Raw genomic sequence first — 48850 nt, 5'->3', positions numbered from 1 at the left:
CGACCACCACGAAGGAGGAGATCAACTCGCGTCATGACACACCCATCCACAACTCTTGACAATTGCTCCTAAGGGCGCGGAAAGCCTCCTGGGGCGCTGGGCTAGCTACGCCGCTGGCGGCGACGGCGGGGACGTAGCGTTGCGAGCTGCGGCCAGACAGGGCTTGCGCCACTACCAGGTGTCGGTCCTCGAAGTCGTCGACACCAACACTCCCGATGAAACGATCGAGCAGATCGAGTCCTATTGGAAGAAAAAGCTCCTGACCCGAAAGTTTGGCCTGAACCGCAACTAGGGCTGACTGACCCCACACCTGCCACACTCGCCAGGTGTCGCAAGGATTGGTTCTCTCTGTTCTTCAGCGGGTCGTCGGCTCCAACCTGGTCGGGCTCTATCTGTTCGGCTCCGCTGTGGATGGCGGGCTGCGGCCAGCAAGCGATCTTGACTTCCTCGCCGTGGTGGATCGATCGCTGGACGACGGCGAGCGCTTGGACCTTGCCCGAGCGCTCAGCGCGATCTCGGGGCGACGGGCCGGGGGCCGATCGTTGGAGGTCGTGGTGGTCGTGGCCGATCGGCTCCGACCCTGGACCTATCCGCCAATGCCTGACTTCCTGTATGGCGACTGGTTGCGGGATCAGCTCGTCGCCAAGCCGGGTCCCCCCGTGGCCAACGCGACTCTCGCCATTGATCTGCACCAGGCGCTCTCGACCGGGATGGTTCTCCTCGGAGAGCCGCTCAGCGCTCACCTCGACCCAGTGCCGGCGGACGATCTGGTCCGCGCAAGCATGGACGGCGTTGACTCCCTCCTCGACAATCTGCCGGACGACACGCGCAACGTCTTGCTGACTCTCGCCCGCGCCTGGCACACCTGCGTCACGGGGCAGCTGGCGCCCAAGGACGTGGCGGCGGACTGGGCGCTCCCCCGGCTCCCCATACAGTTGCGCGCTCCGCTGGCTCATGCCCGCCACCTCTACCTCACCTGCACCTACGCCGACGAGACCTGGCCGAAAGACGTCCGCGATCTCGCGGCGCCGCTGGCCGCCTACGCCGCCCGGGCGATTCGCGCAGAGGCTGGGCAGCCTCCGGGACGTGATGGCTGGTGTTTTCCGGTCCCCTTGGGCCGGGCGGACACCGTGGTCTTCGAGATCACGGCCGACGATCCGCCGGAGATCGTGCCGATGGTTAATGGCTGTTCGCTTATCGACCTCGTGGCCGACTTCGAGACGTCGCGAGGCTGGGAGCTGGCGGGCGACTACTCCGGCCTCGTTCCTGCATCCTTCCGCTTCGGCGACCTCACGCGGTACTACCTGGGGCGCGCCGCGAGGCAATGGCCGGAGCCGGGCCGCGCCTGGCTCCTCGGCTGCGACTGCGGCGAAGTCGGGTGCTGGCCCTTGGACGCGCGCATCGAGGTGACCGACGATCTGGTCATGTGGCAGGACTTCCAACAGCCACACCGACCGGAGCGCGATTACCGCTCGTTCGGACCCTTCGTGTTCGGCAGGAAGGAGTATGACCGTGCGGTTGCGGATGCCGTGGCCGCGCTCGGCGCGGACCGCCGCTGAGCCGGCCACCAACAGCCAGTCCCGACCGACTACAGGTATGCCGCCCGCCAAGGGTGCGTTGAGCCTGCAGCGAGCGCCGCGCACGGCATACCTGTAGCCCGCCGGCCCGACGCGAGTAGAATCCTCCAGAGAGTAGGATTTGGCCATGTCATCGCAACCCGTCGAGAAGCACTCGATCACCATGCCTGCCGAGACATCGCAAGGCGTCAGGTCTCGCGTCGGCGCACGGGGCTTCTCCGGCTATGTCGCGACGGCTGTCGCCCGGCAATTGGAACGCGACGCACTCGACGAACTCATCGCACAGATGGAGGCAGAGCATGGCCCCGTCGATGAAGACCAGGTTGCCGGGATCATGCAGCGGCTGATGGCGTGATCGCCAAGCCGCATAGCCTTCTGCTCGACTCCGACGCCCTTTCCGCGCTCGCGGCGGGCGGGCAGCGTATGCAGGCATGGGCCACCGTTGCACGGCGCACTGATTCGGTGTTCTATGCATCGACGCTCACCCTCGCCGAAGTCACCGACGGCTCCCCACGAGACGCGAATGTGCGTCGCGTCGTCAAAGCGATCCGCATCGCCGAGGTCACGCAGGACGTGGGCTACCTCGCGGGCAGCCTCCGAGCACACGCGGGCGCCGCGCGACGGAAGGTTCGCGATCTCACGGTCGATGCGGTGGTGGCCGCGACGGCACTCACGCTCCCCGGACCAACCGTCGTGATCACCTCAGATCCGAGCGATCTCCGGCTCCTCCTCGACGGGACGGCGATTGGCATAGAGGCGATCTGACCCGCACACAACACGCGATGTGGCTGGGTCGATGAGGTGAAGCTCTTGCTGACGTCCGGTGGCGTGACCAACGCCAGCATCCACGATGCGCTCGTCGACCTCCTGGGCAAGCCCACCTCCGAGGCCACCGCCCTCTGCATCCCGACGGCGCAGTGGGGACACCCGCACTGCGGGCCGGTGTCCGCGCGGGGCTTTGTCGCCGGTATGCCGCCCTGGGGCGGGCTGACCTCGCTGCCCTGCGCCTCGCTCGGAGTCCTCGAACTCACCGCCCCGCCCTCCATTCCGCGCGAGCGTTGGCTGACCTGGGTCAATGCGGCGGACGTCCTCCTCGTGGACGGCGGCGGCGCGGCATACGTCCTGGACGACCAGTCGGCGATCCGAGTGGTGGATGGCGTCCCCGAGGTCATCTCCGAAGGTCGTTGGCGACGGCTTTGAACCCCACTACGTGTCCTCTGGCTGCCAGACCCCACACGATGCCAAAGGCCGCCGTCCCGGCTAACGCGGTGGTTGCGTCCCGCCCAGGCCGGCGGCCATTGGCATAGCTGGGGTCCCGCCGCGACGGGATCCGGAGTCAGGCGCGGATGCTGCGGCGCCCGGTGGCGAGGCCGACGAGGAAGAGGAGCACGACGGCGCCGAAGGTGGCGGTGACGAGGCTGATCAGCCAGCCGTCGCCCATCGGGTTGCCGCCGAACAGGCCGAGGATCCACCCGCCGAGCAAGCCGCCGCCGATGCCGACGAGGATGTTGAGGAGCAGGCCCTGCTGCGCGTCGGTGCCCATGAGCTTGGAGGCAATCCAGCCGGCAAGGCCGCCATGATGATCCAGGCGATGAGGGTCATGGTCTTTCTCAGTTCTGATAAGGGTGCCGATCAGGAAACTGATCGATCACAGCGAGCCATACAATGGACAAAGATTAGACACCGTGGCGAATCAGCGCTCGGGGGATTTCGAGCCTTGCGGTCATGATTCGGCACCATGATGGTGGCGTGGGTATGGAGCAGCGGGCCGCCGCGTTCTGGGAGCGGCACGCCTCGGGCTATGACGAGGCGTCAGCTTTCGTTGAACGTCGCTGGATGTCGCGCGCGCGGGCCTGGGTGGTCGAACGGGCCGTCGGCGAGACCTTGGAGGTCTGCATCGGGACCGGAGCCAACCTGCCGCTCTATCCCAATAGCGTTCGGCTCACCGGGCTCGACTGGAGTCCAGGGATGCTGGCGGAGGCACGCGCCAAGGCCGCAGAACTCGGTCGACGGGCAGACTTTCGGCAAGGCGATGCCGCCGAATTGCCATTCCCCGACAACACTTTTGATTCCGTCGTGTGCACCTTCGGCCTATGCTGCGTGCCCCGCTACGAACGGGCGATCGCCGAAATGGCCCGAGTCCTCCAACCGGACGGCCGGCTCCTGCTCGCGGACCACGTCCCCTCCACGCGTATGCCGATCCGCCTCGCCCAGCGCGTGATCGAGTCCGTCAGTGGCCGGCTCGTCGGCGAGCACTTCACTCGCCGACCGGCCGCGCTGCTGCCGGCATACGGCCTGAGCATCGTCGACAGCCGTCGCGAAAGCGCCGGCATCTTTGAGGTCGTGCACGCGACCCACTGAGCGTTGCGAGAATGGTCGCGTGGGAGAGCGACCGGACGTGCCCGACTGGATGCTCGACACCCTTCGCGCCGCCACCGCCGTATTGCCGGAGTGCCGCGAAGAACGGGCCTGGGTGGGGACGCGCTGGCGGGTCGGGCAGGCAACCATCGCGCACCTCTTCGGCGGCGAGGACGGCCTGTTCCGGATCACATTGCGCGGTGACCCGGACGACGTCGCCGCGTTCAGCCACCTCGGACCGCCCTACTTCAAAAGTGACTGGGGCAGCAATGTCATCGGCATGATGCTCGACGAGGCCACCGACTGGGGCGAGGTCGCGGAGATGGTGACAATCTCCTACTGCATCCAAGCGCCGCGTCATCTCGCCGACCGCGTCGACCTCCCGACGATCTGAGCACTCACGCGTACTGCCGGGCGATGGCCGCCGCATGATCGACATAGCCACCGCCGAAAAGCACGGCATGCAACATCACCGGGTGGAGTTGGTGCAGCGCCACCCGCTCCCGCCAGCCGTCGGCGAGCGGCGAGGCCTCCGCATATGCCGCGATGATGCGCTCGAGGTGTGGCGCGCCGAACAGCGCCAACATCGCGAGGTCGGTCTCCCGGTGCCCACCATGGGCCGCCGGGTCGATGAGCACCGCGCCGGCTTGGGTCCACAAGACATTCCCAGACCACAGGTCGCCGTGCAGGCGCGCCGGCGGCTGGTTGTCGTCGAACTCCCCGTCGCCGAGCCGATCCGCCACCGCCTCGAAGACCCCACCAGCGGACCCATCCCACAGTCCCCGCGTCCGTCCCAGCCGCACGGTATGCCGAATCCGATGCTCCCCGAAGAAGATTCCCCACGATGGCGTCGGGTCGAGCGGCAGGGGCAAGGGATCGTCAGCCGGCCCCAGGAAGCCGGGCCCGGTCCACCCCTGCGGTGACATTCCGTATGCCCCGGCCCCCGCCCCGTGCGTCGCGGCGAGGGCGCGCCCGAAGTCTTCCGCTTGTGCGGGTGTCGGTTGACAGGGCGCAAACCTCTCCAGGTTGAGGTGACGCTCACCGACCTCCAGGACCTCGACCACCCGGACACCCCCTGCCGGTGTGGCCTGCGCGAGCCAGCGCAGGCCGGCGGCCTCCCAGGCGGCATAATCACGCGGCGCCGATGAGGGAATTGTCTTGCGGTAGAACGCCACGTCGCTCCTACGGAGAGTCCGGACGGACAAGCGGCGGATTCAGGACAGCGAGCGATCCGCGGCGGTAGAGCTGCGCCGGCCGCCCGCCGTCGACATTGGTGCTGTGGCCGGTCGGCACGATAAAGCCGGGGGCCCCGGTGACCTTGCGGTGGAAATTGCGCGCGTCGAGCGCCTGACCCCAGACAGCCTCGTAGACCGCCCGCAGCTGCCCGACGGTGAACTCGGGCGCGCAGAAGGCGGTGGCGAGCGGGGTGTATTCCAACTTCGCCCGGGCCCGCTCGATGCCGTCGGCGAGGATGTTCGCGTGGTCGAAGGCGAGGTTGCGGCCGAGCGCCTCCGTCGCCTCAACCCACACGGCATGAGCGGCATCGCCACCGGCAACCGGCTCCGGCAGGTCGGGCGCGAGGGCGAGCCACGCGACCGAAACCGTGCGCATCCGCGGATCCCGCTGCGGCGCACCATAACTCGCCAGCTGCTCGAGGTGGACCCCAGCGGTCACGCCCGTCTCCTCCCCCAATTCTCGGTATGCCGCGCTCTCCAGATCCTCGGTCGGACGCACGAAGCCACCGGGCAGCGCGAGCCGCCCGGCATACGGCTGCTCGCCCCGCTCGACCAACAAGACGAGAAGGCGCCCAGCGCGCACCGTCAGGATCACGAGATCGACGGTGACGGCAAAGGGCGGATGACTCGGCATACGCCGACCCTAACGCACTAGCCGTCAACTTGACGATAAGGGCGAAGGCGTTTTATCGTCACACTGACGATAAAATCCAGAGGAGGACGTCATGGCAACCATCAGCACCCTTCCCTTCGTCCGGCACCTGCGGGCGGGCGAGGCCAGTCACATCCGGCATCTCGTCGGTGGCACGCCGAAACACTCCGGCGCCGGCGCCGCGTTTTGGTTCCGACCGATGACCGCCGTCATCAGCCAGATCCCGGTCGATGACCGCGAACGGCCGATCCTTATCCAGGTCCGCACGACCGACCTGCAGCAGGTCGCGGTGCCTGGAGTCGTCACCTACCGCGTCGTCGACCCGGACCTCGCCGCCACCCGCGTCGACTTCTCGATCGACCTCGGCACCGGCGGCTGGACCCAGACCCCGCTGGAGACCATGGGCGCCGTCGTCCACGGCGCCGCCGCCGAAGCGGTCACCACAGCACTCGCCGGCCTCGACCTTCGCGCGGCCCTGACCGCGGACCTCGGGGCGCTGGGCAACCAGGTCACCACTCAGTTGGCCAGTGACCCGCGCCTGACCAGCCTCGGCATCGCCATCATCGGCATCCGGTTCGCGCTGCTGCGGCCAGAGCCCGACGTCGAGCGCGCTCTGCAAACCCCAGCTCGCGAAGCGATCCAGCAGGATGCGGACCGCGCGACCTTCGAGCGGCGGGCGCTCGCGGTCGAGAAGGAGGCGGCCATCGGGGAGAACGAGCTCGCCAACCAGGTCGAACTGGCCCGGCGCCGCGAACAACTCATCGCCCAAGAGGGCGCCAACGACCGCCGGCGCGCGGAGGAGGCCGCCCTCGCCGCAGCCCTCGCGACGCAGTCCGAGGCCGACCGCACCCGGGCTCTCGCGGACGCCCAGGCCGACAGCGAGCGCGCCGTCGGGCAGGCTGCGGCCGAGGTCGAGCGGGCTCGCGTCGAGGCGTATGCCGAGGTCCCCCGCGACCTGTTGCTCGCCCTCGCCGTCCGCCAGGCCGCCGAGAACCTGCCCGCGATCGACCACCTGGTCATCACGCCGGATCTGCTGCAGGGCCTGCTCGCTCAGCTGACGGGCCCGCGAGCCGAGGTCCGGTGACCAGCATGGCGACACCTCGGGTCGTGCTGGTCACCCGGCGCACGGAGTATGACGAGCTGATCGCTCGCCACGGAACGCGCGGCCAGGCGGACTTCTTCCTCCGCAGCCGCGGCCAATCCCTAGACGTCCTACTCGCCCGCCATCACGCCCTGGATGCGGCGCGGCACGCTGTGCTCGCCGCGATCCCGGTGCAGTGGCGGCGCGGGCAGGCCGAGCGGGACGAACTCGCGCGATTCGTCTTCGGGCCCGACGACATCGTCGTCGCCATCGGCCAGGACGGCCTGGTGGCCAATGTCGCGAAATACCTTGACGGACAGCCGGTTATCGGCGTCAATCCGATGGGTGGCGGCGGCGCCCTCGTTCCGCACCCGTGCGCGGCCGTCGCCGACCTGCTCGCCGACATCGCCGGCGGGCGGGCGGCATACCTCGACAGGGCAATGGTGGAGGCGCGCACGGACGACGGACAGCAACTGCGGGCGCTCAACGAGATCTTCGTGGGCCATGCGAGCCACCAATCGGCACGCTATGACCTGAGCGTCGGGGCAACGCAGGAGAGTCAGTCGTCGTCGGGCGTCATCGCGGGCACCGGCACCGGCGCGAGCGGCTGGTGCGCCTCCATCCAGCGCGCCGTCGCGCCGGACCTCCCCCTGCCCGCTCCCGCTGACCGGTCGCTGGCGTGGTTCGTCCGCGAGGCCTGGCCCTCCGCCAGCACGGGGACGGCGCTGGCATACGGCATCTTGGGCCGGTCTGAGGCGCTCTGCGCGACGGCCCGGTCCGAGGAACTCGTCATCTTTGGCGACGGTATCGAGAGTGACCGGCTCCTGCTCTCGTGGGGTCAGGGCGTGCGAATCAGCCTGTCCGAGAGCGTTCTTCGCACCGTGACGTGATCCGGCCGGGCAGCTATTCGGAGCCCCAGACGCCGCCTTCCGCGTCGCGTTTGCGCAGCAGCGCCTCGGCATGTCGCCGGTGGAGGTGCTCCCGGACTTCACCGGGGGTGTACGTGCGCCGCCGACGCTCGCGCCGGGCCACAACAACACCGGTCGCCGCGACGCCGAGCACCGCGGAGACCCCGAGCAGCTTGCGGAGCCGGTTGTTCTGCAGCGGGCCGCGCGTCATAGCCAGCACCCTAGGCCACGGCCAGGCGGCAGACTGGGGCCGTGATGAGCACGCCACTGCCCCTCCAGGAGGCACTTGATCTGGCCCGGACTGGCGATCTGTGGATCTTTCGCGGCACAAGTGCGGTGGATCGAGTCATGCACGCGGCCACCAACAGTCCCGTGAATCATGTCGGCATGGCACTCGTCCTCGACGATCTCCCACCCCTGATCTGGCACGCGGAGCTCGCGCGCTCGCTCGTCGATCACTGGTCGGGTGATCACCATCGGGGGGCCCAATTGCACGACCTGGGTGCTGCGGTCCGGCAGTGGCAGGTGAAGTACGGACAGCGGGCTTATCTGCGTCAACTCTCACCGGCCGCCGGGACCCCGGAAGAAGACGCCGCACTGCTCACGATCGCCCGACTCAATGGAGTCTCCTTCCCCTCCACGGCACGCCTCGCGGGCCGCTGGTTGACCGGCCGAGATGGCTACCTGTCGCAGCGCCGAGCCCGGCGCGAGCGGGTGCGTCCGGAGACGGCATACTGCGCCGAAGTCGTCGCAAAATGCCTGGTGGACATGGGCATTCTGCTTCCCGAGGCGCCCGCGAACTGGTATGACCCCGGCCGCTTCTGGAGCGGAGACCACCTCCCGATGGCACCGGGCTGGTCGTATGCGGGTGAGGTCGCGATCTCCCCAGATCCGGTCGCGAGCCGTACGCCCTGACTCGGCGAGGTCCGGATGGATGTCACGACGTCACCCACAGCCCTGGACCCCCTCAAGTCAACTCATCACCAGTACCACGTGGAGGGTGCGCGGGCCGTGGACGCCTTCGACGCGCTCCAGCTCGATATCGCTCGTCGCGGAGGGCCCGCTGATCCACGTCATCGGGCGAGTCGGGTCGAGGCGGCTCAGCGCGTCCTGAACGTCCGGGACCACTTGGTCCTCGGTCACGATGCAGACGTGCAGATCCGGAACGAGCGACAGTGCCCGCCGTCCTTGGTCCGGTCCATGGTCGAGAACGATGGTCCCCGTCTCGGCGATCCGACGGCCGCGCGGGTGACGACCGCGTCGATCTCATCGAGATCGGTCGCGGTGAGAGCGTGGTCGGGGACGACTCGCTCCCCGAGGTCGAGCCCGAGTTCGTCGGGGACGACGACCCGCCCGGCGTGACCCAGCGCTTCCCGGACATATGCCGCGAGGTCGCCGGAGCGGCATACGTCCACCGTCGCGCAGTAGTCCCGCACGCGGTCGACAAAGCGTTGCAGGAGCGCGTCGCCCGAGAGGGGCGGTGGCGCGGCGTGCGTCTGCTCTTGTGGTGAGTGCGGTTGCGGCGCAATCCCTTCCGGACCTGAATCACCCGCCGCGCCCGCCCGCGCCCACCATTGACGGAAGGATGCCACAATCGCGTGCTGGTGCCGCACACACCCGGCGCAGGACCCGCTGGGGGTGACGATCGCGTCATACCCCTCGAAGGCCCCCGCGAACGCCCGCACGGCCGAGATCGCCTGTCTCGGGGAACATCGCATCGTTGACGCAGGTCACCATCAGAGCAACGCGCACGCTCCCCATACTGCCGCCAATCACGCAGTGCACGGGGACGTGACTGTCACCGGCATCCCACCGCCCACACGATCAACACTGCACATCCGCCGACCCGGTCCCGTCCGTCACACCCCCCCCGAGGACAATGGCAGGGATGGGGACTCGTCGGATGGGACACCAATGAAGTCACGAGAAGCCGCCGACCTCGGCCGGTTCGCCGGCACCGAGTTGCGCCACGCGACCACGCTCGTGCACGGCGTGCATTCTGGGATCAGCGACACGATTCACCGCGCTGTTCAAGCCGCCGTTGGACCGGCTGCCCTTCCGGTCCAGATCATCGCCGATGCGGTGACCTCGACCGCGTACACGGCCACTGGGTTCGGCCTCGACGCCGGGTCGCGGGTCGCGGGATGGATTGCTGGACAACGACTTCGGAGCCGAGGTGACGAAGCGCCAAGCATCCACGACGCCCCGCGAGGACACCAGGCGCTTGCCTTCGGACTGGGGATCCGCGGGGACGCGATCCACGCCCATACGCCGAGCATCAGCCCAGCCATGCAGGTGCGTTCCGGCGGTCGCCGCGTGGACCTGACCCCGGAGGGGGTCGGCGCGGCATACGGCCAAATTGGTGACCAGATCGCCGTCTTCCTGCACGGGCTGTGCGGGACCGAAGCCGCCTGGCAGTGGCGGGGCAACCCCCAGACGCCCTATGCCGCGCGGCTCGCCACCGATCTCGGCCTCACTCCGGTGACGGTGCGCTACAACACCGGCTTGCGGATCTCCGAGAACGGCCAGGCGCTCGTGGCCCTCCTCGACAGCCTGCACTCGGCGTGGCCGGTGCCGCTCACGAAAATCGTCCTCATCGGCCATTCGATGGGCGGTCTCGTCGTGCACAGCGCCCTGGCTCAAGCCCCGGACGACGCGGCGTGGCTGCCGCTCGTGACCGACTCGGTGTCGCTTGGCGCGCCCCATCACGGGTCGCCGGTCGCCCGCGGCGTGCGCCACGCCGCCGACACCTTGACCGAAACCACGCGTGGACGTCGGATCGGCGCCTACCTCGCCCAACGGAGCCTGGGCGTGCGTGACCTGGAGTACGGCAATGTCGTCCCGGCCGATTGGCAGGACGCTGGCTCGACGGACACGAGCGACCGGCGGACCCATCCGCCGGATCGAACCGGCATCCGCCACCACGCCATCGTCGCGGTGCTTGGCCGGCGCCCTGCACAGCTGGGTGCGGGCGTGGGCGACCTGCTCGTCCCGCTCGACTCCGCGCGCCACCTCGCCACGGCCACGCACCCGAGTCGGTTCGCCGACGAGGACGTCACGGTCGTGACCGGCCTGGATCACCTGGGCCTGCTCAACAACGACCGGGTGTATACCGCACTCCACGCCGCCTTGTCTGCTCCGGAGCTCTCGGTCCGCCCATAGGCTGGCGTCATGACCAAGTTGCGGTGGGGCATTGCGGGTCCGGGCAAGATGGCGGCCGTCATGGCGAGGGCCTTCCCGGACGTGACCAATGGCGAACTTGTCGCCGTCGGCTCGCGCTCGCTCGACCGGGCTCGAGCCTTCGCCGACGAGCACGGCATCGCCACCGCGCACGGGTCATATGACGCCCTGGTCACCGACCCGGATATCGACGCGATCTATATCGCCACTCCGCACCCGCAGCACACCGACATCGCCCTGGCCGCGATCGCCGCGGGCAAGCCGATCCTTGTCGAGAAGTCCTTCACCGCAACCGTCGAGGACACCACCCGGATCATCGAATCCGCTCGGACAGCAGGTGTTTTCGCGATGGAGGCGATGTGGACCCGCTTCAATCCGGCGATCGCCCACGCCCGGAAACTGATCGCCGATGGCGTCATCGGCGACCTGCGCGGGGTGCAAGGTGACCTGACCGCCTTCCGCCCGTTCGACGCCGCAGACCGGCTCTTCGACCCAGCCCTCGGCGGCGGCGCCGTCCTCGACCTCGGCGTCTATGTCCTGTCCTTCGCCCAGCACTTCCTCGGCACGCCCGATGTCGTCCATGCCGTCGGCGGCACCTTCCCCACGGGCGTCGAGGGCGAATTCGGCGTCCTCCTCGGCTACCGCGACGGCCGGTCCGCGACTCTCTCCGGGGCGTTCACGGCCTACGGACCGGGTCGGATGATGCTCATCGGCAGCGAGGGCTGGATCGATGTCCACCCGCGCTTCCACCGCTCCCCGTCGCTGACCGTATGGCGCGGCAAGACTCCCGAGCAGCTGACCTTCCCCGGCGGCTATCAGTTCGAGGTCATCCACGCGGGCGAGTGCCTCGCGGCCGGGCTCACCGAGAGCCCGATCATGCCGCTCGACGACACCCTCGCCGTGCAACGCCTGATGGCCGAGGTGCTCCAGCAAGTCCGCGCCTTCGCCGCCTCATGACCAATGACCCCGTAATCGCGTGGCTGCTCGCCACCGATCCCGCGATCGCCTGGCAGGTCCAGCGCGACCTCCTCGATGCACCCGAGGACGTATGGCGACCGCTCCGGTCCCGTGTCGAGCACGAGGGCTGGGGTGCTCGCCTTCTCGCACACCAGGATTCGGACGGCCAGTGGGCGGGCGGCGCGTTCTTCCCGCATGACTTCAGCCGGGAACTGTGGGAGGCGGAGGGCCAGCCGTGGACCGCGACGACCTACGCCCTCACCGACCTGCGGGAGTGGGGACGTGACCCGACCTCCGAGACAGCCCGCCGCACAGCCGACCTCGTCGGGCGCAACTCGCGATGGGATCACGACGGTCAGTCCTATTGGGCTGGCGAGGTCGAGGAATGCATCAACGGCCGCACCCTCGCCGATGGCGCCTACTTCGGGGCGGACGTGACCGGGATCGCCGATCGCCTCCTCACCGAGCAGCAGCCGGATGGCGGCTGGAACTGCGAGCGCGCGGAGGGATCGACCCGTGGTTCTTTCCACTCGACCATCAATGTGCTCGAAGGATTGCTGGAGTTCGAGAAGGCGACCCAACGCGCGGATGTGGCGAGCGCGCGGCATACGGGGGAAGAATTTCTGTTGTCCCGCAGCCTGTTCCGTCGGTTGACCGATGGGGAGATAGCCGACCAGGACTTCCTCAAGCTCACCCACCCGAACCGCTGGCACTATGACGTGCTCCGCGGCCTGGATTACCTGCGCGCCGCCGGATTCCACGACGCCACCGGCCCGGACCCGCGACTCGGCGAGGCGCTGGACTGGCTCCGCGGCAAGGCCGACGACGACGGCCGGTGGCCGCTGGAATCCCGCCCCGGCGGCCGGGTTTGGTTCGATGTCGACGACGGCATCGGTATGCCGTCCGCCTGGCTCACCCTCCGCGCCCGACGCGTGCTGCGGTGGGCTGACGACACTGGAGGAGTTGGCGCATGACGGACACCAGTTGGGAGACGCACCCGGTCACGCCGGATCGCTTCGAGGACTTCGCGGATGTGATCAATCCGAACCGGCGCGCGTCGCATTGCTGGTGCCTGTCCCATCGGCTGCGCGCCCAAGACATTGCGGCGCTCGGCGGCACGGACGAGGACGCCCGCGAACGCGCGGCTCGCGCCATGTGCGCGGAGAAACTCCCCCCGGGCGTTGTGACCTATCGCGATGGCACGCCGGTGGGCTGGTGCAATATCGGCCCACGCCAAGACATTCCGCGCCTCGCGGCCTCCAAGCTGATCCGGCCAGTCGACGACGTGCCGGTATGGAGCATCATCTGCGTCGTCGTGCGGGGCGGGCATCGCAAGCAGGGGGTTGTCGGTCACCTCATCCAGGGCGCGGTGGAGTGGGCACGCGCCAATGGCGCGCCGGCCGTCGAGGCCTATCCGGTCGATCCGCCGGGACGCATGGACCTGACGATGGCCTTCGTCGGGACCAAGGCGATGTTCGACGCGGCGGACTTCCAGGTCATCGGCACCACCGATGCGGTCGCCTCGAAGATGCCACGGCTGATCATGCGGCGTGACCTCAGGCCGTGACGGACGGGCCGAAGCGCAGCGCCGTCAACGCACCACCAACGACGACACCAGTGTGCAAACATCGACGGGCACGCCACCCAGTCTGACGGGAAATCGCCCGTCGCGAAACGGATTTCAGTCGCCGTCGTGCCCGTCACGAGCTTCGTCATCGTCAAACCAGTTCAGCGGCGACAGACGCGCCAACTCGTCGCAGACGAGGTCGCGGGTTTTCAGGATCTGACGTGCGTAGGCCGCAAGCAGCGGGTGCAGTCGCTCCCCGTCGGCGGGTGGCTCGAGACGCAACGTCTCCCCGCCCAGGGCCACCTCAACATCCAGCACGCCATAGCCGGCCCGGTGCACCTGCATCTCCCCGAGCTTGCCCAGGATCTTCAGCGGAGCCGGGTTATCCGCCGCTACCTCCGTCAGCAGGTGCGTGATGCCCTCTGGGGCCTGCTCGCACAACACCCGGGCAAGCAACGAGGCGATGCCGCGCCCCTGCCACGCGTCCTGGACCGTAAAGGCGATATCCGCGGTGTCGGGCCGCTCGGCATACCGCACCATGCGCCCGATCCCGACCGGGTGCATCCGACGGCCCTGCTCCACGAAAACGACGAGGGCTACGTGATCGATTCCGTCCACTTGGTCGACCAAGTGATCCAGCATGTCGTCGGTCAGGGCCGGGACGGCAGCCAGAAATCGGCTGCGTTTCGAGCTCGGCGAAAGCTTGAGGTACTCCTCGGCCAAGGCCGCGCGGTCCGACGGCAGGAGCGGTCCGACCCACACCAGTGTCCCGTCCGGGAGCGCTTCGCGCTCACACAACACGGTGATCCGCTCGTGATGGCGTGGCAGGCTCCGCGAAGGCATGGTCAAGCTCCAAGTCGTGTGGCTCGTACCAGGCTAAGCGGCCGGGCCGGATGCTCGGTGCCGCTATGCGGCATACCGTGAGATCCACCACGCATTGCCATCGATCCCGCGCCACTGGAGGACTTCGTGTCCGCTTCGTCCTTCGACATCACTGGCGCACGGGCACTAGTGACCGGCAGCAGCCAGGGCATCGGCAAGGCGCTCGCGCGGGCCCTCGTCGAGGCGGGGGCGGAGGTTGTCCTCAACGCCCGGCGCCCGGCGCCTTTGGTGGCGCTATAGGGCGCGATCGCCGGGGTCAGGTGGCGGATCTGACGGGCACGCTGCTCTGGCTGGCCAGCCCCGCATCGGATTTCGTGAATGGCCAGACGATCTTCGTCGACGGGGGCATGACCGCCGTCCTGTGAACGACGCGCAGGCATCGGCAATACTCGCGTCATGGACTTCAGCGACCGGGCAGCGACCTGGGATGACGACCCCGAGAAGCTGCGCAATGCGGCGCAGGTGGCCGAAGCGGTTCGACGCAATCTCGGCCTGACGGGCACGGAGGACGTGCTCGAGTTCGGTGGCGGCACCGGGCTGCTCAGTCGCGCCCTCGCCGATGACGTCGGCACGGTCGTGATCACCGACGCGGCTCCGGGCATGGTGGCGGTCGCCCAGCAACGGATCGACGATCTCGGCCGGGGTGACCGGATGCGGGCCGCACTTTTCGACCCGACGAGCGACGATACGGACCCGGGTCAGTTCGACGTCATTTGGAGCATGCTGGCCCTGCACCACGTGCCCGATATTGACGTCGCCCTGGCCCGACTGCGCGGGCTACTCAAGCCCGGCGGCCGGCTTGCGCTCGCCGACCTGGACGAAGACGCCGGCGGGTCGTTCCACCAAGCGCACGGAGACTTCCACGGGCACGACGGTTTCGATCGGCATACGCTCGGGCACGCCTTGCAGCGAATCGGCTTCCAGGACATCGCTTTCGACACGGCCACGACGGTCGACAAGGAGGTCGACGGGGCGCGCCGCAGCTACCCCGTCTTTCTCGTCACCGCCCGCGTCCCCCGCTGACCGGCGTCCGGGTGGTCGGGTGAGGATTGCCCCGTGAACGATGTGACGACCCCTCCGCGACCGTGGGTGTTGCACGTCGACATGGACCAATTCATCGCCGCGGTCGAGGTGCTGCGCCGGCCAGAACTCGCCGGGCGGCCCGTCATCGTCGGCGGGCGCGGAGACCCGACCGAGCGCGCCGTCGTGTCGACGGCTTCCTACGAGGCGCGAGCCTTCGGTGTCGGCTCCGGTATGCCGCTCCGCCTGGCCGCGCGCAAGGCGCCCGACGCGATCATCCTGCCCGTCGATGGGCCGGCCTATACGGCGGCCTCCGAGCAGGTCATGAACGTCCTGCGCTCGACGGGCGCCGTGGTCGAGGTGCTGGGCTGGGACGAAGCCTTCCTCGGGATCAGCACCGATGACCCCGAGCGCTGGGCACGCGAAACCCAGGCGGCGGTGCTGGCGGCGACCCACCTGCACTGCTCGATCGGCATCGGCGACAACAAGATCCGCGCCAAGCTCGCCACCGGGTTCGGCAAGCCGCGAGGTATCTTCCGGCTGACGGCGGACAACTGGTCCGAGGTCATGGGCGAGCGACCCACCATCGAGTTGTGGGGCGTCGGGTCGAAAGTGTCGAAGCGGCTCAGCGGCCTGGGCATCCACACGGTCCACGAGTTGGCTGCGGCCGACCCGGCCGTGCTCGTCGGCGAGTTCGGGCCGCGCATGGGCCAGTGGTATGCCGATCTCGGGCACGGCCGCGGCTCGAGCGTCGTCGACGACACCCCGTGGGTGGCGCGCGGGCACTCGCGCGAGACGACCTACCAACGCAACCTGGTGACGCGCGCCGAGGTCGAGGACGCCGTGCGTGTCCTCGTCGGCCAGGTGCTTGAGGACGTCCTCGCCGAGGGACGCCCGGTCATGCGGCTCACCCTGAAGGTCCGCTATGCGCCCTTCTTCACCAAGACCTTCAGTCGCAAACTACCGGCGGTGACCACGGATCGAGCCGCCCTCGAGGAGGCTGCCCTGTCCCTGGTCGACAAGATGGAGACCGGACGCGAGATCCGCCTGCTCGGGCTGCGGGCCGAGATGATCATGCCCGCGGACCCCGCCGAAGCCGGGCCGGTCAAGACCACCCCGATCCGCGGCGCCTTCTGACGGGTGCCGCCAATTGGCTCCTGCGTTCAGAGCATCTCCAGAGAGCTACGCCGCTCGGTGAGGTGGGCGCGCTCGGCCGGGTTGGTGGCGAGGTCCAGGGCCCGTTCGTATGCCGCCCGCGCACCGTCCGCGTCCCCGTTCCGTCGCAGCAACTCGGCCCGGGTGGCGTGCAGTGGGTGGTAGCCGTCCAGTGACCCAATGCCAGGGACCGCATCGATGGCTGCCAATCCCACCTCTGGCCCAGCCAATTCCGCCTGTGCCACAGCGCGATTGAGGCCGACGACGGGGGTCGGCGATACGGCATACAGCTGGCCATAGAGGACGACAATCTGCGCCCAGTCGGTGTCCTCCGAGCGTGGCGCGTCGGTGTGGACGGCGTTGATGGCTGCCTGGAGTTGAAAGGGGCCGGGAGCATTGCGGCGCAAGCACCTTCGCACGAGGTCGTGCCCCTCGGCGATCAGGTCGCGGTCCCACAGCGATCGGTCCTGGTCGGCCAAGGTGACGAGCCGACCGTCGACGACCCGCGCCGCGCGGCGTGCCTCGGTCAGCAGCAGCAGGGCGAGCAGCCCAGCCACCTCGGGTTCGTCCGGCATGAGTTCGACGACGAGGCGGGCCAGCCGGATCGCCTCGCCGGTGAGGTCCGGCCGCATCGCGTCGCCGGTCTCTTGGGTCGAGCCGCCCGGCAGGTAGCCCTCGTTGAAGATGAGATAGATCGTCGTGAGCACCGCCGTGAGTCGTGCGGGCAGGGCAGCATCCCCCGGCACCTCATAGGGGATGCGGGCCGCCGCGATCTTGCCCTTGGTGCGGGTCAGTCGCTTGGCCATCGTGGCCTCCTCGACGAGGAAGGCCGCGGCCACCTCGGCCGTCGAGAGACCGCCGAGCACCTTGAGGGTCAGCGCGACCTGCGCTGCGGGCGCCAACGCTGGGTGGCAGCAGGTGAAGACCATCCGCAGCCGGTCATCCTCGATGGAGGACTCGTCGGGCGTGGGGCCATCGGTGCCGTGGAGTTCGAGCAGCATGTGAGCCTCGCCCTCCTTGCTGGTGCGGGTCGATTCGCGGCGAAGGCGATCGATCGCGCGGCGTCGGGCGGTGGTCGTGAGCCAACCGCCGGGATTGGGAGGTATGCCGTCGCGCGGCCAGGTCTCCAGGGCCACGACATACGCCTCGGAGGCGGCGTCCTCGGCGTGGTCGATGCTGCCGAGATAACGGGTCAGGGCCGCCACGACCCGACCGTGCTCCTCGCGGAAAATGCGATCGAGCCGGTCGAGGTCGTGGCGCTCCCCGTTGAACATGCGGCGCGGTTCACTCGCCCTGGAAGGGACGCACCTCGACCGGGCCCTCGCAGGCGGCCGAGCCCTTGCGGGCCCATTCGAGCGCCTCGTCGAGGTCCTCGGACTCGATGACCCAGAAGCCGCCCATCTGCTCCTTGGACTCGGCATACGGGCCGTCGGTGATGACCGGGTCGCCCTTGCTCGCGTCGACGACGGTGGCCGTGGTGATCGGGTGGAGGCCGCCGGCGAAGACCCACTTGCCGGCCGCCTGCACCTCCTCGTTGAAGGCGCCGACCTGGGCGAACATCCGCTCCATATCCTCGGGCGTGGTCTGGGGAAAGTTCTGGTCGTCGTGCCAGACGGACAATAGGTACTGAGCCATGGGTTCTACTCCTTGGTTGGGGTGCTTACGACATCTCCACGAACGGCACCCCGGCAAAAGGACACCTGCCCGTGAAAAATTTCAGCACCGGGTCAAGCGTGCGGTGCTGTCACTTCTTGACGTAGTCGGCCAGATGCTTGCCGGTGAGGGTCTTCTTGCCCTTCACCAGGTCTGCCGGCGTGCCCTCAAAGACCACCTGACCGCCATCGTGCCCGGCCCCCGGGCCGAGGTCGATGATCCAGTCAGCGTGCGCCATCACCGCCTGGTGGTGCTCGATGACGATGACCGACTTCCCGGAATCCACGAGCCGATCGAGCATCCCGAGCAGGTTCTGGACATCGGCCAGGTGCAGACCGGTCGTCGGCTCGTCGAGGACGTAAATATCGCCCTTGTCCGCCATTTGCGTCGCCAACTTCAACCGCTGGCGCTCGCCACCGGACAGCGTGGTCAGCGGCTGGCCGAGCCGGACATAGCCCAGGCCCACATCCTTCATACGCTCCAGAATCTTTTGCGCCGCAGGCGTTTTCGCCTCACCGGCACCGAAGAAGTCAACCGCCTCGGCCACCGGCAGGTCCAGCACCTCGGCGATGTTCTTGCCGCCGAAGGTGTAGTCCAAGACGAAGGGCGCGAAGCGCTTGCCCTCGCACTCCTCGCATGGCGTCGAGACGCCGGCCATCATCGCGAGGTCGGTATAGATCACGCCCGCGCCATTGCACGTCGGGCAAGCGCCCTCGGAATTGGCGCTGAAGAGCGCGGGCTTGACGTCATTGGCCTTGGCGAAAGCCTTCCGAATCGGTTCCAGCACACCGGTATAGGTCGCCGGATTGCTCCGCCGCGAGCCCTTGATCGCCGACTGGTCGACGGTGACGACGCCGTCGAGCTTCTCCACAGACCCGCGGATCAGCGAGCTCTTCCCCGACCCGGCGACCCCCGTCAGCACAACGAGGCAGCCGAGGGGGATGTCGACATCCACATCCTTGAGGTTGTTCTCCGTGGCCCCGCGGACTTCGAGTTTCCCGGATGCCCTGCGCACCCCATCCTTCAGCGACGCCTTGTCGTCCAGGTGCCGGCCCGTCAAGGTGTCGCTGCCGCGCAGGCCCGCGACATCCCCCTCATACACAATCTCCCCACCACCGGTCCCGGCCCCTGGCCCGAGGTCGACGACGTGATCGGCAATGGCGATCGCCTCGGGCTTGTGCTCCACGACGAGGACGGTGTTTCCCTTGTCCCGCAACTGGATCAGCAGGTTGTTCATCCGTTGTATGTCGTGTGGGTGCAGCCCGATGGTCGGCTCGTCGAAGACATAGGTGACATCGGTCAGCGCCGACCCAAGGTGGCGAATCATCTTGGTGCGCTGCGCCTCGCCGCCGGAGAGCGTGCCGGACGACCGATCCAACGAGAGGTAGCCGAGCCCGATCTCGACGAAGGAGTCGAGCGTCTCCTGCAGGCCCTCCAGCAACGGCCCGACGGAAGGATCGTCGAGTTCGCGCACCCACTCGGCGAGGTCGCTGATCTGCATCTGGCAGGCATCAGCGATATTCATCCCCTTGATCTTCGAGCTGCGCGCCGCCTCGTTCAGCCGCGTGCCCGCGCAGTCGGGGCAGGTCTGGAAGGTGACGGCGCGGTCGACAAAAGCGCGAATGTGCGGCTGCATCGCCTCGCGGTCCTTGGACAGCATCGACTTCTGGATGCGCGGGATGACGCCTTCGTAGGTGATATTGATGCCGTCGACCTTGATCTTGGTCGGCTCCTTATAGAGCAGGTCGTGCAGCTCACGCTTGGTGAACTTCTTGATCGGCTTGTCCGGGTCATAGAAGCCGCTGCCCATGAAGACGCGGCCATACCAGCCGTCCATCGAGTAGCCCGGGATCTGCAGCGCCCCCTCGCGCAGCGACTTGTTCTCGTCATAAATCGCCGTGTAGTCGAAGTCGCTCACCTTGCCCACGCCCTCGCAGCGCGGGCACATGCCGCCCTGGATGCTGAACTCCCGGCGCTCCTTGATCTGCTGCCCCGCCTTGGTCATCGTCACGGCGCCCGCGCCGGAGACGGAGGCGACGTTGAAGGAGAAGGCCTTGGACGTGCCGATATACGGCTGCCCGAGCCGGCTGAACAGGATGCGCAGCATGGCGTTGACATCGGTGACGGTGCCGACGGTCGAGCGAATGTTGGCGCCCATCCGTTCCTGGTCGACGATGATCGCCGTCGTCAGCCCCTCCAGCAGGTCGACATCCGGCCGCGCGAGCGTGGGCATGAAGCCCTGTACGAAGGTCGAGTAGGTCTCGTTGATCATCCGCTGGCTCTCGGCCGCGATGGTGGCAAAGACCAGCGAGCTCTTGCCCGAGCCGGACACTCCGGTGAAGACCGTCAGCCGCCGCTTGGGCAGCTCGACATTGACCTCCTTGAGGTTGTTCTCTCGTGCCCCGACGACGCGGATCAGGTCGTGCGAGTCGGCCGTATGTTGCCCGCCCGCCTCAGTTTTCGTGCTCGCCATCGCCTGTGCTCTCCATCGTGCGTGTCCGTCTCGGGAATCGGGCCAGCCTAATCGCGCCCCGCCGCCCCCTCCGGACGACGATCGGCGCTGCCTGAATCCACCCGCCGACCTCCGCAGGGCAGACGGGAGGGTTAATACACTCCCGACCGATGACCCATGGTCACCGCGACGATGACGAAAGGTCAGACGCCCGACTCGCCCCAGAGCTCACTGGCTGGGCGTGACGTCCTCCCTGACGCCTCCCAGTCACGAATGGCCTCGTCAGCCCAGTACTGCTCCTCAAGTTCCGCGAGGTGGAGTTTTATGGCCTGGCGCACGTAGAAAGTCTTCGAGCGTCCGGTCCTGGCTGCGAGTCGATCGAGTCGAGAGTCTTCCTCTGGAGTGAGACGACCTGATAGCGGCATGACCGGACCCTTCTGCGATACACGTATCGCATCGAGGCTCATGACAAATCCGCCCGCCGACCGAGTCCGGTCGTGGGGAAGTTTGGTGTCGCCCTGGCATCAGCAAATTTCCCCACCACGTGCCATCACTGGGGCAGAGTGACCGCCGGGCCTAGGTCGGCCGGAGAGTCGGGCACGTGCGGGGGTATGCCGTCGCGCGGCTCCGCGCGCAGGTTCCGGATACTCGGCACCGACAGCGAGGCCGCGCTGGTGACCACCATGACGGCCGCACAGGCGAGCAAGACGCGGTGGGCGCCATACGCATCGGCCAGCGGCCCGGCCAGGATGATCCCGAGGGGGCCGAGGGCGAGGGAGCCGAGGGCGTCATACGAACTGACCCGGGAGAGCGAGTCCGGCGGGATCTCGCGCTGCATCGTCGTCTGCCAGAAGATCGTCAGCATCTCGAAGGCCAGGCCCAGCCCGAAGCTCGCGACGCAAATCGCGGCGAGCGGGGCGTGCAGGCCGAGCAGGAGATAGGGCGGGGCCCCGAGGAAACTCAGCAAGACCACGACCCGGATGGGGTACGCGGGCCGCCACCGCAGCGCGAGCAGCCCGCCCACGATCAGCCCCAGAGACTCGATGACGAGGATGGTCGACCAGGCGCCGGCACCACCGAGTGCCGTCTTGGCGACGACTGGTCCGAGGACGAGATGGGCCGCCTGCCACACCATGACGAAGGCGGAGAACTGCAGGACACAGACCCAGAGCCAGGTGCGCGACCGGAACTCCGACCAGCCGTCGCGCAATTCCGACCACACCGATGGGCCGGCGACAGCATCGCGCGGCGTGACGCCCAAGCGCAGGCGACCGACGCAGAGGCCAGCAACCAGGAAGACCGCGCCCGCCGCGATGAGAGCCCAGCCACCGCCGATCGCGACGACGACCACCCCGCCCGCCACCAGGCCAGCGACGCGAGCCGTGTTGCCGCCCAACCCGATCAGCGCGTTTCCGTCCTGCAGCGAGGCGGCGGGGACGATGTCCGGAATGATCCCGGTCATCGCGGGCCAGACGAGGGCGCCGGCAATCCCTGCAAGGAAGGTCATCGCCGCCAGGCCCAGGATGGGTGCGTGCCCGGTGAGCAGCATCAGGCCGATGACGCCATGCAGGAGCGCATTGACCCAAGAGGCCGCCTGGAGCACGCGATCGCGCGGATAGCGGTCCGCGATGACCCCGCCGATCAGCGTGAAGAGGACCAGCGCGATCGACTCCGCCGCCAAGACGACCGACAACGTGGTGGCCGTTGCTCCCGGCAGGTCCAGCACGCCGAACGCGATGGCTACTGGCGCGAAGGCCATCGCCAGCATCGACAGAGTGCGCGCGATCAGCAGCAAGACGAACCGCTCGTCGCGCAGCAGGGCGGAACGCGCGGAGGGCATCCGGCCACGCTATGCCCGGCCGTCCGACTCACGCCACCCGATTGATGCGGCTTGCCGGACTTCAGACCCCCTGTCAACCACGGTTGACAACTCGTCGTGAGCAACCTAGGTTGACAGGCATGGAAAGACCGATCGAGGCCATCGCCGCCGATGTGGCGGAGCCGATGACGGGACTGCGCGCGGTCGTCGCCCTGCGCCGGCTCGCGGACCAGTTGGAGTTGCGACAGGTGCAGGCCGCGGTGGACGCGGGCTTTTCGTGGCCCGAGATTGCGGCCGCACTCGGAGTGACCCGCCAGGCCGTGCACAAGAAATACCACCGACGTATCCGCCACGACGAAGGGAACCGATGATGACGACACGATTCGAGCGGATGGAGCAGGTCTGGCGCCTGCTCATCGCGAGCAATGACGAAGCGCTGCGGGCTGGGCACGACGTGGTCGACACCGATCACGTCCTGCTGGGACTGCTCGTCATCGGCGGCGAGAGCGCAGCCCGCTTGCGTCACGAGGGGCTGACGCTCGACGCGGGTCGGGCGGCCATGGCCCAGGTCGCCCGCGACGACCTCGCCAGCATCGGCATACTCGATGAAGCGTGGCCCACGCCCCCGCCTTCCCGCTATGCCGCAGAATCGCTCAGGTTCTCCGAGCGCGCCAGGGAGGCCCTGGAGGCTGCGCACACCGAAAACGATCTGCCGGTGCTGAATGCCATCACGACCGATTCGCAGGGCCCGGCGACTCGGCTGCTGGAAGTCGCCGGGATCAGGACCGGCGCCCTCGCGCAGGCAGGGCACGCGATCGAAGAAGAACCCGAGCGCGAGGCCTGGACCGCACTAGTCGAGGAAACGGTTCCGGTTGCCGCAGAACGCATCTGGGCTCTCTTGACCGATCCGCGCAGGAGGCCGGAGTGGGATGAGGACGTTGCCGAGATCACGATCCTCGACGACTCGAGCTTTCGAGGGATTCCACGGATCGTGGCCGATTCTCCGAAGTTCAGCAGCGCCTTCGGATTCACCGGCGCTGTCACGACCTACCGAGTCAGCGAGAACTCTCCCGGCGAGGCGATTGCCTGGGACGCGCAGTTCCCCGGTCGCGGCGGTCGACTGCGCGGCCGTCAACCCTTCGAGGAGCGCCTCCGAATCTCCCTAACCCCGATTGCGGGAGGCAGCACGCGGTTGACGATCGCGCTGCGCTCGGACCTGCGGCGGACGGGCGGCCTGCTGGGCGCGCTGGAGCGGCGGATGTCGCGCTTCCAGGAAGTCCGGCTCCGACTTATCGCGCAGGCGCTCGCCCAATCCGCGTGATGCTCGCCCAGCAGCGGGCTTCACGTCGTCGCCAGGGTGCGGTTGTCGATCTCCGGGTGGTGGCGGCGGATGTTCACCTTGCGCTCGAGTTCCTCGATGATGATGGGCGCGAAGTCCACGTCGGTCATCCCTTTCGCGCTGCCCAGCCCTCCGGGGCTGAAAACGTTGACCTCCATCAGCTTGTCGCCGACGATGTCGAGCCCGACGAGGAACATGCCGTCCGCGACCAGCTTGGGGCGCACGATGTCGATCAGTTCCAGCATCTCGTCGGTGACCTTGGCCGCCTTGGCGCTCCCGCCGGCCGACATATTCGAGCGCAGATCGGTGCCGGCGCTGACCCGGCGGAAGGCGGCATACGCTCCCTTGCTTTCCAGCGGACGGCCGTTCATGACGAAGAAGCGCACGTCACCATTCTTGGCCTCCGGGAGATATTCCTGCGCCACGACATAGCCGTCCCGGCTGATCGCTTCGATGATCTGGTTGAGGTTCGGCGACTCCTTGCGGTCGACGAGGAAGACGCCGCTGCCACCCGAGCCCTGCAGAGGTTTGAGCACGGCCCGGCCACCGAGGTCGCTGACGAATTCGTCGATCAGGTCGGCGTCGCGGGAGATCAGCGTCCGCGGGCGCACGATCTGCGGGAAATGCTGGAAGTAGGCCTTCGAGAGGGCATTGGCCAAACACGTCGGATCATTGACCACGAGCACCCCGAGCGCGGCAACCACCTGTCCGAACGCCACCGCCGCATTGGGCGCCCACGGCGCGCTCTCGGCGTCGTCGGCGGGGTCGTTGCGCAACATGACCACGTCGAACTCCGCCAGCCCGATCAACTCCTCGATGTCTGGCTTTTGAACATCCGCCAGGTGCCGCTCGAGCGAGCGATAGGACTTGCCACTCGCGCGCCGGGCCTTGGTCGAGATGGACCCGTCCGGTTGATAGGACAAATCGCCGACGCCCATGAACCACGCCTCGTGGCCGAGCTGTTTGGCGGTCATGGCGAGCCGATTGGTGGTGTAGACGGGCTTCTCGGTCGCGACGTCGTTGACGACGAAGCCGATCTTCATACGGGCACCTCCAGGAGTTGGCCGAGGTCGTCGGCCTGGGCTGCGGCGGCCAGCCGGTCGGCGGCCGCCGGGTCGAGCAGGTAGCGCGGGATTAGGCGAGCCGGGCGCAGGATCCCGGCCGTATCGAGGTCTTCGATGAGCGGCAGATCGCGCAAGGCAAACTTGCCGCGACACAGCAGATCCAGCCGCCCGCCACCGCGCAGATGGCCAAGCAGGTCGACCAGGCCGCGCAGATAGATCGCATCCTTCGTCATCCCGCCGGCCCGGAAGATGCGCATGACCGTCGTGAACGCGCTGTGTTCCGGGAAACCCTCGTCGACCAAGGCGTCGTGGGCCTCGCGAAAGCTCGCTCCGCCGATCCGGCGATGCACCGTCAGGACGCGAGCTGCCAACTGCCGCAACCGAAATGCGGTCAACCCGCCACTGAGAATCTCGGCGAGGACGGCCAAGCCTTCTTGCGTCTCGTCATAGCCCGCCAAGCCCGAGCCGAGCACTTTGATCGGCTGCGCCGAGCCATTGACCTGGGTCACGAGGTGAGTCCCGACCTCGTGGTGAATCAGCGCCTCAGCACGTCGAGCCTGGACCACTGACTCCGGACCGATCAACAGGCTATTGCCCGAGACGAGAACGCCCGAGGCGTCGGGGCGAATCTCTGCATGCATCTCGATGTCAGGATCCTGCTCGCGATAGCGCGCGACCTCGGCGAGCGCGAGTTCCAGGAAACTCTCCGCGTCGAGCGCCTCCCCCGCCGATTCCGTATGCCGAACGCTCCCAAGCACCGCCTCGGCTTGCTCGCGCAGGGCTGGGGCGACCCCGCCATACAGTTCGATGGACAAGGCGAGGAAGTCCTCGCTGTCGCGCGCCGCCAGCATCGCGAGTTGCAGTTCTAGCTCTCGGTGTTTGGCGCGCAGCAGGTGCCCGAGGGTGGGATTCACGACGGCCGACACCTCGATCGCCGCGAGTTGCGCGGCCGCCACCTCGGGGTCGATCTGAAGTTCGCGATAGGTGAAAACTGGGTCACCGCTTCGCTTTTCGTCGTATGCCGCCCGCGCCGACGCGGCGTCCACCGGCGTCACCTCGAGCAGGAAGCGCAGGCTCGCCGAGAGTTGCGCGAGCGCATGGTCGACGGCCAGGTCCTCAGGCGTGAGCTCCAGGAACTCGGTCACGACAGCGCCGCCAGTTCGCCCGCCAAGCCCGGGAGGGTGGCTGCGAGATTCGTTCGGGCACAGGCGATTGCGTCGCGGTCGGGCACCCCGGTCCACTCGTCCATGAAGGTTTTCTTGAACTCCAGCGCCAACACGCAGCCGATGCGCGGGTAACGGTCATGAACCCACCACGCGAGTTGCCGCCCCTCGAATTTCACGTTCTCGCGCACATCCACCGGCCCGCAGCCCAGCTCGGGATCGGCCAGGTCACGGGCGAAGCGATCCACGAGTCCGCCGAAGCGGCTGCGGTCTACCGAGCCGGTGCCGAGATTGACCTCCGGGTTGTCCGCAACCGCCTCGGCCGGCTGGTCCGGGCCGGGCCGACGATGGTTGTAGGAGTGGACGTGGAGCAGGACGAAAGGCCCCCGCTCGGCCACCGCATCGAGCCGCTCGGCAAGCGCGGTGTAAAAGGTGTCCCACGTCTGGAGGCTGGCGCGAAAGAGGTCATCCGGCAGTACCTCGTCACGCCAGATCCTGAGTCCCCACGCGTCCTCCGGTGCCCGATAGACGGCTTCGCGACGCGGGCGGTTGAGGTCGACCTCGAAGCGGGAGGTGTGCGTGATCGCTCGACTCGGCACAGCGGCCGCGATCTCGTCCGTGAAGGGGTCCTCCTCGCGCAACCGGTCCGCCTCATCGAGGATCATGACCTGCTGGAGGTCGGCGCGGATGTCATGTCCCGCGTGCACAGAGGTTGCGAGGATCTGACCGTCCCACGGCCCGGTGAAATCGACGACGCGATGTCGGTCCATGGCCCTTTGTAGCCGGTGGACCGGCAGCCACCTCGCGAAAGCCCACCCCTGATTCTTCGTCTCATCCTTTCGGGTGAGCCAGGCTCACCGCCCGTACGCTGACCGGATGACGGGCGCGGACCTGATGACGGACGCTGACCTGACGACGGGCACCGAGGTGATCGGGCCGATCGAGACGCCCGGGGAGTCACCGCCCCCCATCCTGTTCATCGCACCGCACCAGGACGACGAGTTGCTCTCGATGGGAGCGGCCATTAAGGCCGAAGTCGCGACCGGCCGCGAGGTCCGCGTGCTGCTCGTCGGCCGCGGCAACAAGTCGGTCGTGCGCACCCGTGATATGCCGAGGCTACTCGGCCGCACACCCAGCGAGTGGGAGTTCGGTCGGATCCGCGATGCTGAGTTCCGGTGGAGCGTCGAGAATCTCGGCGCCACCCCCCTGCTCCCGTCGTATGTCGACCGTCTCGACGAGCGCGCCTTCACCAGCAACGACGTGCTCGCCTACATCCAGACCTTTGCCCCGCCCGGCGGGACAGCTGTGGCGACCCTGACGGCATACGCGGAGCACAATCCGGACCACCGAGCCTGCGCGGAGGCGGCCAGCCGACTCCACGAGGGCGGGCACACGGCATACCCACCGGCCTTTTTCACGGCCTGCTCGCGTCGTGCAGCGGTCGAGGCCCTCGGCCACCATGTCGTCCCCGAGGGCGCCGCCACCCCAGTGACCCCTGGCGACCAGCAGCCCTATCGACACACCGATCTCGCCACCGACCGGTGGGGTGTCGGCTATCGCTCGGTCCCGTATATGTTCGATGCCCAACTCGCCGACCCGCTCGCCTACCGCGTGCTGGCTGAGTGACATCAGCGGGCGGGCGAGCGATTGAATGAGACGACCATCGGCCGGGTCCCGGCGAAACCGCCGCTCGGTGGCCAACGCAGCGGCGAACTGCCATAGAAGTAGCGGATCGTCTCGGGATTACCCATCGTCACGGCCTGTCGGGTCAGCGCGGCGGCATAGGTCTCCGGCGGGTAGTTGGCCACCGTGTTAGCCCGTGAGCGTCATCGTTGCGCGGGACGAGGACGTGCCGAACGACTCGCCGGTAGGCGCGCCCGAGGGGGCGGAGTGGGTCGCTGCAGCGGCGCTTGCCGTGACGAGGGACGCGGCCAGCGTGGCGGCAGCAAGGATTCTGCGGATCATGTGGAGGCTCCTGCGGAAAGGGACTGTGGTCCTCGGCGGAACCCACGACGCTGGGTGTTGCGAGGTCGGGCCGCATCCGGAAAACCCCCGCGCTCGGGCGCGTCGCACCTCGTTGACCTTGGCTTTTTCCCTCACTTGGCGCGCCCCGCTACGCTTGCTCAACTCTTTCGACTGACTTTTTGGAGCAGCCCATGGCCGGCGGACTCGTCGCCCTCCTGGACGACATCGCCGCTTTGGCGAAGCTCGCCGCCGCCTCTGTCGACGATGTCGGTATGGCGGCCGGCCGGGCGACCGCCAAAGCCGCGGGGGTGGTTGTCGACGACACGGCCGTGACCCCGAGGTATGTCGAGGGCTTCACCCCCGATCGCGAGTTGCCGGTGATCAAGAAGATCGCCATCGGCTCGCTGCGCAACAAACTCCTCTTCATCACGCCGGCGGCCCTGCTGCTGAGCCAGTTCGCGCCGTGGGCTCTCACGCCCTTGCTGATGCTCGGTGGCACCTACCTGTGTTTCGAGGGTGCGGAGAAGATCCTCGAAAAGTTCGGTCTGGGTCACCATGAGGACGAGAAGCCGGTGGTCCTCGAGGGCGAGGAGCAGGAAAAGGCGATGACCGCGGGCGCGATCCGCACCGACTTCATCCTGAGCTCCGAGATCATGGTCATCTCGCTCAATGAGGTCGCCGACGAGCCCTTTGCCATGCGCGCCGCCATCCTCATCGTCGTCGCGATCGCCATGACCCTGCTCGTCTATGGCGTCGTCGCCTTCATCGTCAAGATGGACGACATCGGGCTGCACCTGGCCCGCGGTGGCAGCGGTGCCCGCCAGGCTCTCGGGCGCGGCATGGTCAGCGCGATGCCGAAGATTCTCGCGGGCCTCTCCACGATCGGCATCGTCGCCATGCTCTGGGTCGGGGGGCACATCGTCCTCAAGGGCACCGACGATTTGGGCTTCCACACCGTCTATGGCTGGGTCCATCACCTCGAGGAGGAGGCTCATCATCTCGGCGGCGCCCTGCTCGGGTGGCTGGCGAACACCACCGCTTCCGCCATTTTCGGTCTCATCCTCGGCGCGCTCGTCGTCGCGGTCGTGACGGCCGTCAACCGGCTGCGCTCCCCCGCCGCCGCTCACCATTAAGGCAGCCTCCTTCCCGTCGATGACGCCGGGCCTATCCTTGTGTAAGCGCTTTCGCTGGCACGTCCTCCTCGGAAAGTGATCCACCCGTGACCGAATCCCAAGCCGTCATCTCTGCGCAGCCCGCCGCCTCCCGCGGCGACACCCCGTCATACCTCCACGAGCGAGGCCCCTCCTTCGCCCCGAAGCACCCGCTGGCGTCGGGCCCGGTCTCGACCCCCCCGCATACGGTCGACGGCTTCGTCAAGGAGTTCCTGCGCGAACTGAACTACGGCCAGGGCGTGCCGCTGTCGCGCTCCTCACTCAACGACCAGTACCTCGCGCTGGCCCGGACCGTTCGCGGCTACCTCACGGCGCGCTGGCTGCAGACGGCCACCCGTCGTCGGCAGAAGCCGCACAAGATGGTCGGCTATCTGTCCGCGGAGTATCTCCTCGGGCGCCAGCTCGACAACGCTCTCCTCGCAACCGACCTGACGGCGATCGCCGACGAAGCGTTGAAGCAATGCGGCATCGACCTCGACGCGCTGCGTCAGGCCGAGATCGAGCCGGGCCTCGGCAATGGTGGCCTCGGCCGTCTGGCCGCCTGTTTCATCGACTCGCTCGCCACGATGGACGCGCCGTGCGTCGGCTATGGCCTGCGCTACGAGTACGGCATCTTCAAGCAGACCTTCGTCGATGGCCGCCAGGTCGAGGTCCCGGACAACTGGCTCTCCATGGGTGGGCCGTGGGAGATCCCGCACCCCGAGATGGAAGTGCCGGTCCACTTCGGTGGGCACACGGAGCGGTATGTCGGGGAGGACGGCCGCGAACGCACCCGCTGGATCTCCGGCTGGGACGTGTTGGGCATCCGCTACAACTACATGGTCCCGGGCTATCAGAATGGCGTCGTCAACACGCTGCGCCTGTGGCGCGCCCGCGCGACCCGCGCCTTCGATCTGCACATCTTCAACGCCGGCGATTATGCCGAGGCGGTGCGCAGCCAGACCTTCGCCGAGAACATCTCCAAGGTGCTCTACCCCGAGGACTCCACTCCGCAGGGCAAGGAGTTGCGGCTGCAGCAGCAGTACTTCTTCGTCGCGTGCTCGATCTATGACTTCCTGAAGCACACGCAGCCGACCGACCTCGACGTGCGCGACCTGCCCGAGCGAATCATCTTCCAGCTCAACGACACTCACCCGGTGATCGGCATACCTGAGCTGATGCGTCTGCTCATGGACGACTACGACCTGCCCTTCGATGAGGCCTGGGCGATCACCCGCCAGTGTTTCGCCTACACCTGTCACACGCTGCTGCCCGAGGCGCTCGAGGTTTGGTCGGTCTCCCTCATGGAGCGGCTGCTGCCGCGGCATATGGAGATCATCTACATGATCAACGAGGTCTTCCTCGAAGAGGTGCGCGAGGCCTTCCCCGGCGATGAGCTGCGCGTTCGCCGGATGTCGATCATCGGCGACCACCCCGAGCGTTCGGTGCGGATGGCGCACTTGGCCACCGTCGCCTCGGTGAAGGTCAATGGCGTCGCCGAGCTGCACAGCCAGTTGCTGCGCGACAAGGTCCTCTCCGACTTCTCCGAAATGTGGCCGGAGAAGTTCACCAATGTCACCAATGGCGTCACCCCGCGCCGTTTCGTGCGCCAGTCCAACCCCAACCTCTCCAAACTGATCACCGACACCATCGGCGTCGGCTGGGTGGCCAACCTCGATCGCCTCCGCGAGCTGGAGGTGTATGCCGAGGACGAGGAGTTCCGCGCGAAGTTCCGCGAGGTCAAAGCGCTGAACAAGGAGCGCATCACGGCGGTGCTCAAGCGCCGCGACGGCATCGAGCTGCCCCAGGGTCACCTGCTCGATGTCATGGTCAAGCGCCTGCATGAGTACAAGCGGCAGACGCTGAAGCTGCTGCACATGGTGACGCTCTACGAAGGCATCATTTCCGGCGAGGTCGACGCGGCCACCGTGACGCCGCGCACCGTGGTCTTCGGCGCCAAGGCCGCCCCGGGATACCGCATGGCGAAGGAGACGATCTTCTTGATCAACTCCGTCGCCAAGGTCATCAACAACGACCCGCGGGTCGAGGGCAAGCTGTTCATCGCCTTCCCGGCCAACTACAACGTCACGCTCGCCGAGCGCCTCATCCCGGCCGCCGACCTCTCGGAGCAGATCTCGCTCGCCGGCAAGGAAGCCTCCGGCACCGGCAATATGAAGTTCGCCCTCAATGGCGCGCTGACGATCGGCACCGATGATGGGGCCAATGTCGAGATCCGCCAGCTCGTTGGGGACGACAACTTCTTCCTCTTCGGCATGGACGAGCCGGCCGTGGCCGAGTTGCAGGCCAAGGGCTACCAACCCACCGCCTACTACGAGTCGAACGAGCGCCTGCGGCGGGCCATCAACCTCATCGACTCCGGCCACTTCACCGACGGCAACCGCGAGGCCGTGAGCACCGTCATCGGCGACCTGCTCTACAACGACCGCTTCTTGGTGCTGGCCGACTACCAGTCCTATATCGACGCGCAGGCCAAGGTCGAGGCCGCCTATGCGGACCAGGAGGCCTGGAGCCGCTCGGCGATCCTCAACGTCGCCCGCACCGGCTTCTTCTCCTCCGACCGCTCGATGCGCGACTACATCGACCGCATCTGGCACATCAAAACCGGCTCCTGACCTCGGCCTTCGGAGCGGGTGCCACTTTCCCGCCCATTGCCACAAGATGGACATACGCAACGGATCATGTCCGTTGCGTATGTCCATCTTGTCTCCCACAACCACGGCGGGGCCGGGGGAAATGGCCGCGGGGACAGCAGACCGGTACTTCCGGCTGAGGCGCTGCATGAGGCCGTCCGGCCAGGCTTGGGACCATGAACGAACTGACCATGCCCTTGCCGGTCCGGTCGCGCGTGGGCACCTACGGCCCGATTGCCGTGGTGACGTGCTCTGCGGCGCCTAAGACCGACGAGCACCGGCGGGCCGCTCATGCCATCGCCGACCTGCTCGGCGGGCTGGTCGTCGAGGCGATGCCGGGCCGACGCCTAGCCCCCGAATTGCTCGGGGCCGGCCTGGTCATCCCGTGCGTGCCCGCCTCGCTGCTCGCCCCGATCGCCTCCCTGTGTGAGTGGCTGGAGTTGCCGTATGCCGGAGCCTCCCCCCGCGCCGCAACCCTCGCCTCCGACCCCGCCCTGGTGTCGGCCGTGCTCACCGAGGCCGGGCTGGCCGTGCCGGCGGGCGTCGCGGTCGATGCCATGGGCGCTCGCGTGCTGGACTTTCTGGGCCCTGTGTCGTTAAGCGCGATCGGCGTGGACGACCCTACGGTGGGCGGCATCGCCGCGACGCCCGGAGACTTGCGTGCAGGGCTGGCCAGCGCACTCGGGCGCGCCGAACGGGTGTGGGTGTCCGAACTCTGCGAGGGCACGGCCATCCGAATACCCTTGCTGCGCAACCGAAGCGGCGAACTCATCAGCAGTGCAATCCACGACCGGGCTCCCGGAACGCTCTTTGCCGTGGACCGTCCGGCGAACTCGGGCTCGCGCTTCCACCCCGCCGGCGTGACCCCCCGACAGGACGCGCTGGCCCGGGGGGCGGCAGCCACGGCATACCGCAGCCTGGGTCTAGGTGGGGTGGCGTGCGTCGACCTCGTCCTCGATGGCAAGACCGTCACCGTCGAGGGCATCGACATCGCACCACCCCTGGCTCGTGGCGGTTTGTTCGCCCAGCAGTTCGCCGCGTCCGGGTGGGCGATTGCCGACCTGCTGCACGAGAGCCTGGCGGGCGCGCTGCGCGTCGGCCACCCCGCATACTGAGAGAGATCATGAGCACCACCTCGACGCCGGTAGCCGCCGACGCCCTCCCCCCGGACTCCACCGACCTGGCCGCGATCGGCCGGCCGCCGGCATACTTCCTGCCCCTCCTCGCCGCGGGCGCCGTCCTGTTGAACTGGCTAGTCGTCGGTTTTTTGCTGACGCCGGACCACCTCCTGCTCGGAGCCGTGCTACCGGCGGTCGCGATCATGGGAATCGCGCGATTCCCCGGCGCCAGTCTTGCGCTCTTGGCACTCCTTGTGCCCGCGAGCTATGCGCTCGGCGTCGGCGCGGGCGTCGGCCTGCTGATCGCCATCTCGGTCGTGCTCTTCGGGGCGGCGGCCTATGGCTCGCGCGCCACCTTGTGGATCTCCGGCGTCGGCCTCGTGGCGGCGCCGATCGCACTCTTTGCCCTCGTGGTCCTGCGCACCTTCGGCCTCGAGAGCATCGACAGCTTCCTACGCAATTTCAGCCTTAGCCAACTCCCCGGCGCCTTGAGTCGTTTGTTGGGCGGACTGTCCATCGTCGGGCTCACCCTAGGCGCCCTCTTCATCCTCCTGCCCTGGCTGCTCGGCCTGGCGTGGCGCTCGGTGATCCGCTCACGTCAGGAAGCCGCCCTGGCGCAGGCCGAGCGGGACGAGGCCGAGCGAGAGACGGCATACGCCCGGGAGGTCGCGGACCTGCGCGCCGGGCAGACCCAGCTCGCCCGCGATGTCCACGATGTCGTCGGGCACAGCCTGGCCGTCATCCTCGCGCAGGCCCAATCCGCGCAATATCTGCGCGATGACGAACTGGACAAGATGCGCGAAACGATGGCCACTGTTGCCGACTCGGCTCGGCGCTCGCTCGGGGATGTGCGCGCCGTTCTCACCGGCACCCGGGACCAGGCGTCGGCTGCCAGCGCGGGCCTCGAGACGCTCATCAGTGGCGTGCGAGCGGCCGGCAATGAGGTCGTCGAACGTGTCGACGGCACGCCGCGGCCGCTCTCGCCGGAACTCGCCGAGGTCGCCTATCGGGTGCTGCAGGAGATGCTCACGAATGCCCTCAAGCACGGCCGGGAGGGTGGCCCGGTGTGGGTCCGGCAGATCTGGCCCGAGCAACCGGGCGGACGGTTGACGATCGAGGTGCACAATCTCATCGATGCCGACCGCGAGGCGCAGGGCGCGGGGATCGGGCTGGGGTCGATGCGCGATCGGCTGGCATCCGTCGGCGGATCGCTGCGGACCGGAGCCGAGGAAACCGCCGACGGGCCGATGTTCGGTGCGGTCGCGGTGCTGCCGCTGCGGGCGACGGAGGTGTCCGGCGGTATGCCGGTCGTCCCCCGCGTGGCAGGCTGATCCGATGCCCGATATTCGCGTCTTGTTGGTCGACGACCAAGAGCTTTTCCGCGCCGGCATCGCCCGCATCCTCGATGCCCAGGAGGGCATCACGGTGGTTGGCGAGGCGGGCGACGGTGCGGACGCCGTCGCGGCCGTGGATGCGCTGAGTCCCGATGTCGTCCTGATGGACGTTCGGATGCCGATCATGGATGGCGTCGAGGCGACGCGGCAGATCTTCGCGCCGGCGCGCCTGGCCGGCCGTGAAACACCGGTCCGCGTCGTCGTGCTCACCACCTTCAATCTCGACGACCGCGCCGCCACGGCGATCCGCTACGGCGCTAGCGGCTTTCTGCTCAAGGACGCCACCCCCGCGATGCTGCGCGAGGCGATCCACACGGTGTATGCCGGTAATGCCGTCCTCGCCCCGGCCGACCTGGCCGTGCTGCTCGACGGCCAGTTCCGCGCCCGCAAGGCACTGCCGCCCGGCTTCGACACCTTGACCGAGCGCGAGCGCGAAGTCCTCGACGCCGTTGCCCGAGGCCTGTCGAATGCCGAGATCGCCCAGGCCATGTTTGCCAGCGAATCGACCGTGAAGACCCACCTCGGCGCCGTCCTGCGCAAGCTCGGCCTGCGCGACCGCGTCCAGGTCGTCGTCTTCGCCCACGAGCACGGCCTGACGTCGTGACGGGGGCTCTGGGGGGTCTCCTAACTGGTGCTAGCACCACTTAGGTGACTGTCGACAGGTTGCAAACTGCATACAGTCACGCAGCGTGTGCTGGGTGTGGCGCTGAGCGCGAGGCGCCCTCGCTTCTGTGGATAACTTTCTGCACGATCAGCTGACTGCCGTGAGGCTGTGCCGATGGACCTCCACAGTGTCGCCATCAACGGCGTCGTCAGCGCTGCGGACGCGGCACGCCTCGGTATCGGACCTTATGAGTTGCGGCGCCTTTGTGCCCTCGGGTTACTTCGACGCATGATTCGCGGCTGGTATGCCGTGTGGCCACCTGGCCATCCGCTGCCGCCGTGGCAGGGAAAGACCCGCTGGGAGTCACAACACAACCACCACCGCCTCCTGACTGCGGCGCTCGTCCGCTCCTTCGATGGCCGGGCCGCAGCCAGTCACGGGTCGGCGTTGGTGTTACACGCAGGGCGACTGCACCTCGTCGACCTCGCGACTGCGCACCTGTGCCGACTCTCGTCGGAGAACACCCGCCATAGGAAGCACGCGGTGCTCCATCCGAGCATCAATCTTCCGGTTACGGAGGTCGCGGGTCTGGCCTGTGTCCCGCCTGCCGTCGCGGCCATCCAGGTCGGGTTGATCGAGCGGGCTGGAGCACCCGCCCAGCCAATAGCCTCGCTGGTGGCGGCGGACGGCTTCTTGCATGACCGCGTCATCAACCTCGCCGACTTGGCCGGCGCGATGGACGTTTTTCGAGGTCACCCGGGCATCCCGGCGGTGCGCTCAATCCTGGCGCATGCCGATGGCCTCCATGAATCGGTCGGCGAAACCTTGTTGGCGGCCTGCCTTCGGGGCCTGGGCTACCACTTCGCTGCCCAAGCTCGCCATGGCGATTATCGCGTGGATTTCGAACTGGTCGGCGAACCCGTAATCATCGAGTTCGATGGTCTCGGGAAGTATGGGGCGGACCTCGCCGACCCAACTCCCGATGACCTACGCCGAGCTCTGGGACGGGAGAAGGGGCGCGAGGATGCGTTGCGTCAGACGGGATATGTCGTCGTCCGCATCACCTGGCGCGATCTGCATACCCCGAAGGTCGTCTTCGAAAAGGTTGAGCAGGCCCGAGCCCAGGCCCGCCGAGCGCATGCCAGCACACATTAGGTGACTGTCAGCAGTCCGCAACCTGTTGCCAGTCACCTAACTGGTGCTAGCACTACTTAGGAGGTCCGGCCAGGGTGGGCAGGCGCTTGCGGGTGCCCTTGAGGTTCGCGGCGGGCCACCACAGCACGGGCCGGTTCGCCGGCTGGAAGTGCGCGACCTCGACGCCGACGACATTCGGCCCGAAGGTCTCGTCGGCGACGCGGACCAGGCGCGAGCCGCGGTCGACATCGACATAGGGCTCCGGTCGGGCGAGGCTGGAGATCTCGAAGCGCTGCATCTCCGAGAAGCGCCCCGTGTGCTGCTCGTTGAAGACCTGCAAAAGCTCGGTCTCGTGCGGTCCGCTCGCGTTGACGACAAGCACCTGGGCATGCACCGCAACATCGCGGATGGCGTCGAAGGAGTCGGCGTCCGCGACATACGGGATGCTCGGCTGGTCGATCGCCAGGAGCTGCTCGATTGTGCGCTCGCCGAGGGTGGTTTCGTAAGGCAGCGTCGAGCCCATCAGGTCGCGAATGTCGGCGCCCTTGACCGCGAGCGCGCGCAGGCCGGTCGCGTGCAGGCGCAAGATGTCTTGATAGACGTTCTGGTGCAGGCCGTGAACCTTGATGAGTTCGCCGAGGAGGCGATTGCCGAGCCGCTCACGGACAAGTCCCAGCGAGTTGGTCTCCTGCAGCGACTCGCGGGAGGCGGTCAGCGGCAATTCGCCGGCGTCGATGACGGCGCGGCAGAAGAAGGCCCACTCGGGGATCAGCTGGTCGACGCTGTCGGCGACGAGCATGCCATTGGAGTAGATCCGGTCGCCGGTGCGGTGGCCGGGGGCGGCGGTGTATGGCAGCACGAACCCGAGTCCGCGCACGTTGAGCAGGGACGAGTCCAGCGGGACGATCCCCATCGCCTCGAAGCCAAGCCGCTCGCGGCACCACGCCAACTGCTCCTCGATGGAGCGATCCCAGGGCGGGGTGTTCATCGACATCAGATCGCCCTTGACGCGCACGGCGACATCGAGCAGCTCCGCGAAGTCGCCGGCGAGCTTGCGCAGCGTCTCCTCGTTGCACCATTCGAGGTCGCCGTGACGCGGCATGATCTTGACCTCGGTGCCCGGGCCGTCGAGGGCGTAATCGGAGTCGCTGACGGTGAAGGTGCCATCGGCGTGGCCAACCCACAGCGTCGTCGGCGCGTCCTTGGTCTTGGCCGACTTCGAGCGAACCTCGAGGGTGTCGGCGACCAGGAAGCAGGAGAGCAGGCCGATGCCGAACTGGCCGAGGAAGCCTCGTCGAGCGACCGCGAAGTCGTCACGCTTCGAGGAGCCACCAATGGTGGCCAGGAAGGTCCGCATCTCGTCCGGGCCGAGGCCGATGCCGTTGTCGCGCACGATCATCGGTTCGTTGCGTTCCGAGGGGGTGACGTCGATGCGCGGGGAGAAGCCGGCGTCGACGCGCCCGGCGTGCCTCGATAGCGTCATGGCCGTTCTGCAGCAGCTCGCGCAGATAGACGCGTTCGCTGCTGTACAGATGGTGACTGAGGATGTCGACGATGCCGCGAGGGTCGACACGGAACTGCTCGCGCACAGGAACTCCAGGAAGCGGGAAGTGGCCGAGAGGAGTCGGCCCGGCACGCCCCGTCCCGATAGCGGCGGCTAACCGCTGGTAACCTTCGCGCTCGTGGTGTAGTGGCGACGCGTCGACGACGAAACCGAAGGCGGGGGTGGACCTGACGGGGTCGTTCCCCCGGTCGTTCGGGAGGAGTCGGAGGCCGAAAGGCGCATCGGCTCAGCGGCAATTTCTCCGGGGATTCCTACTGGGGCGGCAGCCCGGCGAGCACCTCGGACACCGCCGCGAAATCCACCGATTCCGCGCCAGAGCCCGAGTCGGAGACCGCGGGCGACGACCCAGGTCACGAGACCTCCGGTCACGAAGCCTCCGACGGTGCAGCCGATGCCGAGGTGAGCGCACCGGATGCTGACGCCGCACCCCACGAGCCGGACGCTGCTCAGATGGCGACCGCGCCCGACGCCCCGCCCCTCGATCAACCCACCGATAGCGTGGAGTCGGACAATACGAATCTGCCGATTCCCGAATCAACCCCAGAAAGGCACGACGCTCCCATGGCCGACTACCAGTCCTCCCTCAATGAGGCAATGCAGATCGACGGCGCGCTCGGCGTGGCCCTCGTGGACTCCCAGAGCGGCATGGCCCTGGCCACCGCGGGCAACCCCGACGGCCTCGATCTCAATGTCGCCGCCGCCGGCAACTCCAATGTCGTGCAGGCCAAGATGCGCACGATGCGCGACCTGGGCCTGAACCAGAAGCTCGAGGACATTCTCATCACCCTCGAGACGCAGTACCACATCATCCGGACCTTCAACCGCGAGGACGGCATCTTCCTGTACCTCGTGCTCGACAAGGCCCGCGCCAACCTCGCGATGGCCCGCTTCAAGCTCGCTGGCATCGAGAAGCAGCTCGTCATTTGAGTCACCCGACCGGGCCGTCTCGGCTTCGGACAACACACCCCCGCAGCCCCCCGGCTGCGGGGGTGTTGTCATGCCACCTCGAACCGCTCCGCGGGACGCAGGGAGCGCACCAGATCGGGGGTGGCGAGGAAGGCACCCGTGAGGCGGTCACCGAAGGTGGTCTCGGCATACTCCAGCCATGCGAGGTCGCTGGGGGTGAGGTATGGCTGACCGGCCCGGCCGCGCGCGAAGATCACCCAGCCGCCCGCAGCCCACGCGTCGTCGGCGATCTCGACCAGCCCCGGTGGGGCTGGCTCCCCGAGCACAGCGTCCGGGACGCCGGGCAGCACGATGAGTTCCCCGGGACGCCGGTCCGCGTCCAGGACGGCGAACATCACGACGCCCAGCGCCCGTTCATGCGGGCTCAGGGCGAGGTCGACCAGTTGCGCGCAGGCGGCACCGGTCACCGGCCTCTCACGGCCTAGGTCGGGCGTCGATGGGTAGCCGGTGGAATCACGGAAATCAAGGAAATCGTCCATGCACCAAGGCTTCTCGCGATCGCCGAATCCGTCTAGGCGACTATCCACAGGCCCCCGAGAGGGGACAGGCGGCGGGTGCGTCAGGCGCGAGAGATGGCCATGACAACGGCCTTGGGCTCGGTGAAGAACTCGCGACTGAAGTTGCCGCCCTCGCGGCCGACGCCGGAGTCACCGACGCCGCCAAATGGCGTGCGCAGGTCGCGGATGAAGAAGCAGTTGACCCATACCGTGCCGGCCCGCAGCCGCGACGCCACGCGGTGCGCGCGCGAGAGGTTCTCGGTGAAGAGCATGGATCGTCAGGGCCTCGGCGGCGGCGACGAAGCGCGCCATGAACTCGTCATAGATCGAGGTGTGGATGAACAGTCGAGATCCGGCCAGGCAGATCTGTCCGGCGTTGCGGAAGATTGCCTCCACGGCCCAGTAGACCGCATTGTCGAGGTCAGCATCGCCGAAGACGATATTGGCGCCCTTGCCGCCGAGCTCGAGCGATACCGGCGCCAAATGCGCTGAGGCAGAGGCCATTACGTGCTTGCCCGTGGTCGAAGAGCCGGTGAAGGTGACCCGGTCGACCCGGTCGTCACCAGTCAGTGCCGCACCGGCCGGCATCCCGTGCCCGTTGAGGACATTGAGGACACCGGGCGGCATACCCGCCTCCACCGCGAGCCGGCCGAGCAGAGTCACCGACGCAGGAGTGTCCTCCGACGGCTTGATGATGCAGGTATTGCCCCACGCGATGGCCGGGGCGATCTTCCACGAGGCCATCATCAGCGGGAAGTTCCAGGGCGAGATGGCCGCGACGACGCCGGCGGGCCCGAACTCGCTATAGGTGTGGTGCCCGCTGTCCATCGGGTAGACCTCGCCGGCATACCCGGCGTCGGCGGGGTGCGACCCGATGGCTATCTCTTCGAGCGCGCTCCGATGCTCTTCTATTGGGAACTGACGCTGGCCTGCGGTCTGGCATGCCGGCCCTGCCGGGCCACCGCGATGTCGGTCGGCGCACCCGGCGAGTTGACGACGGCGGAGTCCTTCCAACTCCTGGACGACATCACCGGATTCGGCAACCCGATGCCACATGTCGTCTTCACCGGCGGGGATCCCTTGCGGCGCAACGATCTTGAAGCTCTCGTCCGAGGCGCCACCGAGCGCGGCATCGGCAGTTCCCTCGCGCCGGCCGTGACCGAAGACTTCACGCCGGAGCGCCTCGCCGGGCTGCGCGATGCCGGCATACAGACCATCTCGCTCTCCCTCGACGGCTCGACGGCTTCCCTGCACGATGGTCTGCGCGGTGTCAGCGGGACCTTCGAGATGACCATGGACGCCTTTGAGATCGCCGCGGATCCCCGGCATGGCAGTCGACCTTGCAGATCGCGCAGCCGCCGCGTCGGCACCCGATGGTGTAGGCGTACCCCGCCTTGTACAGGCCGCTGAGGACGGTCTCTTCCGGGGCGAGGTAGATCACCTCCCCGGTCGGCTGGATCGTGACGGTCGGCACGGTGCTCCTTCGCACTGCATACGGTCCAGCACCGCCTGCCGGCGGGTGGATCGCACCAGATTGGACCGGGCAGGCGCCCGCTCCATGGCGTGTTCCTTATGCCGGAACCCCCGGGGGTGTCCGTGGGCCGTCCCGATTCGTCGTCAGGCTCGCAGGACGGGTATGCCGTGTGGCTGCTTGAATGTGCGCGTGCAGATCAACCCGGCCGTGGACGCGTGGTTCGCCGACTACAGCAACCCGCAGAAGCCGCTTGCGCAGGCGGTCCGCGAGGTGGTGCTCGCCGCCGACCCGCGAGTCACCGAGGCGATCAAGTGGCAGGCGCCGACCTTTGTGTATGCGGGCAATATCGCCTCCTTCTATCCGAAGGCCAAGGCGCATGTGGCCCTGATGTTCCATAAGGGCGCCTCGCTGCCCGACCCCACGGGGCTCCTGGAGGGCACGGGCGAGGTCTCGCGGGTCGCGAAATTTCTCGACCACGACGATCTGGAGGCCAAGCGCGAGGCGCTGACGGACCTCATACGCGCCTGGGTGTCGGCCCGCGCCTGATTGGCCCCTCGAACGTACTTGACCCGGCCAACTCATACCTGGCCGGGTCACTCCTTTTCTACCGGCCGGAGGTGGACCGATCGGGGACCGACACGATTGCCGGGCGTAAACATCCGGTGACCATCTGGGGGTGATGGCAGGATGCCTGGCATGAGCAAGGAGAAGCGGGCCCTGCCGGACGAAGAGACCAAGCGCAAGTTCCGGGAGGCGCTGGAGCGCAAGCAAAAGGGCGGCGGGATGGACGTCTCCGATCACGCCGAGCACGGCAAGGTCGAGTCGGCGCACGGCCCTGAGAGCCACCAGAAGATGTTCCGCCGCAAGTCCGGCGGCTGATTCGCTGTTCGCGCCGGACGATTGACGGCTTTTCGTGCGCGGCCTGGCAGGATGCGCGCCATGACGCCGCGCGTGATCCACACGGCCCAAGCCCTCGTCGACGAGGTCGTCGAGGTGCCGGCCCTGCCGATGCGGGGCGGCAATGTCATGGCCGGGGCGCATTCGCTGTATGCCGGCGGCGCCGTGAACATCCTCATCGCCGCTGCTCGCTCGGGCGCCTCGTGCGTGCACGCCGGCGCGCACGGCACCGGACCCAATGGCGATCTCGTGCGCGCCGCGTTGGCGGCGGAGGGCATCACCTGGTCATCCCCGCCGATTCCGGATCAGGACACCGGGATCTGCTTCGTCATGATCGAGCCGACCGCGGAGCGGACCTTCGTCACGACGCAGAGCGCCGAGCGGCGGATCAGCGTCGAATCGTTGGCGCTGAGTTCGCCGCAGGCCGGGGATCTGGTGTGCATCAGCGGTTTCTCGCTCGTGGGGCGCACGCGTGATCCGTTGCTCGCGTGGCTGGAGACCGTGGACCCGTCGGTGGTGGTGGTCCTCGACCCGGGCGCGGCCTTTGCCGACTTGGACGCCGACCTGCGCTCGCGGGTGCTGGCACGCACCCATGTGTGGAGCGGCAATGCCGAGGAGTCGCACGACCTCAGCGGCTGCGCGACCAATGACGAGGCGGCCGCGGCCATCGCGGCGCTGCTGCCGACCGGTGGCGTCGCCATCGTCCGCGATGGGGACAAGGGCTGCGTCGTCGCGGACGGTGGCGTGGTGACGCGGGTGCCCGGCTATCCCCAGAAGCCCATCGACACCAATGGGGCCGGCGACACGCATACCGGCGTCTTGTGCGCCAGCCGCGCCGCCGGGCTGGGCTGGGTCGAGGCGGCGCGGCGCGGCAATGTGGCCGGCGCGATCAAGGTGACCCGGCGCGGGCCGGCGACAGCGCCCACTGCGGCGGAGATCGACGCCTTTCTCGCCGATCACGAGCTCGCTACCTCCCGGTAACCTCTGCGGTGTGAGCACCACCGCCGGCCCCGAGATCGATGTCGACATCCTGATCATCGGCGCCGGTCTGTCGGGGATCGGCGCCGCCTGTCATCTGGTGCGCGAGGCGCCCGGGCTGACCTACGCGATCGTCGAGATGCGCGAGCGGATGGGCGGGACCTGGGATCTCTTCCGCTATCCCGGGGTGCGTTCGGACTCGGACATGTACACCCTCGGCTATGCCTTCCGCCCGTGGCGCGGTGAGCACGCACTCGCCCAGGGCGGGGAGATCCTCGACTACATCCGCGCGACCGCGCAGGAGTATGACGTCGAGCAGCACATTCACTACGGGCACAAGGCGATTCGCGCCGACTTCGACACCGCGACCTCGCGGTGGAATGGGGTGTGCGAAGTGGAGGGGCGGCCGGTGCGCACGCGAGCGCGCTTCCTCTATGCCTGCACGGGCTACTACGACTATGCCGCCGGCTATACCCCGGACCTGCCGGGCGTCGAGGAGTTCGGCGGCCGCGTGGTGCATCCGCAGGCCTGGCCGGCGGATCTGGAGTATGCGGACCAGCGGGTCGTCGTCATCGGCAGCGGTGCCACGGCGGTCACCCTGGTCCCGGCCATGGCCGAGCGCGCGGGTCACGTGACGATGCTCCAGCGCTCCCCCAGCTATGTGCTCAATATGCCGACCGAGGACCCCGTCGCGAAGGCGGCGGGGGCGCTCCTGCCGGACCGGTCCGCATACACCGTGACCCGCTGGGCGCACCTGCTGCAGGCCTGGGGGTTCTATCGCGCCTCGCGGATCTCGCCGCGGCTGGTGCGCAAGCTCCTGCGGGTTGACGTGAAAGCTCATCTGCCGCAAGACTATCCGATCGATGTGCACTTCACGCCCCGCTACAACCCGTGGGATCATCGGCTCTGCCTGGTGCCGGATGCCGATCTGCACCAGGCCATCGGGCGTGGCGACGCGGAGGTAGTGACCGACACCATCGACCGCTTCACGGCAACGGGCATCCGACTGAGCAGTGGCCGAGAGCTGCCGGCCGATCTCGTCGTCACGGCGACCGGGCTGCAGATCCTGCCGGGCGGCGGGGCGCAGCTGTCGGTGGATGGCGAGCCGATCGACTTACGCGAGACGGTGTCGTACAAGGGCATCATGCTCAGCGGAGTGCCGAATTTGGCTCTGGCACTGGGGTATACGAATATTTCCTGGACGCTCAAGGTCGATCTGACGTCGCGCTATGTGTGCCGGTTGTTGAGCTATATGGACCGGCATGGGTTCACGCAGGTGTGGCCGCAGCGGCCGAGCTCCGGCGACACCGAACGCCCGGTCATCGACTTCGCGGCGGGCTATGTGCAGCGCGCGGCGGCGATCTTGCCGCGGCAGGGAACGACCGGACCGTGGAGTGTTCCGCAGAACTATCTCGTGGACCGGTGGCGGCTGCGGCGCCGCGGACGCCTGACCGATGGCGTGGTCTTCAGCCGCTGAGGGCCGCAATCGTGGCGCGGGAACTTAGAGTTGGCGCCGTGACGAGCAAGCAGGACAAGGACAGCGCGCCCGCGACCGACGAATTCGGCGGCCTGATCGGGGTCGGGTCGGCCCGCACGATCCGGGCCCCATGGCATCCGTCATCACTGGGCAAGATCCGGGCGGCCGTGATGGCCGATCTTGAAGCCCGCCAGGTCGAGGACGAGACGCTCGACGAGGTAGCGGTCGTCGTCTCCGAGCTGGTGACCAATGCCTTCAAACACGCACAACCCTTGCACGACAACACGGTTCGCATTCACTGGACCGAGCGCGCAGGCGTCGTGGAGGTCGAAGTGACCGATGGCGGCGGGGAGACGTCGCCGAAGCCGCGCCCCGAGGCCGTCTTTGCCGTCTCCGGCCGTGGGCTGCGGATCGTTCGCTCTTTCGCCCACGAGTGGGGCGTCAGTGAGAAGAAGGGCGCGATCACCGTGTGGGCCGCTTTGGGTGGTCCGTCGCGCCGTCGGGCATGATCGCCTGTCATGGGTAAAGCCTCACGCGCCAAGAAGTCGGATGCGCCCCGCGCGCCGCGTCCTGCGGCCTATGCCGCCCGCCCCTTCCGCGGCTTGCCGGGCGAGAGCGACTGGGTCGCCTTGTCCGAAATCCTGCCGGCCGCCACGGCGACGGTGCGCTTGCGCGAGGGTGTCGGGAGCGGCGACGCGCCGCGAGAGGTGACGGTCTGCACCGTCTTGCCGATGGCCTGGCCGGCGCTGCGGCGCTCCGATGGCGCCGTTCTCGTCGCCACCCAAGGCGGCGGTCAGAGTGGCGATAAGTCACGCGATCTCGGCAGCGCGATCCTCGCGGCCCTAGATGCCGAGCCCGGCACACCGCTGACGCGAGTGCCGATGGCCACGGATGCGACGCCTGCTCTGCAGGACCTGCTCGTCGACGAGGCGCCGGAGGTGTCGGTGCGAGAGGGTTTCGACTTCTGGGCCGAGGGCCAGGAACTCGACGGGGATGCCCAGGAATCGCTGAGCCGCGCCAATGACTCGGTCCTGCCGACGGAGCGGGTCGCGGGCTCGGATTCGGCCTACTGGTGCCTGATCGGCAACCGACCACACCTGCGCGTTGTCCTGGCAGAGGACGAGGACGACGCGACCAATGCCTTGGCCCGGCTGTGGGCGGCCGGGACCGCTTCCTTGGGTGAGGACTCGCGGCTGCTCGGCGCCTTCCGCGCGGGCGGTCTGCTGATTCCGGTGTGGGAGTTGGCCGCTGGGACTGTTGCTGCTGACCTGCCGGACTCGCTGGCGGCGTGGCGTTCGCGGTATGCCGCGGCGCTCACCGATGCGCCGCTGACCGCCGAGGAGCGGCGCGCGAAGGCCGGCCTGCTCAACCGGCAGATCACCCTGCGCTGAGCGCCATGCCGACCCCCACCCGCGTCGCGGCGATCATCCCGGCGAAGTCCGAGGCCGAGCGGATCGCCGCGACCGTCGCGGCGGTCCGGGGCTTGCAGGCTGTCGATGTGGTGGTGGTCGTCGACGACGGGAGCACCGACGACACGGCGGCGGTGGCCGAGGCCGCGGGGGCAGTGGTGGTGCGGCATACGACCAACCACGGGAAGGCCGCCGCGATGATGAGCGGGGCGAAATTTGTTGCGGCGCAAGATGCCTCGGACGCGCCGCGGGCGCTGTTGTTCGTGGACGCCGACCTCGGCGCGAGTGCGACCAATCTCGATCCGCTCGTGGCACCGGTGCTCGCCGGTGAGGCCGATATGACGATCGCCAATATCCCGCGCGCCAACTCTTCGCGTGGTGGCGGGCGCGTGGTGCGGCTCGCGCAGCGGACGATTCGGGCGCGCACCGGACGCGAGATCGCGCAGCCGCTCAACGGGATGCGGTGCCTGACGCGCGACGCCTTCCGCCGCGCGCTGCCCTTGGCGCCGGGGTGGGGTGTCGAGGTGGGGTTGACGCTAGATGTCTTGGGTGCCGGGTTGCGGGTTGTCGAGGTGCCGGTCGACTTCACGCATCGCGCGACCGGCACGGACTGGCGCGGAATTGTGCACCGCGGCAAGCAATTTCGCGATGTCGCGCGCGTGGTCGCGCGGCGGCCCTGAGCTCAGCCGGCCGATCGGACCCGTGATGGCGTCGGGGGTGACGGGGGCAGGCGCGGGCGCTGGCGGCGCACGCTCGCGTGCGCGTGCGCGAGCGCTGATCGCGCTGTCCCTCTTGCTGCTCCTGCTCGCGGGCTGGCTCGGGGAGTCGGCCGCGAAGCCCCCTCTCGGGCCCCGCGGCTGGGCGCCGGGCCAACTGCCCTGGGCTCTCGGATCGGGCGCGGTCACGGCGACGCTCGCGACGGCATACATCCTGGGCGCGGGGGGCCTGTGGCTCGGCCTGCGCTCGGCGCGGCCATGGCCGGTCTGGGCGATCGGGGCGCTGGCCCTGGGGGCGCTGCTCGTGATGCCCTTCGGGTCGGCGGACCACACGAACTACGCGGCCTACGGGCGGATCGCCTTCCAGGGTGGCGATCCGTATGTCGAGTCGCCGATCGCGTGGGCGGGCGGGGCCGATCCGGTGACCAGCGGGGTGCAGCCGCCCTGGCAGAGCACACCGAGCATTTACGGTCCGCTGTCGACGCTGGCGCAGCTGGTGTCCGCGGCGATCGGCGGCGACAACCTGCGGCAGGTCGTGTGGGTGTGGCAGGTGCTGATCGTGCTCGCGTGGCTGGGAACGCGCGTGCTGCTGCGCCGGTTGTTCCCGGATGCGCACGGGCGGGTCGATCTGTTGTGGACCATGAACCCCTTCGTCATCGGCACCGGGGTGCTGGGCGCGCATGTCGACACGCTCGCGACGCCGTTGATGGTGGCGGCGCTGCTGTTGGCCCGGGGTGCGCTCTGGCCCCGCGCGCTGGCGGCGGGGGTGGCCTGCGGACTCGCGTCGTCCGTGAAGGTGACCGCCGGTGTCGTGTTGGTGGCGATCGCGGTGGGCTGGCTTGTGGAGGCTCGCGCTGCGGCTGGCGCCGTCGCGGCTCGGGGGCGCGGGGGCGGTCTGGTCACCCGGCTCGCCGCGCTCGTCGCGGGGGCGGCGCTCGTGGCCGTGCCGCTGCAGGTGTGGGCGGGCGGGCGGTCATACGACCAGCTCGGCCGCTCGCGGCGCTCGATCTCGCTGGCGACGCCATGGCGCAAGGTCTACGAATGGTTCGGGGGGCACCTGGACGACGGGACCTGGCGCAGCCTGATCTTCGCGGCGGCGGCGCTGACATGCATGCTATTGGCGTGGGCGGCGTGGCGGCTGCTGCGGACGGCGGTGCCGGCCGCGGGTGCCGCGGTGGTGCTCGCGCTGGCGTTGTCGATCGCGTATGCCGTCGGCGCGCCCTATGTGCTGCCGTGGTACGACCAGTTGGTCTGGGCGCTGCTGCCGGGCGTGGCGGCCGGGGCGGCGGTGGGGGCGGTGGGGGCGGTGGAGCGGGTATGGATCGTGCGGGGCCTGATGCTGGCGCTGGCCTATGTGCCCGGTCGCGTGGTGGGGATGAGCGCGGGCGTGGAGTCGCTGACCCTCGGCTGGCGTCGCGATGTGGCCCCGCTGGCGGCGATCGTGGCGGGTGTCGTCCTGCTCCTGGCCGGCCGACGGGGTCGAGATCGGGAAACACGCCGAGCGTGAGCGCTGTCCGTCGGCGTGTTTCCCGAAGTCGACCGGGCGGCGCTCAGCGGGATGGTGGATTTGGCGGCTTGGCGCGTGGTCAGGCGTCGAGCAAAAGGTCGGTGAGGTCGGCCGCCGCGTGGCGTCGGGCGCCGGAGAGTGGCGCCTCCTCAACCTGGGCGTGCCGAACGTCGATGGGCAGGGCACACATGGCCTTGACGCGGGCAGCGATGGCTTCGCGCAGCCAGTCGTTGGCAGCGAGCGGGCCCCCGAGAATCAGCGCCTGCGGGTCGAGGAAGGTCACGACGCCCGCGCAGGCGAGCGCGATCGCTTCCACAAAGCGATCACGCGCCGGGTCGGTGGAGTCGGGGCGCAGGATGCGCTCGGCCAGGTCGAGATCGAGGCGCCACTGACCGGGCACCGCGAGCCCGAGGTCGCTCAGTCGGCGAACCAGGGTGGCATTGCCCGTCCAGGGGAGTTGGGCGATCTCGCCGGCCGTGCCGCGGGCGCCTTGGACCACGCGCCCGTCGATGACGATAGCCGCCCCGATGCCTCGGCCGAGGTGAATGTGGATGACATCGGACAGGTCGCGGGCGACGCCGAGGTCGAGTTCGGCGAGCGCGGACCAGTTGACGTCGTTATCAATCGCGAGCCGCCCACCGTGGGCAAGGCGAGGTCTGAGCACGCCGGGCAGGTCGGCATCGCCGATCAGGAAGGGCGAGCCCGGCAGGTCCACGACCCGGCCGGTGTGCGGATCCACCGGGTCGGCAACGCTCACCGCGATGCTTCGGAGGGGAGCCTGCGCGATGTCACCCGCGGCTCGGAATGCCTCGTTGATCGCGGCATCGAGAGCCCCTCGCAGGTCTGCTTCGCGCACCGGCTCGTCGACGGCGAGGGTATGCCGCCCGCGCACCTGACCGCGCACGTCCAGCACTTCCGCGGTGACCTCGCCCGCGCCGGCGTGGATCGCCAGCGCGGCCCCAGCGGTCTCATCGACCTCGACGAGCGTGCCCGCCCGCCCACGACCGCCCTGCGTGAGGGCGCCCTCGTGGAGCACGCCGCGCTCGCTGAGACGCCGGACCGATTCGGAGACGGTGGGCTTCGACAACCCGGTCGCTTTGGCTAGCGCTGCGCGAGTGGCAGGAGCCCTGACCAATTCGGCGAGGACGTATCCATCCGTCAGACGGCGAAGCAAGTCGAGGGTCGGCAGGGCCTCGTCCGGTCGACCCGAACCCTGGTGACTGGCGGGTGCCTCACCGCCGGTTCCGGGGGCGGACGAGGCGCCACGTCCCCGGCCTGGCCGGGCG

The 48850-nt window shown here is 68.3% G+C and carries 59 protein-coding genes and 2 pseudogenes (1 of these 61 running past the window's edge); 38 read left to right on the top strand and 23 right to left on the bottom strand.

Annotation, left to right across the window (positions count from 1 at the left end; all coding sequences use genetic code 11):
• Positions 1–55 precede the first annotated feature (55 nt).
• The 5 genes from ABD225_RS18025 to ABD225_RS18005 all read left to right on the top strand — a co-directional run bounded on the left by ABD225_RS18025 (position 56) and on the right by ABD225_RS18005 (position 2777).
• On the top strand, positions 56–292 hold the full coding sequence (locus tag ABD225_RS18025; protein ID WP_344088891.1) for a GIY-YIG nuclease family protein: 237 nt from the start codon (positions 56–58) through the stop codon (positions 290–292).
• A gap of 34 nt (positions 293–326) precedes the next feature.
• The gene (locus tag ABD225_RS18020) at positions 327–1559 is read left to right on the top strand and encodes an aminoglycoside adenylyltransferase domain-containing protein (RefSeq protein ID WP_344088888.1); all 1233 of its coding nucleotides are present in this window, start codon (positions 327–329) and stop codon (positions 1557–1559) included.
• Between the two features lie 145 nt (positions 1560–1704).
• Complete coding sequence (locus ABD225_RS18015; protein ID WP_344088885.1) at positions 1705–1932, top strand: CopG family transcriptional regulator; 228 nt, start codon at positions 1705–1707, stop codon at positions 1930–1932.
• Positions 1929–2342 carry a type II toxin-antitoxin system VapC family toxin gene (locus ABD225_RS18010; RefSeq protein ID WP_344088882.1) on the top strand — a complete coding sequence of 138 codons (414 nt, stop codon included), beginning with the start codon at positions 1929–1931 and terminating at the stop codon, positions 2340–2342. The genes ABD225_RS18015 and ABD225_RS18010 overlap by 4 nt, the downstream gene beginning before the upstream one ends.
• Before the next feature lie 36 nt (positions 2343–2378).
• On the top strand, positions 2379–2777 hold the full coding sequence (locus ABD225_RS18005) for a hypothetical protein (protein WP_344088879.1): 399 nt from the start codon (positions 2379–2381) through the stop codon (positions 2775–2777).
• Positions 2778–2913: 136 nt separating this feature from the next.
• On the opposite strand, the gene ABD225_RS18000 is transcribed toward ABD225_RS18005, so the two are convergent.
• Positions 2914–3120: a GlsB/YeaQ/YmgE family stress response membrane protein gene (locus ABD225_RS18000; RefSeq protein WP_344088876.1), complete on the bottom strand. Its 207-nt coding sequence runs from the start codon at positions 3118–3120 to the stop codon at positions 2914–2916.
• 182 nt (positions 3121–3302) lie between these two features.
• Between ABD225_RS18000 and ABD225_RS17995 the strand changes: the two genes are divergently transcribed.
• Positions 3303–3938 (top strand): class I SAM-dependent methyltransferase, encoded by a 636-nt coding sequence (locus tag ABD225_RS17995; RefSeq protein ID WP_344088873.1) that lies wholly within the window; start codon positions 3303–3305, stop codon positions 3936–3938.
• A 19-nt stretch (positions 3939–3957) separates the two neighbouring features.
• The gene (locus ABD225_RS17990; protein WP_344088870.1) at positions 3958–4329 is read left to right on the top strand and encodes an MmcQ/YjbR family DNA-binding protein; all 372 of its coding nucleotides are present in this window, start codon (positions 3958–3960) and stop codon (positions 4327–4329) included.
• A gap of 4 nt (positions 4330–4333) precedes the next feature.
• Here ABD225_RS17990 and ABD225_RS17985 read toward each other — a convergent pair whose 3' ends face one another.
• The gene (locus ABD225_RS17985) at positions 4334–5110 is read right to left on the bottom strand and encodes a fructosamine kinase family protein (RefSeq protein ID WP_344088867.1); all 777 of its coding nucleotides are present in this window, start codon (positions 5108–5110) and stop codon (positions 4334–4336) included.
• A gap of 7 nt (positions 5111–5117) precedes the next feature.
• On the bottom strand, positions 5118–5804 hold the full coding sequence (locus ABD225_RS17980) for an NUDIX hydrolase (RefSeq protein ID WP_344088864.1): 687 nt from the start codon (positions 5802–5804) through the stop codon (positions 5118–5120).
• A gap of 91 nt (positions 5805–5895) precedes the next feature.
• On the opposite strand from ABD225_RS17980, the gene ABD225_RS17975 reads away from it, so the two are divergent.
• Both ABD225_RS17975 and ABD225_RS17970 read left to right on the top strand, forming a co-directional pair.
• Entirely contained in the window at positions 5896–6906 is a 1011-nt protein-coding gene (locus ABD225_RS17975; RefSeq protein WP_344088861.1) for an SPFH domain-containing protein, read from the top strand.
• Positions 6907–6911: 5 nt separating this feature from the next.
• Positions 6912–7793, top strand: a complete 882-nt coding sequence (locus ABD225_RS17970; RefSeq protein ID WP_344088858.1) for an NAD(+)/NADH kinase — start codon at positions 6912–6914, stop codon at positions 7791–7793.
• Between the two features lie 13 nt (positions 7794–7806).
• Here ABD225_RS17970 and ABD225_RS17965 read toward each other — a convergent pair whose 3' ends face one another.
• A complete protein-coding gene (locus ABD225_RS17965; RefSeq protein ID WP_344088855.1) occupies positions 7807–8022 on the bottom strand; it encodes a hypothetical protein in 216 nt (71 codons plus the stop codon).
• A gap of 44 nt (positions 8023–8066) precedes the next feature.
• On the opposite strand from ABD225_RS17965, the gene ABD225_RS17960 reads away from it, so the two are divergent.
• Entirely contained in the window at positions 8067–8726 is a 660-nt protein-coding gene (locus ABD225_RS17960; protein WP_344088852.1) for a hypothetical protein, read from the top strand.
• A gap of 57 nt (positions 8727–8783) precedes the next feature.
• Here ABD225_RS17960 and ABD225_RS17955 read toward each other — a convergent pair whose 3' ends face one another.
• Both ABD225_RS17955 and ABD225_RS17950 read right to left on the bottom strand, forming a co-directional pair.
• Positions 8784–8987, bottom strand: a complete 204-nt coding sequence (locus ABD225_RS17955; RefSeq protein WP_344088913.1) for a LutC/YkgG family protein — start codon at positions 8985–8987, stop codon at positions 8784–8786.
• Positions 8951–9496 (bottom strand): hypothetical protein, encoded by a 546-nt coding sequence (locus tag ABD225_RS17950; protein ID WP_344088849.1) that lies wholly within the window; start codon positions 9494–9496, stop codon positions 8951–8953. The genes ABD225_RS17955 and ABD225_RS17950 overlap by 37 nt, the downstream gene beginning before the upstream one ends.
• A 229-nt stretch (positions 9497–9725) precedes the next feature.
• On the opposite strand from ABD225_RS17950, the gene ABD225_RS17945 reads away from it, so the two are divergent.
• From ABD225_RS17945 to ABD225_RS17930, 4 genes are read left to right on the top strand one after another with little or no spacing between them, the layout of a single operon-like run.
• The gene (locus tag ABD225_RS17945; RefSeq protein WP_344088847.1) at positions 9726–10973 is read left to right on the top strand and encodes an esterase/lipase family protein; all 1248 of its coding nucleotides are present in this window, start codon (positions 9726–9728) and stop codon (positions 10971–10973) included.
• Positions 10974–10982: 9 nt separating this feature from the next.
• Positions 10983–11948 (top strand): Gfo/Idh/MocA family protein, encoded by a 966-nt coding sequence (locus ABD225_RS17940; protein ID WP_344088844.1) that lies wholly within the window; start codon positions 10983–10985, stop codon positions 11946–11948.
• Positions 11945–12922: a hypothetical protein gene (locus ABD225_RS17935; RefSeq protein ID WP_344088841.1), complete on the top strand. Its 978-nt coding sequence runs from the start codon at positions 11945–11947 to the stop codon at positions 12920–12922. Before ABD225_RS17940 ends, ABD225_RS17935 begins: the two co-directional genes overlap by 4 nt.
• Positions 12919–13515: a GNAT family N-acetyltransferase gene (locus ABD225_RS17930; protein WP_344088838.1), complete on the top strand. Its 597-nt coding sequence runs from the start codon at positions 12919–12921 to the stop codon at positions 13513–13515. Before ABD225_RS17935 ends, ABD225_RS17930 begins: the two co-directional genes overlap by 4 nt.
• A gap of 114 nt (positions 13516–13629) precedes the next feature.
• Here ABD225_RS17930 and ABD225_RS17925 read toward each other — a convergent pair whose 3' ends face one another.
• On the bottom strand, positions 13630–14358 hold the full coding sequence (locus ABD225_RS17925; protein ID WP_344088835.1) for a GNAT family N-acetyltransferase: 729 nt from the start codon (positions 14356–14358) through the stop codon (positions 13630–13632).
• Positions 14359–14484: 126 nt separating this feature from the next.
• Here ABD225_RS17925 and ABD225_RS17920 point away from each other — a divergent pair, with 126 nt between their 5' ends.
• The 4 genes and pseudogenes from ABD225_RS17920 to ABD225_RS17905 all read left to right on the top strand — a co-directional run bounded on the left by ABD225_RS17920 (position 14485) and on the right by ABD225_RS17905 (position 16554).
• The gene (locus tag ABD225_RS17920; RefSeq protein ID WP_344088832.1) at positions 14485–14637 is read left to right on the top strand and encodes an SDR family NAD(P)-dependent oxidoreductase; all 153 of its coding nucleotides are present in this window, start codon (positions 14485–14487) and stop codon (positions 14635–14637) included.
• 8 nt (positions 14638–14645) lie between these two features.
• Positions 14646–14762 (top strand): annotated as a pseudogene (locus ABD225_RS17915) (SDR family oxidoreductase); the annotation flags it as partial.
• Positions 14763–14793: 31 nt separating this feature from the next.
• Complete coding sequence (locus ABD225_RS17910) at positions 14794–15420, top strand: class I SAM-dependent methyltransferase (RefSeq protein ID WP_344088829.1); 627 nt, start codon at positions 14794–14796, stop codon at positions 15418–15420.
• Positions 15421–15453: 33 nt separating this feature from the next.
• Positions 15454–16554: a DNA polymerase IV gene (locus ABD225_RS17905; RefSeq protein WP_486348479.1), complete on the top strand. Its 1101-nt coding sequence runs from the start codon at positions 15454–15456 to the stop codon at positions 16552–16554.
• A gap of 26 nt (positions 16555–16580) precedes the next feature.
• Here the strand turns inward: ABD225_RS17905 and ABD225_RS17900 are convergent, their stop codons facing one another.
• The 5 genes from ABD225_RS17900 to ABD225_RS17880 all read right to left on the bottom strand — a co-directional run bounded on the left by ABD225_RS17900 (position 16581) and on the right by ABD225_RS17880 (position 22517).
• Positions 16581–17846, bottom strand: a complete 1266-nt coding sequence (locus tag ABD225_RS17900) for an RNA polymerase sigma factor (RefSeq protein WP_344088827.1) — start codon at positions 17844–17846, stop codon at positions 16581–16583.
• A 10-nt stretch (positions 17847–17856) separates the two neighbouring features.
• Positions 17857–18207, bottom strand: coding sequence for a YciI family protein (locus ABD225_RS17895; RefSeq protein WP_344088825.1), 351 nt, complete (start codon positions 18205–18207; stop codon positions 17857–17859).
• Between the two features lie 109 nt (positions 18208–18316).
• A complete protein-coding gene (locus tag ABD225_RS17890) occupies positions 18317–20698 on the bottom strand; it encodes an ATP-binding cassette domain-containing protein (RefSeq protein ID WP_344088822.1) in 2382 nt (793 codons plus the stop codon).
• Between the two features lie 182 nt (positions 20699–20880).
• The gene (gene relB / locus ABD225_RS17885; RefSeq protein ID WP_344088908.1) at positions 20881–21102 is read right to left on the bottom strand and encodes a type II toxin-antitoxin system RelB family antitoxin; all 222 of its coding nucleotides are present in this window, start codon (positions 21100–21102) and stop codon (positions 20881–20883) included.
• Positions 21103–21227: 125 nt separating this feature from the next.
• Positions 21228–22517, bottom strand: a complete 1290-nt coding sequence (locus ABD225_RS17880; protein WP_344088819.1) for an MFS transporter — start codon at positions 22515–22517, stop codon at positions 21228–21230.
• Positions 22518–22636: 119 nt separating this feature from the next.
• Between ABD225_RS17880 and ABD225_RS17875 the strand changes: the two genes are divergently transcribed.
• The gene (locus ABD225_RS17875) at positions 22637–22867 is read left to right on the top strand and encodes a helix-turn-helix domain-containing protein (RefSeq protein ID WP_344088816.1); all 231 of its coding nucleotides are present in this window, start codon (positions 22637–22639) and stop codon (positions 22865–22867) included.
• Positions 22867–23817: an SRPBCC family protein gene (locus tag ABD225_RS17870; protein ID WP_344088813.1), complete on the top strand. Its 951-nt coding sequence runs from the start codon at positions 22867–22869 to the stop codon at positions 23815–23817. Before ABD225_RS17875 ends, ABD225_RS17870 begins: the two co-directional genes overlap by 1 nt.
• A gap of 20 nt (positions 23818–23837) precedes the next feature.
• Here the strand turns inward: ABD225_RS17870 and ABD225_RS17865 are convergent, their stop codons facing one another.
• The 3 genes from ABD225_RS17865 to ABD225_RS17855 are packed head-to-tail and all read right to left on the bottom strand — an operon-like array spanning position 23838 to position 26832.
• The gene (locus ABD225_RS17865) at positions 23838–24878 is read right to left on the bottom strand and encodes a glutathione synthetase (RefSeq protein ID WP_344088810.1); all 1041 of its coding nucleotides are present in this window, start codon (positions 24876–24878) and stop codon (positions 23838–23840) included.
• Complete coding sequence (locus tag ABD225_RS17860; RefSeq protein ID WP_344088807.1) at positions 24875–26044, bottom strand: peptidase MATCAP family protein; 1170 nt, start codon at positions 26042–26044, stop codon at positions 24875–24877. The genes ABD225_RS17865 and ABD225_RS17860 overlap by 4 nt, the downstream gene beginning before the upstream one ends.
• A complete protein-coding gene (locus tag ABD225_RS17855) occupies positions 26041–26832 on the bottom strand; it encodes an N-formylglutamate amidohydrolase (RefSeq protein WP_344088804.1) in 792 nt (263 codons plus the stop codon). Before ABD225_RS17855 ends, ABD225_RS17860 begins: the two co-directional genes overlap by 4 nt.
• 106 nt (positions 26833–26938) lie before the next feature.
• Between ABD225_RS17855 and ABD225_RS17850 the strand changes: the two genes are divergently transcribed.
• Positions 26939–27688 (top strand): PIG-L family deacetylase, encoded by a 750-nt coding sequence (locus ABD225_RS17850; RefSeq protein WP_344088801.1) that lies wholly within the window; start codon positions 26939–26941, stop codon positions 27686–27688.
• A gap of 2 nt (positions 27689–27690) precedes the next feature.
• On the opposite strand, the gene ABD225_RS17845 is transcribed toward ABD225_RS17850, so the two are convergent.
• Together ABD225_RS17845 and ABD225_RS17840 are read right to left on the bottom strand one after the other, a co-directional pair.
• On the bottom strand, positions 27691–27870 hold the full coding sequence (locus ABD225_RS17845; RefSeq protein ID WP_344088798.1) for a hypothetical protein: 180 nt from the start codon (positions 27868–27870) through the stop codon (positions 27691–27693).
• Positions 27871–27874: 4 nt separating this feature from the next.
• Positions 27875–28027 carry a hypothetical protein gene (locus tag ABD225_RS17840; protein WP_344088795.1) on the bottom strand — a complete coding sequence of 51 codons (153 nt, stop codon included), beginning with the start codon at positions 28025–28027 and terminating at the stop codon, positions 27875–27877.
• A gap of 191 nt (positions 28028–28218) precedes the next feature.
• Between ABD225_RS17840 and ABD225_RS17835 the strand changes: the two genes are divergently transcribed.
• The 6 genes from ABD225_RS17835 to ABD225_RS17810 all read left to right on the top strand — a co-directional run bounded on the left by ABD225_RS17835 (position 28219) and on the right by ABD225_RS17810 (position 36100).
• Entirely contained in the window at positions 28219–29160 is a 942-nt protein-coding gene (locus tag ABD225_RS17835) for a DUF808 domain-containing protein (protein ID WP_344088792.1), read from the top strand.
• A gap of 191 nt (positions 29161–29351) precedes the next feature.
• A complete protein-coding gene (locus tag ABD225_RS17830; protein ID WP_344088906.1) occupies positions 29352–31811 on the top strand; it encodes a glycogen/starch/alpha-glucan phosphorylase in 2460 nt (819 codons plus the stop codon).
• A 194-nt stretch (positions 31812–32005) separates the two neighbouring features.
• Positions 32006–32944 carry a D-alanine--D-alanine ligase family protein gene (locus tag ABD225_RS17825; protein ID WP_344088790.1) on the top strand — a complete coding sequence of 313 codons (939 nt, stop codon included), beginning with the start codon at positions 32006–32008 and terminating at the stop codon, positions 32942–32944.
• 8 nt (positions 32945–32952) lie between these two features.
• Complete coding sequence (locus ABD225_RS17820; RefSeq protein WP_344088787.1) at positions 32953–34278, top strand: sensor histidine kinase; 1326 nt, start codon at positions 32953–32955, stop codon at positions 34276–34278.
• Between the two features lie 4 nt (positions 34279–34282).
• Complete coding sequence (locus ABD225_RS17815) at positions 34283–34945, top strand: response regulator (RefSeq protein WP_344088784.1); 663 nt, start codon at positions 34283–34285, stop codon at positions 34943–34945.
• Positions 34946–35119: 174 nt separating this feature from the next.
• Positions 35120–36100 carry a type IV toxin-antitoxin system AbiEi family antitoxin domain-containing protein gene (locus ABD225_RS17810; protein WP_344088781.1) on the top strand — a complete coding sequence of 327 codons (981 nt, stop codon included), beginning with the start codon at positions 35120–35122 and terminating at the stop codon, positions 36098–36100.
• Positions 36101–36152: 52 nt separating this feature from the next.
• Here the strand turns inward: ABD225_RS17810 and ABD225_RS17805 are convergent, their stop codons facing one another.
• Positions 36153–37562 (bottom strand): hypothetical protein, encoded by a 1410-nt coding sequence (locus ABD225_RS17805; protein ID WP_344088778.1) that lies wholly within the window; start codon positions 37560–37562, stop codon positions 36153–36155.
• On the opposite strand from ABD225_RS17805, the gene ABD225_RS17800 reads away from it, so the two are divergent.
• Together ABD225_RS17800 and ABD225_RS17795 are read left to right on the top strand one after the other, a co-directional pair.
• Positions 37561–37740, top strand: a complete 180-nt coding sequence (locus ABD225_RS17800; protein ID WP_344088776.1) for a hypothetical protein — start codon at positions 37561–37563, stop codon at positions 37738–37740. The two genes, ABD225_RS17805 and ABD225_RS17800, sit on opposite strands and share 2 nt — an antisense overlap.
• Before the next feature lie 353 nt (positions 37741–38093).
• Positions 38094–38570 (top strand): roadblock/LC7 domain-containing protein, encoded by a 477-nt coding sequence (locus ABD225_RS17795; RefSeq protein ID WP_344088774.1) that lies wholly within the window; start codon positions 38094–38096, stop codon positions 38568–38570.
• A 68-nt stretch (positions 38571–38638) separates the two neighbouring features.
• Here ABD225_RS17795 and ABD225_RS17790 read toward each other — a convergent pair whose 3' ends face one another.
• From ABD225_RS17790 to ABD225_RS17780, 3 genes are all read right to left on the bottom strand, one after another.
• Positions 38639–39088 carry a hypothetical protein gene (locus ABD225_RS17790; RefSeq protein WP_344088771.1) on the bottom strand — a complete coding sequence of 150 codons (450 nt, stop codon included), beginning with the start codon at positions 39086–39088 and terminating at the stop codon, positions 38639–38641.
• Positions 39089–39168: 80 nt separating this feature from the next.
• Positions 39169–39330, bottom strand: a complete 162-nt coding sequence (locus tag ABD225_RS17785; RefSeq protein ID WP_344088904.1) for an aldehyde dehydrogenase family protein — start codon at positions 39328–39330, stop codon at positions 39169–39171.
• On the bottom strand, positions 39257–39934 hold the full coding sequence (locus tag ABD225_RS17780; protein ID WP_344088768.1) for an aldehyde dehydrogenase family protein: 678 nt from the start codon (positions 39932–39934) through the stop codon (positions 39257–39259). Before ABD225_RS17780 ends, ABD225_RS17785 begins: the two co-directional genes overlap by 74 nt.
• Positions 39935–40006: 72 nt before the next feature.
• Between ABD225_RS17780 and ABD225_RS17775 the strand changes: the two are divergent.
• A pseudogene (locus ABD225_RS17775) lies at positions 40007–40363 on the top strand (radical SAM protein); the annotation flags it as partial.
• Positions 40364–40376: 13 nt separating this feature from the next.
• Here the strand turns inward: ABD225_RS17775 and ABD225_RS17770 are convergent.
• Positions 40377–40547 carry a 2Fe-2S iron-sulfur cluster-binding protein gene (locus ABD225_RS17770; protein WP_344088900.1) on the bottom strand — a complete coding sequence of 57 codons (171 nt, stop codon included), beginning with the start codon at positions 40545–40547 and terminating at the stop codon, positions 40377–40379.
• Between the two features lie 222 nt (positions 40548–40769).
• Here ABD225_RS17770 and ABD225_RS17765 point away from each other — a divergent pair, with 222 nt between their 5' ends.
• The 8 genes from ABD225_RS17765 (at position 40770) to ABD225_RS17730 (ending at position 47564) form a co-directional block, all read left to right on the top strand.
• A complete protein-coding gene (locus tag ABD225_RS17765; RefSeq protein ID WP_344088765.1) occupies positions 40770–41126 on the top strand; it encodes a DUF1801 domain-containing protein in 357 nt (118 codons plus the stop codon).
• A 150-nt stretch (positions 41127–41276) separates the two neighbouring features.
• Positions 41277–41459 carry a DUF5302 domain-containing protein gene (locus ABD225_RS17760; protein WP_344088762.1) on the top strand — a complete coding sequence of 61 codons (183 nt, stop codon included), beginning with the start codon at positions 41277–41279 and terminating at the stop codon, positions 41457–41459.
• 60 nt (positions 41460–41519) lie between these two features.
• Positions 41520–42458, top strand: coding sequence for a PfkB family carbohydrate kinase (locus ABD225_RS17755; RefSeq protein ID WP_344088759.1), 939 nt, complete (start codon positions 41520–41522; stop codon positions 42456–42458).
• 10 nt (positions 42459–42468) lie between these two features.
• On the top strand, positions 42469–43932 hold the full coding sequence (locus tag ABD225_RS17750; RefSeq protein ID WP_344088756.1) for a flavin-containing monooxygenase: 1464 nt from the start codon (positions 42469–42471) through the stop codon (positions 43930–43932).
• Between the two features lie 38 nt (positions 43933–43970).
• Positions 43971–44441 (top strand): ATP-binding protein, encoded by a 471-nt coding sequence (locus ABD225_RS17745; protein ID WP_344088752.1) that lies wholly within the window; start codon positions 43971–43973, stop codon positions 44439–44441.
• A 9-nt stretch (positions 44442–44450) separates the two neighbouring features.
• Positions 44451–45323 carry a DUF5926 family protein gene (locus ABD225_RS17740; protein ID WP_344088749.1) on the top strand — a complete coding sequence of 291 codons (873 nt, stop codon included), beginning with the start codon at positions 44451–44453 and terminating at the stop codon, positions 45321–45323.
• 5 nt (positions 45324–45328) lie between these two features.
• Entirely contained in the window at positions 45329–46021 is a 693-nt protein-coding gene (locus ABD225_RS17735) for a glycosyltransferase (protein WP_344088746.1), read from the top strand.
• 37 nt (positions 46022–46058) lie between these two features.
• Positions 46059–47564: an MptA/MptB family glycosyltransferase gene (locus ABD225_RS17730; RefSeq protein WP_344088743.1), complete on the top strand. Its 1506-nt coding sequence runs from the start codon at positions 46059–46061 to the stop codon at positions 47562–47564.
• A 79-nt stretch (positions 47565–47643) separates the two neighbouring features.
• Here ABD225_RS17730 and ABD225_RS17725 read toward each other — a convergent pair whose 3' ends face one another.
• Positions 47644–48850, bottom strand: the 3' portion of a protein-coding gene (locus tag ABD225_RS17725; protein WP_344088740.1) for an ROK family transcriptional regulator. Its footprint extends 14 nt past the window's final position; 1207 of the gene's 1221 nt are visible here — the last part of the coding sequence; its start codon lies beyond the right edge, outside the window; the stop codon is at positions 47644–47646.

This window comes from Nostocoides veronense, assembly GCF_039531185.1.
Classification (GTDB): domain Bacteria; phylum Actinomycetota; class Actinomycetes; order Actinomycetales; family Dermatophilaceae; genus Nostocoides_A; species Nostocoides_A veronense.
Note: the sequence above shows the minus strand (reverse complement) of the source record. Positions and strands in the feature narration are given on the sequence as shown.

Excerpts from the sequence above, each read along its gene's own strand:
- ABD225_RS17875 (WP_344088816.1), top strand. The coding sequence starts at position 22,637 with ATGGAAAGACCGATCGAGGCCATCGCCGCCGATGTGGCGGAGCCGATG.
- ABD225_RS17870 (WP_344088813.1), top strand. The coding sequence starts at position 22,867 with ATGACGACACGATTCGAGCGGATGGAGCAGGTCTGGCGCCTGCTCATC.
- ABD225_RS17945 (WP_344088847.1), top strand. The coding sequence starts at position 9,726 with ATGAAGTCACGAGAAGCCGCCGACCTCGGCCGGTTCGCCGGCACCGAG.
- ABD225_RS17840 (WP_344088795.1), bottom strand. The coding sequence starts at position 28,027 with ATGATCCGCAGAATCCTTGCTGCCGCCACGCTGGCCGCGTCCCTCGTC.
- ABD225_RS17975 (WP_344088861.1), top strand. The coding sequence starts at position 5,896 with ATGGCAACCATCAGCACCCTTCCCTTCGTCCGGCACCTGCGGGCGGGC.
- ABD225_RS17895 (WP_344088825.1), bottom strand. The coding sequence starts at position 18,207 with ATGGCTCAGTACCTATTGTCCGTCTGGCACGACGACCAGAACTTTCCC.
- ABD225_RS17865 (WP_344088810.1), bottom strand. The coding sequence starts at position 24,878 with ATGAAGATCGGCTTCGTCGTCAACGACGTCGCGACCGAGAAGCCCGTC.
- ABD225_RS17960 (WP_344088852.1), top strand. The coding sequence starts at position 8,067 with ATGAGCACGCCACTGCCCCTCCAGGAGGCACTTGATCTGGCCCGGACT.
- ABD225_RS17930 (WP_344088838.1), top strand. The coding sequence starts at position 12,919 with ATGACGGACACCAGTTGGGAGACGCACCCGGTCACGCCGGATCGCTTC.
- ABD225_RS17850 (WP_344088801.1), top strand. The coding sequence starts at position 26,939 with ATGACGGGCGCGGACCTGATGACGGACGCTGACCTGACGACGGGCACC.
- ABD225_RS17890 (WP_344088822.1), bottom strand. The coding sequence starts at position 20,698 with ATGGCGAGCACGAAAACTGAGGCGGGCGGGCAACATACGGCCGACTCG.
- ABD225_RS17980 (WP_344088864.1), bottom strand. The coding sequence starts at position 5,804 with ATGCCGAGTCATCCGCCCTTTGCCGTCACCGTCGATCTCGTGATCCTG.
- ABD225_RS17810 (WP_344088781.1), top strand. The coding sequence starts at position 35,120 with ATGGACCTCCACAGTGTCGCCATCAACGGCGTCGTCAGCGCTGCGGAC.
- ABD225_RS17790 (WP_344088771.1), bottom strand. The coding sequence starts at position 39,088 with ATGGACGATTTCCTTGATTTCCGTGATTCCACCGGCTACCCATCGACG.
- ABD225_RS17780 (WP_344088768.1), bottom strand. The coding sequence starts at position 39,934 with ATGGACAGCGGGCACCACACCTATAGCGAGTTCGGGCCCGCCGGCGTC.
- ABD225_RS17815 (WP_344088784.1), top strand. The coding sequence starts at position 34,283 with ATGCCCGATATTCGCGTCTTGTTGGTCGACGACCAAGAGCTTTTCCGC.
- ABD225_RS17965 (WP_344088855.1), bottom strand. The coding sequence starts at position 8,022 with ATGACGCGCGGCCCGCTGCAGAACAACCGGCTCCGCAAGCTGCTCGGG.
- ABD225_RS17940 (WP_344088844.1), top strand. The coding sequence starts at position 10,983 with ATGACCAAGTTGCGGTGGGGCATTGCGGGTCCGGGCAAGATGGCGGCC.
- ABD225_RS17995 (WP_344088873.1), top strand. The coding sequence starts at position 3,303 with ATGATTCGGCACCATGATGGTGGCGTGGGTATGGAGCAGCGGGCCGCC.
- ABD225_RS17795 (WP_344088774.1), top strand. The coding sequence starts at position 38,094 with ATGGCGACCGCGCCCGACGCCCCGCCCCTCGATCAACCCACCGATAGC.
- ABD225_RS17855 (WP_344088804.1), bottom strand. The coding sequence starts at position 26,832 with ATGGACCGACATCGCGTCGTCGATTTCACCGGGCCGTGGGACGGTCAG.
- ABD225_RS17835 (WP_344088792.1), top strand. The coding sequence starts at position 28,219 with ATGGCCGGCGGACTCGTCGCCCTCCTGGACGACATCGCCGCTTTGGCG.
- ABD225_RS17825 (WP_344088790.1), top strand. The coding sequence starts at position 32,006 with ATGAACGAACTGACCATGCCCTTGCCGGTCCGGTCGCGCGTGGGCACC.
- ABD225_RS17935 (WP_344088841.1), top strand. The coding sequence starts at position 11,945 with ATGACCAATGACCCCGTAATCGCGTGGCTGCTCGCCACCGATCCCGCG.
- ABD225_RS17800 (WP_344088776.1), top strand. The coding sequence starts at position 37,561 with ATGGCCGTTCTGCAGCAGCTCGCGCAGATAGACGCGTTCGCTGCTGTA.
- ABD225_RS17740 (WP_344088749.1), top strand. The coding sequence starts at position 44,451 with ATGGGTAAAGCCTCACGCGCCAAGAAGTCGGATGCGCCCCGCGCGCCG.
- ABD225_RS17805 (WP_344088778.1), bottom strand. The coding sequence starts at position 37,562 with ATGACGCTATCGAGGCACGCCGGGCGCGTCGACGCCGGCTTCTCCCCG.
- ABD225_RS17925 (WP_344088835.1), bottom strand. The coding sequence starts at position 14,358 with ATGCCTTCGCGGAGCCTGCCACGCCATCACGAGCGGATCACCGTGTTG.
- ABD225_RS17820 (WP_344088787.1), top strand. The coding sequence starts at position 32,953 with ATGAGCACCACCTCGACGCCGGTAGCCGCCGACGCCCTCCCCCCGGAC.
- ABD225_RS17970 (WP_344088858.1), top strand. The coding sequence starts at position 6,912 with ATGGCGACACCTCGGGTCGTGCTGGTCACCCGGCGCACGGAGTATGAC.
- ABD225_RS17755 (WP_344088759.1), top strand. The coding sequence starts at position 41,520 with ATGACGCCGCGCGTGATCCACACGGCCCAAGCCCTCGTCGACGAGGTC.
- ABD225_RS18000 (WP_344088876.1), bottom strand. The coding sequence starts at position 3,120 with ATGGGCACCGACGCGCAGCAGGGCCTGCTCCTCAACATCCTCGTCGGC.
- ABD225_RS17880 (WP_344088819.1), bottom strand. The coding sequence starts at position 22,517 with ATGCCCTCCGCGCGTTCCGCCCTGCTGCGCGACGAGCGGTTCGTCTTG.
- ABD225_RS17910 (WP_344088829.1), top strand. The coding sequence starts at position 14,794 with ATGGACTTCAGCGACCGGGCAGCGACCTGGGATGACGACCCCGAGAAG.
- ABD225_RS17735 (WP_344088746.1), top strand. The coding sequence starts at position 45,329 with ATGCCGACCCCCACCCGCGTCGCGGCGATCATCCCGGCGAAGTCCGAG.
- ABD225_RS18015 (WP_344088885.1), top strand. The coding sequence starts at position 1,705 with ATGTCATCGCAACCCGTCGAGAAGCACTCGATCACCATGCCTGCCGAG.
- ABD225_RS17900 (WP_344088827.1), bottom strand. The coding sequence starts at position 17,846 with ATGTTCAACGGGGAGCGCCACGACCTCGACCGGCTCGATCGCATTTTC.
- relB (WP_344088908.1), bottom strand. The coding sequence starts at position 21,102 with ATGCCGCTATCAGGTCGTCTCACTCCAGAGGAAGACTCTCGACTCGAT.
- ABD225_RS17760 (WP_344088762.1), top strand. The coding sequence starts at position 41,277 with ATGAGCAAGGAGAAGCGGGCCCTGCCGGACGAAGAGACCAAGCGCAAG.